The sequence below is a fragment of the Amycolatopsis acidiphila genome (assembly GCF_021391495.1).
GTDB classification, from domain to species: Bacteria; Actinomycetota; Actinomycetes; order Mycobacteriales; family Pseudonocardiaceae; genus Amycolatopsis_E; species Amycolatopsis_E acidiphila.
The window spans coordinates 6,876,040-6,932,193 of the sequence record NZ_CP090063.1; the positions used below are offsets into that span (position 1 = coordinate 6,876,040).

Below are 56,154 nucleotides of genomic sequence, written 5' to 3' on the forward strand. Positions count from 1 at the left end.
GGGCCTCAACCTGTGGGCCCGCTCCAGCGAGTCGTAGGGTCGGTCGAATGACGGCAAGGGTCGAAAATGTGGTCACGTCGGGTGTGTTCGAGCTCGACGGCGGCAGCTGGGACGTCGACAACAACGTGTGGCTGATCGGTGATGACAGCGAGGTCTTCGTGATCGACGCCGCGCACGACGCGGATGCCATCGCCAAGGCGGTCGGCGAGCGGACCGTGCGGGCGATCATCTGCACGCACGCGCACAACGATCATGTCAACGCCGCGCCCGCGTTGTCCGAGCGCACCGGTGCGCCGATCCTGCTGCACCCGGAGGACCGCGTGCTGTGGGACCTGACCCACGCGGACGTCGCGCCGGACGCGGAGCTGGCCGACGGGCAGATCCTGACGATCGCGGGCACGGACCTGTCGGTGCTGCACACGCCAGGCCACGCGCCGGGCGCGGTGTGCCTGTACTCGCAGGAGCTCGGGGTGGTGTTCACCGGGGACACGCTGTTCTCCGGCGGTCCCGGCGCGACCGGCCGCTCGTACTCCGACCACCCGACGATCGTGCGGTCGATCCGCACCAAGCTGTTCGCGCTGCCGGAGGACACGGTGGTCAACACCGGTCACGGCGAGTCGACCACGATCGGCGCCGAGAAGGCGAACGTCTAAGTGTTTCTAAGCGGCGGAGCCGCTTGCTGTGGGGCACGCGGCTTGCACCGCTACCCGCACCGCCACGCAGGCCACTTCAAAACCAGTTTCTAACGGACCAGCCGTGGGGTGCCTTGCGCACCTGCTCGTGACCAGGAGACGAGCCCTGCGACGTCGATGCCGAACGGCGGCTCGGCGACGTAGGGCTCGATCGCCTCGGCACCCCGGCTGAGCAGGGACGCGGCGCCCTTGGCGTTCCCGCGGGCGGCGTGCGTCAGGCCCACCGCCAGCTGGGCGAGCCCCTTCCACAGCCCGCGCTCGGGCCCGTCCGCCGACTTCCACGCGTCCTCGAACACCTCGTGCGCGTGGAACGGCTTGCCCTCGTCCAGCAGCCGCTGGGCCTCGGCGAGCGTCTCGTCCGGGGTGCGGACGACGCCCTCGGCCTGGCGTTCCACCCCCGGTGCACCGTAGGGCAGTGGCCTGCCGAGACCGTCGCGAGGACGGGCGTTGCGGGCACGCCCTTCGGCGTCTCGGTCGCGGTCAGCCATGGCACCGATTGTCCCATGACGTATTCTGGGGCCTCGTGCGCTTCATCGACGGCCATCGGCCTGCCCACGACCTCACCTACGACGACGTGTTCCTCGTCCCGAACCGTTCGGACGTGGAATCCCGCTTCGACGTCGACCTCTCCACCGCGGACGGCACGGGCGCGACCATCCCGGTCGTCGTCGCCAACATGACCGCCGTCGCCGGCCGCCGGATGGCCGAGACCGTCGCCCGCCGCGGCGGGCTCGTGGTCCTCCCGCAGGACGTGGACCCGGCCGCCGTCGCGGAGATCGTCGGCTGGGTGAAGAGCCGCCACACCGTCTGGGACACCCCGCTCGTGCTCACCGGTGGCGACGCCGTCGCCGACGCGCTGAACCTGGTCGGCAAGCGTGCACACGGCGCCGTCGTCGTGGTCGACGACGAGGGCCGCCCGGTCGGCGTCGTGGACGAAAACGCTTGCGCCGGGGTGGACCGGTTCTCCCGGCTGGCCGAGGTCGCCGACCCGCCCGCCGTCACGCTGCCGCTCGACACGCCCGCTCGCGAGGTCTTCGAGCGCCTGCACGCCGCCGGCGCCCGGCTGGCGCTGGGCGTGGACGGCGACGGCAGGCTCGTCGGCGTCCTCACCCCGACCGCCGCACTCCGTGCGGACGTCTACACGCCGGCGGTCGACGCGCACAACCAGCTGCGGGTCGCCGCCGCCATCGGCGTGAACGGCGACGTCGCGGCCAAGGCCGAGGCCGTGCTGAACGCCGGGGTGGACGTGCTCGTCGTGGACACCGCGCACGGGCACCAGGAGAAGATGATCGCCGCGCTGAAGGCCGTCCGCTCGGTCTCGCCCCAGGTCCCGGTGGTCGCGGGCAACGTGGTCACCGCCGAGGGCACCCGCGACCTCATCGCGGCGGGTGCGGACGTGGTCAAGGTCGGTGTCGGGCCTGGCGCGATGTGCACGACGCGGATGATGACCGGGGTCGGCCGCCCGCAGTTCTCGGCCGTCGCCGAATGCGCCGCGGCGGCGCGCGAGCTGGGCAAGCACGTGTGGGCCGACGGCGGCGTGCGCCACCCCCGTGACGTCGCGCTGGCGCTGGCCGCGGGCGCGTCCGCGGCGATGGTCGGCTCCTGGTTCGCCGGCACCCACGAGTCGCCCGGCGACCTGCGTTACGACGAGAACGGCCGCCCGTACAAGGAGTCGTTCGGCATGGCCTCCAAGCGGGCGGTGGCCGGCCGGACCCGCACCGACAACGTCTTCGACCGCGCCCGCAAGGCGCTGTTCGAGGAGGGCATCTCGTCCTCGCGGATGCTGCTGGACCCGGCGCGGCCCGGTGTCGAGGACCTGCTCGACTCGATCTGTGCGGGCGTGCGGTCCTCGTTCACCTATGCCGGTGCGCGCAGCACGGAGGAGTTCCACGAGCGCGCGGTGCTCGGCGTGCAGTCCGCCGCCGGGTTCGCCGAGGGCCGCCCCCTCCCCGCCGGCTGGTGAGAGGGGGCGGCGCCGGCCGTCAGCCGTGGTCCTCCAGCATCTCGGTGACCAGAGCCGCGATCGGCGAGCGCTCCGAGCGGGTCAGCGTGACGTGCGCGAAGAGAGGGTGGCCCTTCAGCTTCTCGATCACCGCGGACACGCCGTCGTGCCGCCCGACCCGCAGGTTGTCCCGCTGCGCGACGTCGTGCGTCAGCACCACGCGTGAGGCCGTGCCCAGGCGGGACAACACGGTGAGCAGCACGTTGCGCTCCAGCGACTGCGCCTCGTCCACGATCACGAACGCGTCGTGCAGCGAGCGGCCGCGGATGTGGGTCAGCGGCAGGACCTCCAGCATCCCGCGGTCGAAGACCTCGTCGAGCACCTCCTGGCTGACCAGCGCGCCGAGGGTGTCGAACACCGCCTGCGCCCACGGCTGCATCTTCTCGCTCTCGGAACCGGGCAGGTAGCCCAGATCCTGGCCACCGACGGCGTAGACCGGGCGGAACACCACGACCTTGCGGTGCTCACGCCGTTCCAGCACCGACTCCAGGCCCGCGCACAGCGCCAGCGCCGACTTGCCGGTACCCGCGCGGCCACCGAGGGAGACGATCCCGACCTCGGGGTCGAGCAGCAGGTCGAGCGCGATGCGCTGCTCGGCGGAGCGGCCGTGCAGGCCGAACGCCTCCCGGTCGCCGCGCACGAGCCGCACCTTCTTCTCGGCGGTGACCCGCCCCAGCGCCGCCGAACCGCCGCCGAGCAGCCGCAACCCGGTGTGGCACGGCAGCTCGCCGACCTCGGGCTGGCCGTACTCGGCGAGGTCGACCGCGCCGTTCGAGAACAGCGCGTCGATCGCCTCGTGCGGCACGTCGACGTCCGCCATCCCGGTCCAGCCCGACGGGGTGACCTCCTGGGCGCGGTACTCGTCGGCGTCCAGGCCGACCGCACCGGCCTTCACCCGCAGTGGGATGTCCTTCGTCACCAGGGTGACGGTCTTGCGCTCCACGGCGAGGTTCAGCGCGCACGCGAGGATCCGGTGGTCGTTCGAGTCGGTCCGGAATCCGGGCGGCAGCACAGTGGGGTCGGAGTGGTTCAGCTCGACGTGCAGGGTGCCGCCGGCGTCCCCGATCGGCACCGGCGCGTCCAGGCGGCCGTAGGTGCGCCGCAGGTCGTCGAGCATGCGCAGGGACTCCCGCGCGAACCAGCCCAGTTCGGGATGATGCCGTTTCGCCTCCAGTTCGCTGATCACGACCAGCGGCAGCACGACGGCGTGCTCGGCGAACCTGGTGAGCGCCCACGGGTCCGAGAGCAGGACCGACGTGTCGAGCACATAGGTGTGCCGCTGGATTTCTGGGGATAGCGGACCAGCCGCTGAGTCTCCGGTGCCTTCCGCACCGGAGGACGAGGCCTTTCGGGGCAAACGCTGCGCAGTCACGACGGCATCTCCCTTAGGCGTGGCACCACGCCCGCACTCGCTGGGCCGGGCACCGCCCTGGCTGGCCGTCCGTCCGCCGTCGCCGTTTCGCGTCAGCGGGCGTGGCCAAGAGGGCCGGGTGCCGGCCCCCTCGTGTGTTGTGCGAACGACGTCACGGCTGGTACCGCCGTCGTTCCCTCAACTACTGCCACGTCCAGGGCCTCCCGCGATGGTCCGCAAGGTCACGCACCATCACTTCGGAAGTTACCTGCGATTCCCGGATCTTGCAGGCAGCCAGGCAGGTGATTCGCCAAGTTGTCATCTCACCGACGGTAGATTTGACGTGGCCTGCTGAACACGTTCGGTGATGTCAAGCACCGAATCGGCGATGCCGCCAGGCGTAGTCGCGCACCGCTCGCAGGAAGTCGACCCTGCGGAAGGCGGGCCAGTAGGCCTCCGTGAACCAGAACTCCGAATGCGCCGACTGCCAGAGCAGGAAGCCGGAAAGCCGCTGTTCACCGGAGGTCCGGATGATCAGGTCGGGGTCCGGCTGGCCCGAGGTGTAGAGGTGCTCGGAGATGTGGTCGACGTCGAGGATCTTGGCCAGCTCGCGGATCGAGGTGCCCTCGTCGGCGTGCTGCAGCAGCAGTTTCTTGACCGCGTCCGCGATCTCCTGGCGGCCGCCGTAGCCGACCGCGATGTTGACCTCCATGCCCTTGCGGCCCTCGGTGCGCGCGGCGGCGGCCTTGAGGCTGCGGGCCATGTCGGCCGGGAGGAGCTCCAGTGCGCCGACCATGCGCAGCCGCCAGGGCGTCTCGGGGGCGGCCAGCTCGTCGACCACGTCGACGATGATCTTCAGCAGGGCCTCGACCTCCTCGTGCGCGCGCAGGAGGTTGTCGGTCGAGAGCAGCCACAGGGTGACCACCTCGACATCCGCCTCGCGGCACCAGGACAGGAAGTCGGCGATCTTCTTCGCCCCGGCGCGGTGCCCGTCCGCGACGTCGGTGAAGCCGGCTTCGCGCGCCCAGCGACGGTTGCCGTCGAGCATGATCGCGATATGGCGAGGGTGCCGTCCGGCGGCCTGCTGGATCAGTCGCTTGCCGTAGACGGTGTAGGCGATGCGGGACCCGATAGCGCGAAGACTCACGTCGGCCAAGCGTACGCAGTCGGTGTGAGAGCGTGGTTCCGGCCACGGAGACTGGCATAAAACCTACGGACCCGTAACCTGAAACGCGTGACCGTCGAGACCGAATCCGACTTCGTGGACACCCGACCGCGCCTTCGTGGTCATCTGCATTTCTGGTCGTTCTTCGGTGCGCTGATCTGCGCCGTGGTGCTCGTCGCCATGGCCGGCGCGACGGTATCGGCGACGGCTGCCGTCGCGACGTCGGTGTACGGGCTGACCGTGATGGGCGTCTTCGGCGTGAGCGCGCTGTACCACCGGCGGATCTGGAGCCCGCGCGGGTACAAGTGGATGAAGCGCGCGGACCACTCGATGATCTTCCTGTTCATCGCCGGGACGTACACGCCGTTCACGGTGCTGTCCATGTCGAAGCCGACCGGCTGGGTGATCCTGGGCGTCGTGTGGGGCGGGGCCCTGGCCGGGGTGGCGTTGAAGATGCTGTGGCCGGGGGCGCCGCGCTGGCTGGGCGTGCCGATCTACATCGCACTCGGCTGGGTGGCCATCTTCGTGCTGCCGGAGCTGGCCCGCCACGCCGGCATCGCGGCCCTGGTGCTGCTCCTCGTGGGCGGCTTGTTCTACACCGTCGGCGCGGTGTTCTACGGGACCCGCTGGCCCAACCACTGGCCGAACACCTTCGGGTACCACGAGTTCTTCCACGCGTGCACCGTGCTGGCGGCGATCTCGCACTACGTGGCGATCTGGCTGGCGGTGTTCGCTTAGGGAGCACCTCGCGCGGAGCGCGAGGGGGGCGGCCGGGCGCGGCCATTCCTGGCTGCCGTTGCCGGGTTCGCCTGGGGTGGGGCTGGGCGCTGTCGGGTTCGGCTTCGGTGGGTGACGGGGCAGTGTCGAGAACGCCGTGGTGGGGCCCCACGTCAACCCTCCAGCATCTCCGCCTTCAGGAACGCCTCCGGGATCGCGAAGGCATCCACCAGCAGGCGCGCGTGGGGGCGCAACTGGCGGCACAGGTCGTTCACCGCGGCGACGATCGCCTTCGCGCGGGCTGAGGTGATGCGGCCGTGCTCGAGGAACCACGCGCGATCCTCCTCGATGTTCGACAGCACGTACAAGTCGCACAACTTGCCCAGCAGTTCGGCCGCTTCGGCGTCACCACAGCGCTCGATCGCCGCGACGAACGCTTCCAGCACCACCCGGTCGACGTGCACCTGCGCCGCCCGCAGGATGTGGTCCTGCGCGTTGTTGAAGGCGTCGAACGGATCGTCGCGCGCCGCCGCGCGCAGCCGACGCGCCGCGCCCTCCAGCACGTGCTTCTCGCGGTCCTCGAACAGCGTCAACTGCCACCCGCGGTCGAGCAGCACACCCTCGTCGTCACGGCCCGGGGCGGCGTCGGCGAGGCGGTCGATGACCTTGCGCGCCGCGGTCCGCTCGATGACCGTCTCCACGACCTGCTCCGCCACGAACCGCGCCGTCGCCAGCGGGCTCAGGTCCGCGAAGTGGTCACGGTAATTCGTCAGCAGGCCCTTCGCGACCAGCTGCAGCAACACCGTGTTGTCACCCTCGAACGTGGTGAACACGTCGGTGTCCGCCTTCAGCCCGGCGAGCACGTTCGCGGCCAGGTATCCCGCGCCACCACACGCTTCCCGCGCGGTCTGGATGGACCGCGTCGCGTTCCAGGTGGCCGTCGCCTTGATGCCGGCCGCCCGCGACTCCAGCTCCCGTTGCGTGTGGTCGTCGACGTCCGTCGCGCCCTGGACGTCGTGCAGCGCGCGGACGAGCTCCTCCTGCGCGAAGTGCAGCGCGTAGGTCCTCGCCAGCGCGGGCAGCAGCTTCCGCTGGTGCGCGAGGTAGTCCAGCAGCACGACCTCCCCCGAGCCGTCGGGCCGCTCGAACTGCCGCCGCCGCTCGGCGTACCGGACGGCGAGCGCGAGCGCCCGTTCCGTCGCGCTGATCGCCGCGCCCGCCACGCTGATCCGGCCCCGGATGAGCGTGCCGAGCATGGTGAAGAACCGCCGGCTGTCGCTTTCGATCGCGCTCGAGTACGTGCCGTCCTCGGCGACGTCGGCGTACCGGTTGAGCAACGCCTCCCGGGGTACGCGCACGGAACGGAACGTCAGGCGCCCGTTGTCCACGCCGTTGAGACCGGCCTTGCGCCCGCAGTCCGCGATCTCGACGCCCGGCATCGGCTCGCCCAGCTCGTTGCGGATCGGCACCAGGAACGCGTGCACGCCACGGCTTTCCCCGCCGGTGACCAGCTGTGCGAACACCACCGCCATGCGCCCGTCGCGGGCCGCGTTGCCGATGTAGTCCTTGCGGGCCTCCCTATCGGGGGTGTCGATGACGAACTGACGCGTCTGCGGGTCGTACGTCGCCGTCGTGCGCAGGTGCTGGACGTCCGAACCGTGGCCCGTCTCCGTCATCGCGAAGCAGCCCGGCAGGTCCAGGTCCATGATCCGGGCGAGGTAGCGCTTGTGGTGCAGCTCGGTGCCGAGCAGCTGCACGGCACCGCCGAACAGCCCCCACTGCACACCGGACTTGACCATCAGCGACAGGTCACCGTGCCCGAGCAGCTCGAACGAGACCACCGAACCGCCGATGTCCCCGCCGCCGCCGTACTCGCGGGCGAAGCCGAGCCGGGGCTGCCCGGTTTTCGCCAGCGCGTGCAGCTGTTCGAGCACCCACGAGCGGTAGTCCTCGGTGCCGATGTCATGCGGCTCGTCATAGGCGTTCTCCGCCATCTGCGCCCGGACGTCACGCCGCAGTGCCGCCCAGTGCCCATCCAGTACGACTGTCAGCGCCTCAGGGTTCATGCCCTTCAGCTTCACCCAACGGACGGAACTTCGCAGCACTCAGCCGAGATCGGGCCCCTTGGCGCGCAGGTCATCCACAGTGGACATGGCCTCCCGCAGCTCGGTGAGCCAGCTCTCGGCGTGCTCGCCGACGAGCCGGACGGCCCAGGCCAGCGCCTCCGAGCGGGACCGCGCGACGCCCGAGTCGACGAGGGTGTCCAGCACCTGGCGTTCCGGCTGCCGCAGCCGCGTCATCACCGGGACGGACAGTGTGGTGAACAACTCCTGGGTGTCCCCGATCCGGGCGCCCCACGCGACCTTGCGCTGGTAGCGGTGCTCGGCCTGGCGCGCGATCTCGATGCGCTGCTCCCGGGTCTCCTCCCGGAACCGGCTGATCCGCCCGGACTCCGCCGCGGCGCGCGCCGCGTCGTCGGCGAACTCGTCGGTCAGCGACGGCAGCTCGCCGACGACCAGGATCTCCTCCCTGTCGACCGTCAGCTCCGGTGCGCCGGTGAACCAGCCGTCGGGCAACCGCCCCGCGAACCAGCCCGCCGCGTCGTCGGCCGAGGGGACCTCGCCCTGCTGCCAGCCGCCGCGGCCTTTCCAGCCTCGTTGTCCTCGCATCACAACCTCCGCGATTACATAATTACAGTGATACTGACGCTACGCCTGCATGCGCCCTTCGACGACGGGTTCCGCGACCGGCGAACACTAGGCTCGGCGAGGTGGACTTCGAGGAGAAGGCGATGGCTGTGTTCCGCCGCGGGGACGACGCCGAGGTGACCCGGCTCGCCGACCAAGAGCTCGGCAGCGCCAGGGCCGACGGTGATCCCCAGGGGGAGGTCGACGCCCTGTGCATGCTGTCGCGCGTCGCCATCCGTCAGGGTGACCTCGACGAAGGCCGGGCGCTGGCCGAGCAGGCGCGGACGATCGCGCGGCAGGCCGGAAACCCCGCGCTCGCGCAGATGCCGTTGCACATCCTCGCCGGCGCCGCTCGCCTGGCGGACGACTTCGAGCGGGCGAGGTCGTTGGCCGCCGAGGCGATCGCTGCGCACCAGGCTCTCGGTGACATCCGCATGCTCGCGATCGAGGAGCACAACCTCGGTCATCTCGAACTGAACGACGGACAGGTCGGCCGGGCACGCGGACTCTTCACGAGCGCGCGCGAGCACGTGGCGAAGGCCCGCGACACGACACTCCTGCCCGAACTCGCGCTCGGGGTCGCCGCCGTAGCCGCGGTGGACCGCGAATTCGCCCGCGCCGCACGGCTTCTGGGCGCGATCGACAGCACGCTCAGCGCCTCGCGACGGGTCTTCGACCCCGACGACTTCCTCGAGGAGCAGACCCTCCGCGCGAAGCTCGAAGCCGCACTGGGCGAGCCTGCCTTCGCCGAGGCCTACCGCAAGGGCGTCGGCGAGGACGTCCAGCAGGCGCTGGCCTGACTCAGCGGGCGAGTACGGCTTCGAGTGCGTCGGAGGAGGTCACCGGCCGGTCGCAGACGTAGCCGCGGCAGACGTACGCGGCGGCGGCGCCTTCGATGAGGGGGCGGTCGGCGAGCAGTGGTGCGCTTTCGGGCTGACCGGCCAGCACCACCCCACCACCGTGCACGAGCTGCGCAGCGGTCGTCCGCAGTTCCGACCACGCCTCCGGATCGAGACCGACGACGGCGACCTGCACGGGCCCGGCGGCCAGCGCCTCGGCGACCGAGAGCCAGTTCCCCGCGAACCGCGGCACCTTCGTGGCCAGCTGAGCGACCCGGCTCAACGCCAGCTCGGCCGCGTCCCGGTAGGCGCCGGCCCGCTCCGGGCCGACCAGCACGGACGCCGTCACCAAGGCACCCGCGAGTGCGGAGGCACCGGACGGGCTCGCGTTGTCGGCCGGGTCGGAAGGCCGCTGCACCAATGCTTCCGCGTCGTCCGCGGTGTCGTGGAACGCGCCCGGAGCGTCACTGATGGCGAAGCGTTCGAGTGCGGTGTCGAGGAGTGTGGTCGCTTCGTCGAGCCAACGGGAATCGCCGGTCGCCTGGTGCAACGCGAGCAGGCCGTCCGCCAAGCAGGCGTAGTCCTCCAGGACCCCGGCCGCGTCGCCGACCTTGCCGTGCCGGGAGCTGCGCCGCAGCCGACCGTCGATCACGTGGATGTCGAGGATCGCGCTCGCCGCCCGGTCCGCGGCCTCGACCCACCGCGGCTCGTTCAGCGCCATTCCGGCCTCGCACAACGCGGTGATCGCCAGCCCGTTCCAGGCGGCGATCACCTTGTCGTCGCGGCCCGGCTGCGGCCGCCGGTCGCGAGCGTCGAGCAGCGCGGCACGCACGCGCTCGAACCGCGCCGGGTCGTCTGGGTCGCGCCGTAGCTGCAACACCGACTTGCCGTGCTCGAACGTGCCGGACTCGGTGACCCCGAACAGCTCGGCCGCCCAGCCGGCGTCCTCGCCGAGGACCTCGCTCAGCTCGCCGGGAGTCCAGACGTAGGTCAGCCCCTCCTCGCCGAGGGTGTCGGCGTCGAGCGAGGCGGCGAACCCGCCCTCGTCCGTGCCGAGCAGGCCGAGCAGGAACTCACCCGTCGCACGAGCGACCGTCAGTGCCCGCGCCGAACCCGTCAGCCGTGCGAGGTGCGCGTAGACGCGGAGCAGCAAAGCGTTGTCGTACAACATCTTCTCGAAGTGCGGGACGACCCAGTCCGCGTCCACCGAGTACCGTGCGAAGCCACCGGCGAGCTGGTCGTACATGCCACCACGGGACATCGCCTCGGCGCATTCGTCCACTAAGGACAGAGCTTCGGCGGAACCCGTGCGTTCGTGGTGACGCAGCAGGAACTCCAGTGTCATCGACGGCGGGAACTTCGGCGCCCCGCCGAACCCGCCGCGCTCGCGGTCGGCCTCCGCGCCGAGCGTCGTCACCGCTCCGGCGAGGACGTTCTCGTCGACCGCGGCAGCCGGCAACGGCCCGGTCTGACGCGCGAGTTCCGCGACGATCTGCCCGGCACCCGCGCGCAGCTCCTCGCGGCGCTCCTGCCACGCCTGCGCGACGGCGACGAGCAGGCGTTGGAACGAGGGCATCCCGGGATGCGGCTGGGGCGGGTAGTACGTCCCGCAGTGGAAGGGTTCGCCGTCGGGGGTCAGGAAGCAGGTCATCGGCCAGCCGCCCTGCCCGGTCATCGCCTGGGTGGCGGTCATGTAGACGGCGTCGATGTCGGGGCGTTCCTCGCGGTCCACCTTGATGTTGACGAAGTTCTCGTTCATCAGCCGCGCGGTGTCGGCGTCCTCGAACGATTCGTGGGCCATGACGTGGCACCAGTGACAGGCCGCGTAGCCGACGGACAACAGGATCGGCACGTCGCGGCGGCGCGCCTCGGCGAGCGCTTCGGGCCCCCACTGCCACCAGTCCACCGGGTTCTCGGCGTGCTGCAGCAGGTACGGGCTCGTGGCGGCGGCGAGTCGGTTGACCATGCCTTCAGGGTGGCACGGACTCACCGGGCTCGCGGGGTCAGGATCTCTCGGTCTTCTCCGGCTGCTTGGCCTGTTCCCCGGCGGCCGGCTCGTCCTCGACGGCAGGCTCCTCCGCGGCCGGTTCGTCGGCATCGAAGCTCGCCGGGACGCGCTTGAGGTGCTTGGTCATCGACCGCACCAGGAACGCCACGGCGACCAGGAACACCAGCAGCAACAGGAAGCCGACCGGCGAGGACTTGCCGAAGTCCTCGCCCTGGCCACCGTTGTCGCCGCTGTCGGGCTGTTGCACCAGGACGACCGCGGTCGTGGCGACCGGGCCCGCTCCCGGCAGGACGAATGTCATGCCGTCACCTTCTCCCGTACCCCCGCGAACAGATCGTCCTCCGGCAGGGTGCTGTCGACAAGCGAGCGGACGAGCTCGTACTCCTCCGTCGGCCACACCCGCCGCTGGAGCTCCAGCGGCACCACGAACCAGCGGCTGTTCGGGTCGATCTGCGTCGCGTGCGCCTTGAGCGCCTCGTCGCGGATCTTGAAGTAGTCGGCGCACTCGACCCGGGTGGTGACCCGCTCCATCACGTCGGTGCGGTTCGGGTCCCACTTGTCCAGCCACTCGGCGTACGGCGACTCGAGGCCGGCCTCGGTCAGCGCGTCGTGGAACAGCTGCATCCGCTGGCGCGAGAACCCGTGCATGTAGTACAGCTTCAGCGGCTGCCACGGCTCGCCCGCCTCGGGGAACCGGTCCGGCTCGGCGACGGCGTCGAACGCCGCGACCGACACCTCGTGACAGCGGATGTGGTCGGGGTGCGGGTAGCCGCCGTTCTCGTCGTAGGTCAGCACGACGTGCGGGCGGAACTCGCGCATCACCTTGACCAGCTCGCGCACCGGCTCCTCGAGCGGCACCATCGCGAAGCAGCCCTCCGCCAGCGGCGGGAGCGGGTCGCCCTCGGGCAGCCCGGAGTCGACGAAGCCCAGCCAGTGGTGGCGGATGCCGAGGATCTCGGCGGCCTTCGCCATCTCGTCACGGCGGATCTGCGCCATGTTCTCGCGTACTTCCGGCCGGTCCATCGCCGGGTTGAGCACGCTGCCGGCCTCGCCGCCGGTGCAGCTGACCACCATCACCTCGGCGCCCTCGGCCACGTACTTCGCCATCGTCGCCGCGCCCTTGCTCGACTCGTCGTCCGGATGGGCGTGCACCGCCATCAGACGAAGACGCGAACCCGGCTCGGAACCCCGCTCGTCAGCTTCCACCATGCGTCCAACGACCCCTTCTGCACCGCTATTCCGAGCCTGACGGATACTCGGTCCGTGCTCCATTGTCCTCAGGGGTACGACAGGACGGATCAGGAGGCCCGGGTTTGACCACGCGCGCGCTGCCCGAGGGCCGCTACGGCTCGCCGAGCGGCCGTACCCCGGCACGCTGGCGGCGCTGGGCGTTCACCGCCGTGGCGCTGCTGGTCAGCGCGGCCGTCGCGTGGATCGCCTACGTCAACCTCGGGCCCGCCCCCATCGACGCCGACCGGGTCTCCTTCTCCCAGCAGCCGGGCAACGCGATGTCGGTCACCATCAACGTGACCCGCGACGACCCGTCGAAGCCCGGGGTCTGCATCGTCCGCCTGCGTGACATCTCGGGCGCGGAGAGTGGTCGCAAGGAGGTCTACGTCCCGGCGGGGGACAATCACAGCCGCCAGACCACCGTGGTCCGCAGCATCGACCCGCCGGTCGACGCGGACGTTTTCGGCTGCTCGTACGACGTACCAACGTATTTGTCAAGCAGCTAGCGGCCAACGGGGTGAAACACGCGCCCAGCGTCCGCGACGAGCGAAAACGGACGGCCTGGGGCACTCTCTGCGTGCTATCCTGGTCTACCGGCACGGCCCAGACGGGCCGTGTTTTTCCTTTATCTCAGCCTCGCCGGATCCGCTCCGGTGAGGCCGCCGGCTTGTATACCCATGCCCGGCAGGCACGACGAGGAGATGGTGGCCGTGAGCGACACCCAGGTGACCTGGCTGACGCAGGAAGCCTTCGACAGGCTCAAGCACGAGCTCGACGAACTGATCGAGAATCGTCCGGTCATCGCCGCGAGGATCAACGACAGCAGGGAAGAGGGCGACCTCAAGGAGAACGGGGGCTACCACGCCGCCCGTGAGGAGCAGGGGCAGGCCGAGGCTCGCATCCGCCACCTGCAGGAGCTGCTGCGCTCGGCCAAGGTCGGCGAGGCGCCGGCCAACGACGGCACCGCGGAACCGGGCAAGGTCCTCACCGTGCGCTACGACGGTGACGACGACGAAGAGAAGTTCCTGCTGGCGACTCGTGAAGAGGGCGCCGAGGGCGCACTGGACGTGTACTCCCCCGAGTCGCCGCTGGGCAAGGCCCTGCTCGGCGCCAAGGAGGGCGAGTCGCGTGAGTACGACCTGCCCAACGGCAGCAAGCAGAAGGTCACCCTGATCAAGGCCGTGCCGTACACCGGCTGACCCGCCCGGCGGGCCTTTCCCCCACCGGGAAAAGGCCCGCCGTCCACGGCCGGGCGGCGCTAGCGTGACTTCATGAGCTCGCTGCCCCTGTGCCAGACCTGCGGTATGCAGTACACGGCCCCGCGGTCCGACTGCCCGATCTGCGAGGACGAGCGCCAGTACGTGCCGCCGTCCGGCCAGCAGTGGACCGACCTCGACAGCCTGCGTGCCGAGCACACCGGCGTGGTGCGGGACCAGGGGCCCGGCGTGATCGGCATCGGCTGCGAGCCGAAGTTCGCCATCGGCCAGCGGGCGCTGCTGGTCAAGGCCGCCTCCGGCAACTTCCTGTGGGACTGCGTCGCCTACCTGGACGACGAGCTGGTCGCCGGGATCACCGCGCTCGGCGGCATCACCGGTATCGCGATCAGCCACCCGCACTACTACACGACGGTCGTCGAATGGGCCCACGCCTTCGACGTGCCGGTCTACCTGCACGAGAAGGACCGCGAGTGGCTCGGCAGGCCCGACCCGGCCATCGAGTGGTGGAGCGGCGAGACCAAGCAGGTCGCCGACGACCTCACCCTGGTCAACCTCGGCGTGCACTTCGCCGGCGGCACCGTGTTGCACTGGCCGGAGGGCGAGCATGGCCGTGGCGCGCTGCTGTCGGGCGACATCGTGCAGGTGATCCCGGACCGCGAGTTCGTCGGCTTCATGTACAGCTACCCGAACCTCATCCCGGAACGGCCACCGGTGGTCCGCCGTGCCGCGGAGATCCTCGCCGGCTACCGGTTCGAGGCGATCTACGGCGCCTGGTGGGACGCGATCGTCCACGAGCACGGCCACGACGTCGTGCAGCGCTCGGCCAAGCGCTACCTGGACTTCGTCTCGTCGTAGGCGATCCGCTCCAGCAGCGGCCGCACCCGCGGCGGGATCGGCGTGGTCAGCGCGAGCGAGGTGTTGGTCCGCCGCACCCCCGGCAGGCCGACGACCTGGTCGATCACCCGCTGCAGGTCCTCGTGGTCGCGGGCGACCATCCGCACGAACAGGTCGCCCTGCCCGGTCGTCGCGTGCGCCTCGCAGACCTGGTCGATCGCGGCGAGGGCCGCGGCCACCTCGACGCGGCTGCCCTGCGCGATCTCGATGACGGCGAACGCGGTGAGCCCGTAGCCGATCGCGGCCATGTCGACCTCCGGCGGGAACCCGCCGAGCACGCCCTGCTCGGTGAGCCGGTCCAGCCGCGCCTGCACGGTCCCGCGCGCCACGCCCAGCCGCCGCGCGCACTCCAGGACACCGAGCCGCGGCGCGTCGGTCAGCAGGAGCAGCAGCTTCGCGTCGAGTGCGTCCACGGCGTTCTTCCTAGTAGGTCTGCTCGCGCACGAGGGTGTAGCCCGCGCGTCGGAGTTCGGTGGTGACGTCGGCGCAGTGCTCCGGACCGCGGGTCTCCAGGTTCAGCGCGACCTCGACCTCGCCCAACGCGAGCGCGCCGGAGATCCGCGAGTGCTCGACGTCCAGCACGTTGGCACCCAGCTCGCTGATCCGCGACAGGACCGAGGCCAGCACCCCCGGCCGGTCGGGCACCCGCAGCCGCAACGCGAGATAGCGCCCGCCCGCGGTCATCCCGTGCTGGATGATCTGCAGCAACAGCAGCGGGTCGACGTTGCCGCCGGACAGAATGCCGACGATCGGGCCGGCGAACTCGCCCGGGTACTGCATCAACGCGGCCACCGCCGCAACGCCCGCGGGTTCGACGACGAGCTTCCGCCGCTCCAGGCACAACAGCACCGCGCCGGACAACGACTCCTCCGTCACCGTCAGCACGTCGTCCACCAGGGCTGTGACGTGCTCGAACGTGAGCGCGCCGGGCTCGCCGACCGCGATCCCGTCCGCCATGGTGGACGAGCCGGGCAGCCGCACCGGCTTCCCGGCGGCCAGCGACGGCGGGAAAGCGGCCGCCCCCTCGGCCTGCACGGCGACGATCCGGGTGTCCGGCCGCAGGGCCTTGACCGCGATCGCCACGCCCGACACCAGGCCACCGCCACCGGCGGGCACCAGGATCGTGCTCGCCTCCGGCACCTGCTCGAGCACTTCGAGCCCGACCGTGCCCTGTCCGGCGATCACGTCCTCGTGGTCGAAGGGGTGGATGAACACCGCGCCGGTGTGCTCGGCGAAGGCGATCGCCTCCGCGAGCGTCTCGTCGAACACCGCCCCGTGCAGGTGGACGTCCGCCCCGTAACCCCGCGTCGCGGCCAGTTTCGGCAGCGGCGCGCGCATCGGCATGAACACTGTCGACTTGATGCCGAGCAGGGACGCCGCCAGCGCAACGCCTTGCGCGTGGTTCCCGGCGCTCGCGGCGACCACCCCGCGCCCGCGGTCGTCCTGGCCGAGCCCGTGGATGCGGGTGTAGGCGCCCCGGATCTTGAACGAGCCGGTGCGCTGCAGGTTCTCGCACTTCAAATACACCGGACTGTGGTGAACCCGTTCCAGGTCCCGTGCGTGTTCCATCGGGGTGACACGGATGATCCCCTCGAGGAGCCGACGCGCCTCGTTGATCCGCTCCAGGGCCACCAATCGCATAACCGGGATCATGCCACCGGAGGTTCGTGCGGTTTAGGTACCCTGGAACCGGCCGGGACGGGAATCAGGGAGTGACGATGCGAAGGCGGAGCGAAACGGACGGCGGTTCACGCCGGGCCAGTCGTTCGGCCGGGGCGCTGCCTCTGGTCGCGGCGATCACCTCGGCACTGGCGCTCACGGGTGCCGCGTTCTACACGGTCGATCGCGCCACCTGCGGCGATCCCGCGCAGTACATCAGGCACGACAACCACATCGAGCTGGTGGGTGGCTGCGTGGACGGCTCCCAGCTGGAGCAGCTGCACACCACGCAGTCCCACAGCGACGGTCAGACCGCCGAGTACAACAACTACCGGCCCTGACTCAGAGCGCCTGCAGCAGGTCCTCGACCAGGTCCCGCGAGTCCTCGATGCCGACCGACAACCGCAGCAGGTCGGCAGGCACCTGCAGCATCGAACCCGCGACGCTCGCGTGCGTCATCCGGCCAGGATGCTCGATCAGCGACTCGATCCCGCCGAGCGACTCCGCCAGGATGAACAGCTTCGTGCGCGAGGGCGCGTCCAGCGCGGCCTGCTCCCCGTCGGCGTGCCGGAACGACACCATCCCGCCGAAGCGTCGCATCTGCTTCGCGGCGGCTTCGTGCCCCGGGTGCTCGGCGAGGCCCGGGTAGTAGACCTGCGCGACCTTCGGATGCGCGGTCAGTGCCTCGGCGACACGCTCGGCGTTGTCGCAGTGCCGCTCCATGCGGACAGCCAGCGTCTTGATCCCCCGCAGCGTGAGCCACGCGTCGAACGCGCCGGGCACCGCGCCGGCGCCGTTGCGCAGGAAGAACAGCTGCTCGCGCAGCTCGTCCTCGTTGGTCAGCACCGCGCCGCCGACCACGTCGGAGTGACCGCCGAGGTACTTCGTGGTCGAGTGCACGACGATGTCCGCGCCGAGCGAGAGCGGGGTCTGCAGGTACGGCGTCGCGAAGGTGTTGTCCACGACGAGCTTGGCGTCGGCGGCGTGCGCGACCCCGGCCAGCGCCGGGATGTCGGCGATGCCGAGCAGCGGGTTGCTCGGGGTCTCGCACCAGACGAGCTTCGTCTCGGGGCGGATCGCGGCGCGCACGGCGTCGATGTCGGCGAGGTTCGCGACGGTGTACGTCACGCCCCAGTGCGTCAGGACCTTGTCGATGAGCCGGAAGGTGCCGCCGTAGGCGTCGTTGCCGAGCACCAGGTGGTCACCGGGACGCAGCGTGGTGCGCAGCACGGCGTCCGAGGCCGCCATCCCGGAGGCGAAGGCGAGCCCGTGACGGGCCCCTTCGAGCGAGGCGAGCTGCTGCTCCAGCGCGGTGCGCGTCGGGTTCGCGGTACGCGAGTACTCGTAGTCACCCTCGCGGGTGCCGCCGACGCCGTCCTGCGCGTAGGTCGAGGTCTGGTAGATCGGCACGATGACCGCGCCGGTCCGCGGATCGGGTTCCTGACCAGCGTGAATGGCACGTGTCTCGAAACCGAACCGGGAGGATTCGTCCGTCATGCCATCGAATGTAGCCGTGCGCGAAGCGCTCTGTTGAGGCGGTGGTGGGGAAGCGGCCGGCCCTACGACCAGCCGCTGGTGACCCACCGCGCGGTGGGCCGCACGCTCGCCAGGACGGCCGTCGCGACGGCGGGCACGCACAGCAGCGCGACGTAGCCGACCGGCAGCGTGCGGTCGAACTGGCCGAGGAAGTAGACCCCGAACGAGGCCAGGACCAGCACCGACACGTACAGCAGCAGCGCCAGCACCGCACCCGCGATGGTGAACGACCGGCCGAACGGCTTGGCGAGAATCAGCCCCACCCCGCCGATGATCAGCGTGCCGGCCACGATCAGGTGCAGCAGGAACGTGAGCAGCGCGCGGCCGAGGTCGGTGTCCCCGGCCAGCAGCACCGCACCACCGGCGACGCCGACGAGGTGGAAGATCCCGCCGAGCAGGGCGAGCACCGCCGCCGGGATGCCGGTGCCGCCGCCCCGGGATTGCTGAGGGTCCATGTCCAATCAACTACCAGCCCTGCGAAGGATGACTGCGTTCCGGGTGCTTCTGGGACACGACGGGGTATTCGCCAGGCCGGTACCGCAGGTAGCGGAACGTCCACGGAAGCGAGGAAAGGACCAGCACGACCGGTCCGCCGACCGTCGCCGCCACGCGCACGAACGCGTCGTCCGGCACGAACTGGAACATCGCCTTGAAAAACTGCCCGAAGTAGTCGGGGTAGAGCAGCAGCGGCTCGGTGACGACGGCCGCGATCGTGGCGAGTCCGCCGATCAGCAGCAGCACCGCCCCCGCGACCGCGCGGAAGAACGTGATCAGCGCGCCGATCAGCAGGATCACCGCGGCGCCGAGATACAGGCCGAGCACGATCTTGGTGTCCCGCGGCAGGTCGTCGATGCCGTAGTCGATGAACACGTTCGCCGGGAAGTAGCCGAGGATGCCGGCGAGCGCGAGCGCGGCGAAGCCGTCGAGGATGGCCGCGACCCCACTGGGGCGCCGCTCGGCTGGGGAGGGCTGCGCAGGGTGGCCGTACGGGTCCGTCACGATGCCCCCAGTATGGCGAGCGCGGGCTGGTCGGCTCACTTTAGCGGCGACTCGCCCGTTCCGGACCCGATTCACCCTCCTGGAACAGCGATGCCCCCGGCCTTCGTGGCCGGGGGCATCGAGTCGATTTCAGCCTGTCACCAGGGCTGCTGCGGCGGCTGGCCGGGCTGCTGGGGCGGCGGGCCGTAGGGGCCGGGCTGCCCGTACGGACCCGGCTGCTGCCCGTAAGGGTTGGGCGGCTGCGGGAACCCGCCGCTCGTCGGCGTCGGACCGCCGGGCTGCTGGCCGTACGGACCGGGCTGGCCGAAGCCACCGCTGGGCGGACCGTAGGGGTTCGGCTGGCCGAAGCCGCCGGGCTGCCCCGGGTACCCGCCACCGGGCGGGCCACCGAAGCCACCGGGCCCGCCGGGACCGGTGCCAGGGCCGCCGAGACCCACGTACTGCGCGGTCGCCGGGAGCAGCGCGAGCGCGCCGATCGCGGTGATCACGATGCCGAAGATCAGCTCGAACACCACGCGGGTCGGGCTGGCCAGCGCGATCATGAAGATGATCGACACGATGAGCAGTACCGCGCCGGCACCCAGGATCAGGAACTTCGAGAGCTGGTTCTTCAGGTAGAGCAGCACCGCGCCGCCGACCGCCGCGAGGCTGGCGAGGGCGAACAGGATGACGTAGATCCAGCCCTGGGTAAGGGTGCTGTCGCCGCCGGCGGCGTCCGCCGCCTGCTGGCAGATGCTCGTGTCGCCGCCCATCTGGCGGATCTGGTCCTCGCACTGCGCCACGGCTTCGCTGCTCGAGCCGGCACTGCCCAGGTCGCCCATGAGCGTGAAGGCGAGGATCGCGCCGATCAGGCCGAGGAGTCCGACGACGGCGGCCGCGATCCAGCCGAACATCTGGTTGTTGCCGCCGCCACCGGCGGGCGCGCCGTACGGCGAGCCGAACCCGGGCGGACCACCGAAGCCCCCGGGCTGCCCCGGCTGCCCGAAGCCCTGCGGCGGCTGGCCGTAGGGGCCGGGCTGCTGCGGCTGGCCGAAGCCACCCGGCTGGCCGAAGCCCTGCGGCGGCTGCTGCTGCCCGGGGAACCCGCCGGGCTGGCCGAAGCCACCCGGCTGCTGGCCCATCGCGGCGGGGTTGTCCGCGGCGCTGGGCGGCGGGGCGTACGGGATCGACGGCGGCGGCTGGGCACCCGGCGGGACCAGCTGCGTCGACTCCCCGCCCTGGTCACCGGCGTTCGCGGGCGTCGCGCCACCCTCGCCGGGCTGCCCCGGCTGCACGACCTGGGTCGGCTCGGCGGTCTCACCGAACTGGCCGCCCTGCGGCTGGCCGGGCTGCACCACCTGGGTCGGCTCCGACGAACCGAAAGGACTGTCTTGCTGCGGCTGGGGACCACTCGGCGGACCCTGCGGCGGCTGTTGCCCGCCACCCCAGGGCTGGTTCGGTGGCTGCGGAGCGCTCATGTGGGCCTGGAACCCCCTTGAAAAGGCTGTGTGTGCTCTGGCCGCACACGCTATCGGATGCCTGGACGCGATGCTCGTAACGCCCCGGACGAAAAGGACGATAAGTCTACCCGCGCCGGCCCGCCAGGAAACCCAGCAAATCGTGCCTGGTCACCACGCCTGCGGGCTTGCCGTCGAGGAGCACCAGCGCGCCGTCGGCGCCAGAGAGCGCTTTCATCGCGGCGCCGACCTGTTCGCTCGCGCCGATCGTCGGCAGCGGCGCCGACATGTGCTGGTCCAGCCGGTCGGCGAGGTTGGCCTTGCCGGTGAACAGCGCCTCGAGCAGGTCCCGCTCGATCACCGCGCCGACCACCTCCGCCGCCATCACCGGCGGCTCGGCGCTGACCACCGGCATCTGGCTGACGTTGAACTCGGACAGGATCGAGACCGCCTCGGCCACGGTCTCGTTCGGATGCGTGTGCACCAGGTCGGGCAGCGCACCCGTCTTCGCCTTCAGCACGTCGCCCACCGTGGCGCCGGAGGTGTCGGGCGAGAGGAAGCCGAACGACGACATCCACCGGTCGTTGAACACCTTGCCCAGGTAGCCGCGGCCGCCGTCGGGCAGCAGGACGACGACGACGTCGTCGGGACCCAGGCGCTTCGCCAGCCGCAGCGCGGCGGCGACGGCCATCCCGCACGAGCCGCCGACGAGCAGTCCCTCCTCGAGCGCGAGCCGCCGGGTGATCTCGAACGACTCGGCGTCGGAGACCGCGATGATCTCGTCGGCGATGCCGCGGTCGTAGGTGTCGGGCCAGAAGTCCTCGCCCACGCCCTCGACCAGGTACGGCCGCCCGGTGCCGCCGGAGTACACGGAGCCCTCGGGGTCCGCGCCGACCACGGCGACCTTCCCGTCCGAGACCTCCTTGAGGTACCGGCCGGTGCCGGAGATCGTGCCGCCGGTGCCGACGCCCGCGACGAAGTGTGTGATCCGGCCGTCGGTCTGCTGCCAGAGCTCCGGGCCCGTGGAGTGGTAGTGGCTCGCCGGGTTCTCCGGGTTGGCGTACTGGTTCGGCTTCCAGGCGCCCTCGATCTCCTCGACGAGCCGGTCGGACACCGAGTAGTAGGAGTCGGGGTGCTCGGGCGGCACCGCCGTCGGGCAGACGACCACGCGCGCGCCGTACGCCTTGAGGACGTTGCGCTTGTCCTCGCTGACCTTGTCCGGGCAGACGAAGACGCAGTGGTAGCCCTTGCGCTGGGCGACCATCGCCAGCCCGACGCCGGTGTTGCCGGAGGTCGGCTCGACGATCGTGCCGCCGGGCTTGAGTTGCCCCGAGGCCTCGGCGGCCTCCACCATGCGCAGCGCGATGCGGTCCTTCACGCTGCCACCGGGGTTGAGGTACTCCACCTTGGCCAGCACCAGCGGCTGCAGGCCCTCGGTCAGGGCGTTGAGCTTGACCAGCGGGGTGTTGCCGACGAGGTCGACGACGTGCTCGTAGTACTCCACTGGCCCACCATATCCGTGGCACCCGTCGCTCAGAGGTTTGCCCGGACGCCCGAAGAGGGCAGGATGTAGGTAAGCACCCGCTTAGCTCGACCCGAAGGAGTGTCCCGCCATGCCCGAAGCCGTGATCGTCTCCACCGCCCGCTCGCCCATCGGGCGCGCGGGCAAGGGGTCGCTCGTGAACATGCGCCCGGACGACCTCGCCGTCCAGATGGTCCGGGCCGCGCTCGACAAGGTCCCGCAGCTGGACCCGAAGGACATCGACGACCTGATGCTCGGCTGTGGCCTGCCCGGCGGTGAGTCCGGCTTCAACATGGGCCGCGCGGTCGCCGTCGAACTGGGCTACGACCACCTGCCCGGCTGCACCGTCACCAGGTACTGCTCGTCCAGCCTGCAGACCACCCGCATGGCCCTGCACGCGATCAAGGCCGGCGAAGGCGACGTCTTCATCTCCGCGGGTGTCGAGGCCGTGTCCCGCTTCGCCAAGGGCAGCTCGGACTCCTGGCCCGACACGCACAACCCGCTGTTCGCCGACGCCGAGGCGCGCACCGTGAAGACCGCGTCCGAGGGCTCGGACACCTGGGTCGACCCGCGCGAGAACGGTCAGGTCCCGGACATCTACATCGCGATGGGGCAGACCGCGGAGAACCTGGCGCGGCTGAAGAACGTCTCCCGCGAGGAGATGGACGAGTTCGGTGTGCGCTCGCAGAACCTCGCGGAGAAGGCGATCGCCGACGGCTTCTGGGCCAAGGACATCACGCCGGTCACGCTGCCCGACGGCACGGTCGTCAGCAAGGACGACGGCCCGCGCGCCGGCGTCACGCTGGAGGGCGTGGCCGGGCTCAAGCCGGTGTTCCGTCCCGACGGCCGGGTCACCGCGGGCAACTGCTGCCCGCTCAACGACGGGGCCGCCGCGCTGGTCGTCATGTCCGACACCAAGGCGAAGGAGCTGGGCCTGACCCCGCTCGCGCGCGTGGTGTCGACCGGCGTTTCGGGCCTGTCACCCGAGATCATGGGCTACGGGCCGGTGGAGGCGTCCAAGAAGGCACTGGCGAAGGCGGGCCTGGGGATCGGCGACATCGACCTGGTCGAGATCAACGAGGCGTTCGCCGCGCAGGTCATCCCGTCCTACCGGGACCTGGGCATCGACATCGAGAAGCTGAACGTCAACGGCGGCGCGATCGCCGTGGGCCACCCGTTCGGCATGACCGGCGCCCGCATCACCTCGACGCTCATCAACTCCCTGCAACACCACGACAAGCAGTGGGGCCTGGAGACGATGTGCGTCGGTGGCGGCCAGGGCATGGCCATGGTGCTCGAGCGCCTGAGCTGACCAGTGGTGGGGCGCCTTTTCGCGGGGCGCCCCACCGGCCGGTCAGGTGTTGTTCTTGCTGTCGGTCGCGCAGAGGGTCGTCGCGGGCCGAGTCGCTCGCCGTGCCGTTGACCACCTTGAGGATCTTTGTAGGAACCACTGCCGCTCACGGAGTACTCGTCGTAGTCGCCGTCGGGGCAGCTGGCGCGTATGGACCGGCCGCTCGATCGGGCGAAAAAACAACAGAGGACGCTCGGATGGTTACCGAGCGTCCTCTGCCTCTCCGGAAAAAACGCTAGTCGTTCTGCAGGTACGACAACAGCCGCAGGATCTCCAGGTAAAGCCAGACCATCGTGGTCATCAGACCGAAGGCGGCGAACCACGCCCACTTCGACGGCATGCCCTGGCGGATCATCCGGTCGGCCATGTCGAAGTCGAGCAGGAAGTTGAACGCCGCGATGCCGATCACCACGAGGCTGAAGATGATCGCCAGCGCACCGCCGTCCCGCAGACCCATGTTGACGCCGAACAGCGACAGCAACAGGTTGGCGAGCATCAGGATGACCACACCCGCGGTCGCACCGATGATCCACTTGGTCAGCTTCGGCGTGACCTTGACCGCGCCGGTCTTGTAGACCACGAGCATCGCGATGAACACACCCGCCGTGCCGAGGATGGCCTGCAGCGCGATACCCGGGTAGATCATCTCGAACAGCCCGGTGATGGCACCGAGGAAGACACCTTCGGCCGCCGAGTACAGCAGCGTCATCGGGCCACTGGGCCGCTGGCGGAAGATCATCACCAGCGACAGCCCGAGGCCGATCAGCATGGCGACGACCATGACGCCGAGCACCGGGCCCAGCGCCCGCACGTCGGCCTGCCCCTGCGCCCAGATGGCCGCGAGCACGCCCGTGACCAGGGCGGTCCCGAGCGAGAGCCCGGTCTTGATGACGACGTCGTCGACCGTCATCGGACGGTCGCCGGCACCGGCCGGCGCCTGCGGCAGACCGTAGCCGGGCACGCCGCCCTGCGGCTGGTTGAAGCCTACGTTCGGCCCGTACTGGCCGTAGCCCGCGTTGCCCGTCGGTAGATGGCGGAACGCGGGGTTGCTTGTGGAACGCACCTTGATCCTCCTGGATCTCCTGGCACCTGCATCGGGTCTAACGGCGGAGGCCGCCGACCGGTTCCCGTCGAGTAAAGAAAATTTTACCGAATCTCCTCGCCAGGGCGTCGCCGGTGCCCGCAAGCAGCGTCGATCACGACTTCGGCGGATTGTCCACGAACGAGACTCGTCGGCGGCAAGCAGGTCTTCTGCGTGCAGTTCGAGGCGCCCTGTGGACAACCCGGTGCCGATCGGCGATCCGTCTACTCGGCGGTGAGCAGCGTCTGCAGACATCGTCCTGGCGCTCTGCACCCCCTCCATCCACCCCGCCCCAGCCCTCACCCTCCGCAGGCCGAGCCCACCCCGGCCGACCCCGCCCCCGACACGGCTGATCAGGTAACGGCGGTGGTCCTCACACCATCGGGCGAGCACAATGCCCACAGGTTCTGCACGCACGCAACGAAGGGCGGCACGATGCCCGGCTATCTCGTGACCGGCGCGACCGGCCTGATCGGCCGTCAGTTCACCCAGCTCCTGCTGGCTCAGGAGGACACCGAGCACGTCCACCTGCTGGTCCGCGCATCGTCCCGCGACCGGCTCGCGGCGCTGGTGACCACCTGGCCGCATCCGGAGAAGGTCACGCTCCTCACCGGCGACCTCTCCGCCGACCGGCTCGGCGTCGACGACCAGGCCCGCGAGGAGCTGCAGGGCCGGATCGATCATCTGGTGCACCTCGCCGCGCTGTACGACATCACCGCCGACGACGAGACCAGCATCCGGGCCAATGTGGACGGCACCCGCAAGGTCGTCGAGCTCGCCGCCGACGTACGTGCCGGTTGCCTGCACCACGTCTCCTCCGTCGCCGTCGCCGGTGATCACGAAGGGGTCTTCACCGAGGACATGTTCGACGTGGGCCAGCGCCTGCCGACCGCCTACCACCGGACCAAGTTCGAGGCCGAGCGCCTGGTGCGCGAGCAGCAGGAAGTGCCGTGGCGGGTCTACCGCCCCGCCGTCGTGGTCGGGCACTCCCAGACCGGCGAGATGGACAAGGTGGACGGTCCGTACTACCTGTTCACCGCGATCGACAAGCTCAACCGCGTGCCGAACCTGCCGCTCGTCGGCCCGGACCTCGGGGACACGAACATCGTCCCGGTCGACTACGTCGCCAATGCCCTGGTCGCCCTGGTGCGCAAGCCCAACCTCGACGGCTGCGCCTTCCACCTGGTCAGCCCGAAACCCCAGCCCGTCGTGTCGGTCTACAACGCCTTCGCCAGGACCGCCGGTGCGCCGACGATCAACGTGCAGCTCGACGAGCGCCTGTCCAAGGGCATCCTGCGCCTGGTGAAGCTCACCGAGCACGTGCCCGGCGTGTCCCTGGTACGGGACGGGTTCCTGGCGCGCCTGGGTATTCCGCCGGTCCTGCTCGAAACGATGTCGTTCCCGTCGGTCTTCGCCTCCGCGGCCACGCGCAAGCAGCTCGCCTCGAGCGGCGTCGAGGTCCCCCGGCTGGAGACCTACGCGGACGTGCTCTGGCGCTACTGGCGCGAGCACCTCGACCCCTTCCGCGCTCGCGCACACGGCAGCCGCGGTGAGCTCGACGGCCGTCGCGTGATCATCACCGGCGCGTCCTCGGGTATCGGGCGCGCCACCGCCCTCAAGGTCGCCGCCCAGGGCGGCGTCCCGCTGTTGGTCGCCCGGCGGCAGCACGAGCTGGAGGAGGTCCGGGACGAGATCGTCGCGGCGGGCGGCAGCGCCTCGGTCTACCCCGCTGACCTGACCGACGAGGAGTCGATCAACAAGCTCGTCAAGCAGATCCTCGACGAGCACGGCAGGATCGACATGCTCGTCAACAACGCGGGCCGGTCGATCCGCCGGTCGATCAAGCTCTCCTTCGACCGGTTCCACGACTACGAGCGCGCGATGGCGATCAACTACTTCGGCGCCGTGCGGCTCATCCTCGCCGTGCTGCCGCACATGTCCGAGCGCAAGTTCGGGCACATCGTCAACGTCTCCTCGATCGGGGTACAGGGCATCGCCCCCCGGTTCTCCGCCTACGTGGCGTCGAAGGCGGCACTGGACTACTTCAGCAAGATCGCGGCGACCGAGACACACGGCGACGGGATCACCTTCACCACCATCCACATGCCTCTCGTACGGACCCCGATGATCCGGCCAACGAAGATCTACGACGCGTTTCCCACAAAATCCCCCGATCAGGCGGCGGAGATGGTTCTGCGGGCGCTGAAGGACCGGCCGAAGCACATCGGAACCCCGGAGGGATACCTCATCCAGGCGGCGTACACGTTCCTGCCAGGACTCGTGGATGCCGTGGCGTACGAGGGTTTCCGCATCTTCCCGGACTCCGCCGCGGCGGGCGGCACCGGTGAGATCAAGTTCGGGAAGGGGGAGCGCCATCTGTCCAAGGCCGCGACGCGGCTGATCAGACTGACGCGGGGGTTCCACTGGTGAGTCCACACTGGAGACACGGACACGCGGTGACCTGACAGCGTTAACACCCTGTGCGCGGGTACCTTCTTCGGCATGGTTCCCGAGCGAGACAACGCCCTGCTCCCGCTGAAGCGTGACTACAACCAGGTGTGGCACGGTTTCGACCGTGGCCAGGTGCTGCAGTACCTGGATCACGTCGAGGCGAACCTCCGGCGGGTGATGGCCGATCGTGACTCGGCCATGGCGCAGGCGAGCACGATGTCCCGGGAACTGGAGAACGCCCGCGGGGAGATCCAGCGGCTCCGTACGCGCGTCGAGGAGCTGAAGCGGCCGCCGGAGCGGATCGAGGACCTCGACGAGCGGATGCAGCGCACGGTCGAGCTCGCGAACGCCCGTGCCGAGGAGATCGTCACCAGGGCACAGGTGGCGGCCGAGGAGCACTGGGCGTCGAGCACCGACGTGTCCAGCCGGCTGCGCGAGCGGTACCAGAAGCTGATCACGGCGCTGGAATCACACGCCGAGGCGCTCGAGGCCGAGCACAAGAACGCGCTCGACGCCACCAAGAGCGAGGTCCAGAAGCTCACCACGGAAGCGGCCCGGCGGCGGACAGCGCTGGACATCGAGGCCGAGCGCAAGCGCCGGACCATCGAGCACGACTTCGAGAGCTCCGTCGCGTCACAACGGGCCGCGCTCGAGAAGCACATCGCCGACCAGCAGACGGCGAGCAAGAACCAGGCCGAACGCCGTATCGCCGAAGCGACGGCCGAGGCCAAGCGCCTGGTCGACGAGGCCACCGCGCGGGCCAAGCAGCTGGTCGCGGAAGCCGCGGCGGAAGCCGAGCGCCGTGAAGACGAGGCGAACCGCAAGGTCCAGCGGCTTGACTCGTTGAGCGAGCAGGCCGTGACGAGGCTGCGCAGGGCGAACGAGGTGCTCGCGCGCAGCCACTCGTCGCTGGCGCCGCTGCGGGAGGAGTCGGTGGTCGACATGACGCGCCCCGCTCCGGTCGACGCCCCGATCAACCTCGCGCCCGGGGCCCAGCCCATCGCCACCTTCGCGCCCCCGACGAAGGTCGTCCACCCGATCACCCCCAAGCCGGGACCGGCTTCCGTCGGTCAGGCGCCGAAGCCGCCGAGCCAGCGAGGCGCCGGCACGCCCAGCTCCGGCACACCGCAGCCGTCCCAGTCCAATGCCCCGGCCGGCGGCCAGCCGACCAGTTCGGCGGGACGCCAAGCCACGGTGCCCGCTCAGCCCGGCACTCCGGCTCAGTCGCCTCAGGCCGCCCAGACGGGTCAGCCTGCCCAGACGGCTCAGGCCGGTGCGTCTGGCCAAGCCGCCCAGTCGGAGCAGGGCGCCTCGGACAACGGCGCCTCTGCTCAGGCCACAATTCCAGCCCGGAATGCGGTCGAGGGCCAGGCCGCAGCTTCAGCTCCGGCGAGCGCTGAGGGTGCCGGCACCGCGAAAGCCACCGAGGCGAAGCAGGCAGACCCGACCAAGCCTGCCCTTCCGCCGACGAAGCCCGCGCAGCAGCCAGTCAAGCCGCAACCGGCCTCCTCGAAGCGGAAGTAACCGCTCCTCAGGAGGGTCGAATCCCGCCGGGCCGCGGACGACCGTCCAGGCACTGCCGCCGGGAGTCTGCCGAGGCCGAAGGCACCGGTCGCCACGGCCCACCCCAGTCGCTACCGCCGGGCCTGGCGCCACGGCGCCTGCCCCCGCACCTGCCGTCGCGAGCGCACCCCACGGCCCCGGCTCCAGGCACCAGCCCCCTCCCGGCACCGACCGCCGACCCCGGGACCTACCTCGCTCCCGCCTGCGGCAGCCGCGGCCACGGGTTGAGCGCCTCCAACTGGGCGGCCAGCGCCAGCAAACGTGCCTCGCCTTGGGGGGTGGTCACCAGCTGGACCCCCAGGGGCAACCCGTTCGGGTGGCGGGACGCCGGGACGGACATCGCTGGGTAGCCGGCCAGGTTCCACAGGCCCGCGAAGCCCGCCAGCCGCACGGCCGGCACCGCGTTCGCCAGGGACGACCGCTCGTGCCAGCGCTCCGCCTTCGGCGGGAGGGTGGCCAGCGTCGGGGTCAGCAGAACGTCGTAGCTCTCGAAGAACTCCTTCGCCCGGCTGAGCCACCGGGCCTTCGTGCCCGGCCGGATCAGGCGCGCGGCCCGCAACGCACGGCCGAGCTTCACGTGCGACTGCGTACGCGGCTGCAACAGCGCCTTGTCGAGATCGTCCGCCTGCTCCGACGGCCCCGCGAACCAGCGCCCGAGGATGCCCAGCGCCGCCTCCGTCCCGTACCTCGGCGTCGCGCGCTCGACGGCGTGACCCGCCGCCGCGAGCACATCCGCCACCCGGTCGACGGCGTCGCGCAGTGGCTTCGGCACCGGGGCATGCGTCAGCGGCAGATCGGTCGAAACCGCGACTCGCAACCGCCCCGGCTCGCCCACCTGCGCCAGGTCCGGCCGGTCCGCGAGCACCCCCAGCAGGAGCGCGGCATCGGCGACCGTCGTGGCGAGGCTGCCGTGCGCCGACATCCCGTACCAGCCGCCCTCCGCCAGCACATCCGCACCCGGCTTGATGCCCACCAGCCCGCACATCGCGGCCGGAAACCGGACCGAGCCGAGACCGTCGGTGCCGTGTGCGACCGGCACCAGCCCGGCCGCCACCGCCGCGGCGCTGCCGCCGGACGAACCTCCGGCCGTGTACTCGGGCTGCCAGGGACTGCGCGCGATCCCGCTCGGCGAGTCGCTCATCGGCCAGATGCACAGTTCCGGCACCCGCGTGATCCCGACGATCACCGCGCCGGCCGCCCGCAGCCGCCGCACCACCACCGAGTCCTCAGTGGACGGTGCGGTCGACGTGGCGGCGGAACCCCAGCCCGCGTACTCGCCGGCGATCTCGGTGACGTCCTTGACCGCGACCGGCACCCCGGCGAGCGGCAGCTCGGCCAGATCGGGCCGTTGCGCCAGCGACCGCGCCTCGGCGACCGCCTCCTCCGCCCGCACCTTGCGGAACGCGCCGACCACGCGGTCGGCCGTCTCGATCCCGTCGAGCACCCGTTCGGTCAGCCGCACCGGGTCGAGCTCACCGGCCCGGACGCTCTTCGCCAGCTCCATCGCCGTCGCTTCCATGGCCCGACCCTAAGCCGTGACGCGGCCGGCGCACAGCAGGCACAGCTTCAGCCGGCGTCCCCGGATTTCACGGCCTAGCCATCCGTCGCCGCGGGGGCCGAGATGGTCCGGTCGCCGCCGAAGTGGATGCCCTTCGCCTCCTTGCCGACCAACGTGAGCACGGTGACCACGACGAGCACCGGGATGATCGTCACCGCGAGGGCGAACGGGTAGCCGTGGTGCTCGGCCAGTGTCTCCTGGATCGGCAGGTTGAACGCGGCCAGGCAGTTGCCGAGCTGGTAGGTCACGCCGGGGTAGAAGCCGCGGATCGCGTCCGGCGACATCTCGGTCAGGTGCGCCGGGATCACTCCCCACGCGCCCTGCACCATGACCTGCATGAGGAACGAGCCGAGACACAGCAGCGCCGCGGTCTTGGACAACGCGAACAGCGGCACGATCGGCAACCCGAGCACCGCGCAGAACGCGATCGTGTAGCGGCGTCCGAACCGCTCGGACAGCGAACCGAAGATGAGGCCGCCTGCGATCGCGCCGATGTTGTAGATCACCGCGATCCAGGTCGCGGTCGTGGTCGACAGGCCCGCGCCGCCGGAGGTGTGCGCCGAGAGGAAGGTCGGGTACACGTCCTGGGTGCCGTGGCTCATCCAGTTGAACGCTGTCATCAGCAGCACGAGGTAGACGAACCGGCGGATGATCTTCGGGTCGAGCAGGATGTCCCGCATGGAGGTCCGGGTGACGCGCATCTTCTGCCGCGCGGTCTCCCACACCTCGGACTCCTTCACGCGAGCCCTGATGATCAGGCTGATCAGCGCCGGGATGATGCTCAGCGCGAACAGCCACCGCCAGGACAGCCCGGCCCAGTCGAGCACGACGAGCGACGCGAGCGACGCCAGCAGGTAACCGAAGGAATAGCCTTCCTGCAGCATCCCCGAGAAGAACCCGCGTCGTTTCACCGGAATCTTCTCCATCGCGAGCGCGGCGCCCAGCCCCCATTCGCCGCCCATCCCGATCCCGTACAGCAGCCGCAGGATCAGCAGCACCGTGAAGTTCGGCGCGAACGCGCACAGGAACCCGACGATCGAGTAGAACACCACGTCCACCATCAGCGGGACGCGGCGGCCGACGCGGTCGGCCCACAGCCCGAACAGCAACGCCCCCACCGGCCGCATGATGAGCGTCGCGGTCGTGATGAACACGACGTCGGCCTTCTGCATCCCGAAGCTCTTCGCGATGTCGGCGTAGACGAACACGACGATGAAGTAGTCGAACGCGTCCATGGTCCAGCCGAGTACCGCGGCGATGAACGAGTTCCGCTGATCCGACGTGAGGCGCTGGCGCCCACCGGTTCCTGCTGACGACTCTGCCATGCGACAGACCCTATTTCGACAGTGACCGACGAACCACCCGAATCGGTGACCAGTTCCGAACATTTCCGGCAAAAGGAACAAAAACAACGAGGATTCGTCACTCGTCCTTGATCTCGAACTCCGCGCGCACGCCCAGCAGCCGTACCGGACGGCTGTCCTCGAACCGGCCCAGCACGGCCAGTGCCGCCCGCTCCAGCTCGGCCGCGTCGCTGGTCGGTGCCTCCAGCGTCATGCTGCGCGTCTGGGTCACGAACGGCGCGAACCGGATCTTGACGGCCACCCGGGCCGCCGGGCGTCCCTCAGCGATCACGTCGTCGGCGACGCGGCGAGCCAGCGTGGCGACCTCGCCGGAGATCTCCGCGGGGTCGGTCAGGTTCTGCTGGAAGGTCGTCTCGCGGCTGCGCGAGCGGGGCAGATACGGCGTCGCGGTCACCTCGCGGTCGCCGACGCCGAGCGCGAGGATCCGGTACCAGGGGCCCATCGTCGGCCCGAACCGCGCGGCCAGCTCCTTCGGGTCGCTCGCGGCCAACTGCCCGACCGTCACCGCACCCAGCTCGGCCAGCTTCTTCGCGGTCTTGCGCCCGATCCCCCACAACGCCTCGGTGGGACGCCCGTCCATCACCTCGGACCAGTTGTCCCGAGTCAGCCGGTAGACGCCCGCGGGCTTGGCGAACCCGGTCGCGATCTTGGCGCGGAGCTTGTTGTCGCCGATGCCCACCGAGCAGGACATGCCGGACTCGGCCATGACGGCGCGCCGGATCTCGGCGGCGAGCGCCTCGGGGTCGTCCGTGCTCGCGCCGACGAACGCCTCGTCCCAGCCGACCACCTCGACGACCACCGGGAACGTCCGCAGCGTCGCCATCACCCGCTCGGACACCTCTTCGTACGCGGGCTTGTCGACCGGCAGGAACACCGCGTCCGGGCAGCGCTTCGCGGCCGTGCGCAACGGCATACCGGACTGGATGCCGAACTCCCGCGCCTCGTAGGAGGCCGTCGCCACGACCGCGCGCTGGGTCGGGTCGCCGGTGCCGCCCACGACCACCGGCCGTCCCCGCAGCTCCGGATGCCGCGCCACCTCGACGGCCGCGATGAACTGGTCGAGGTCGGCGTGCAGGATCCAGTCCGCGGGCACGGGCCCAGTATGCGGCGCCGTCACCTGAAAGGCTTGCCCGTAGCGGCACTGAACACGGTAGGGTGACCTCCGCGAAGATCGAGCCGCTAGGCTGCTATCACCCAGACGAAGGACGAGGAAGGGCACGCTCCGTGACGACCGCGACCCACAGTCTCGACACCACGTCAGGGGCGACCACGGTCGCCGAGCTACTGGCCCGTAACGGGGCTCGTGCCGGCCGCGCGCCGCACCGCCGTTCCCGGGCCGTCGTGCCTGGTGCGGGCGAGTTCGGCGGCACACTCCCGGCCTTCCCGCCGGTCGACGACACCGCCGCCCAGTACCGCTACGACAAGACCACGGTGGCCGCCCTGCTCGAGGAGGAGCCCGCCGCGCAGGCGCCACGCGCCGAGACGGGCAAGCCCGGCCGGGCAGGCCTCAAGATCGCCGGAATCGCCTTCGCGGGTGCGGTGCTGGTCGGCGGCTGGGCCCTGGCGAACGCGCAGACCCCGGACTCGCAGGGCGGCACGGCCTCGGGCCCGGTGCCGAGCAACAACAACAGCCCCGAGTCCAACCCGCTGCTGGCCTCGGCTCCGGTGGGCACCCAGGTCGTGACGCTGGCCTCGTCGTCGCCGACGAGCACCGCCGAGATCCCGGCCAACACCGCGGCGCAGCAGCCCGACCAGGGCAAGTTCAGCGGCAAGCTGCCCACCACGTCGAGCAAGCCGAGGGCCACCGCGCCGGCCAAGAAGACCCCGGCACCGCCGAAGGTCACGGCGCCGCAACTGCCGAAGACCAACACGTGGCCGGCCAACCCGTACGACTACAAGAACTGGCCCGGCGGGGGCCACGACCACGACCGGCACCACGGCCCGCGCCGCTGACCTCTAGCGCTGCAGCCGGCTGAGCCCGCGGAGCAGTGCCCACACACCCACCGCGACGGCCGCTTTCCTGCGCACCCAGGTCCGGCAGCGTGAGACCGAAATTCAGCAGGTCGCCCAGATCCGACGCGACACGCACGCCGGTCGTGACGCCCAGTGCTGTTTTCCTGGGCGCGCAAGCCATCGCAAGCCCGGAGGCGACGTCACGCCGCGCCATAGCTTGCCGTCGCCACGCCGAGCAGGCGAGTGTGACATGCCGCCTGAAGTGCCCGGCTGCAGTGGAGGGCAAACCCGAATGGCGCACTGCACAAGGGGATTCGCGATCTTTCTCGTCGGGTAGCCGTTGTGGGTGATGGTGCGCAGCGACCGGTTTGTGATCGTCGGCGGAGGGCCGACGGGCCATGCCGCCGCCGATGCCTACCGCAAGGCCGGCGGCGAAGCCGAGGTCTTCCTGCTGTCGACGGACACCGAGCCACCGTACGAGCGTCCGCCCCTGTCGAAGGAGTTCCTGCGCGGCGAGGTCGGCGAAGACGCCCTGCCGCTCGAGCAACCGGGCTTCTACCGCGAGCACGGCATCGAGCTGGCGCTCGACGACCCGGTCATCGCACTCGACACCGAAAAGCACACGGTCTCCACGGCGTCCGGCCGCACGGTGTCCTACGGGCATTGCCTGCTCGCGACGGGAGCAGAGCCGGTACGCCCGAAACTGCCCGGCGCCCACCACCCCGCCGTGCTCACCCTCCGGTCCGCGGCGAGCGGCCGCGAGCTGCGGTCCGCGGCGAAGAACGCGCGCAGCGCCGTCATCGCCGGGGCCGGTTTCATCGGCTGTGAAGCGGCGATCTCACTGTCCCGGCTCGGCCTGCAGGTGACGCTGCTCTGCCCGGACGAGCTGCCGCAGTACCGGCGGCTGGGCGCCGCCGGCGGGCGGAAGCTGCTGCACTGGCTCAAATCCGAGGGCGTGAGCGTGCTGACCGGGACGAGGCTGCTCGGCGTCGACGAGGGCTACCGGGTGCGGACGGAACTGGTGCCGATGCTCGACACCGGGCTGGTGCTGCTCGCGACCGGCATCCAGCCCCGGTTCGAGCTGGCCGAACGCGCGGGTATCGCGGTGTCGAACGGACGCGTGTGCGCCGACGAGCACATGCGCACCAGCGCTGCCGGAGTGCTGGCCGCAGGGGATGTCGCGTTCGCGTACAACGCGGCGGCGGCCCGTCCGCTGGCGGTCGAACACTGGGACGACGCGTTGCGGATGGGCGAGATCGCGGGCCGGACTGCCGCCGGTGTCCGGGACGAGTGGCGCACACCGCCCGGGTTCCGGTCCCTCCTCGGCGACCGTGGGCTCAAGTTCGCCGCGTGGGGCGACGGGTTCGACGACGCGGAACTCGTCCAGCACGACGACGAAGCCTTCACGATCTGGTACCGCCGCGAAGGTGCCGTCGTCGGTGTGCTCACCCATGACGCCGACGAGGACTACGAGCGCGGGTCCGCCAAGCTGTCCGCCTGACGACATCGACGACGAAGAGCGGCTCCGACGCGAACGTCATGGCGTTCGCATCGAAGCCGCCCCACAGTCGGGATGGCTCATCCGGCGGGTCAGAGGCCCAGGATGTCGAGCAGACCGCCGTTGTCGTTGTCGTTGTCGTCGCAGTCGTTCGACGTGTAGTGGTGGTGGGAGCTGTAGGTGCCGTCCCAGTCGTTGTCCCAGTCATGCGTGCCCGAGTGGGTGCTGGAGGTGCTGGCACCATCCGCGCCGGCCGAGCTGGCCTCGTGGCTGTAACCGGTGTCGGCATCCCAGCCACCGTTGGCGTAGGACGACGTGCTCGCGCTGCTGGCGCCCTCCGGGCCCGCCGAGGAGCTGCCGCTCGTGTAGTAGGCACCACCGTCGTTGTCGCCGGGGGTGTCCGCCGAAGCGATGCCGGCGGCCCCGATCATCAGGGGAAGAGCCAGAGCACTGGCGGCCAGAGTGCGGCGAATGATGCGCATGAGATAATCCCTTCTCTGTCGGCAGACAGGGACAGGGCTCGCTCTCTCCGTTGTTCGCCCTTCGCGTGAGAGCGGGTCCTGCTTTTGTCCGGTCGGACGCTTTCGTCCGACACCAACAGCGTTACCCGTGCGCCCGCCGGCAATGCACCACGATAGTGTGACGAATTTGATCGCCCTGGTCAGCGCCGATTTTCCAGCTATAAAACGAAAATCGTTCAGACGTAGAGCGGAATCTGCCGCCCTTCGGGAACGCCGTACGACTCGACGATCTTGTTGAGCTCGATCTGGTAGTACAGCACGCCGACGCCGAAGACCAGCATGAGCAGCATCCCGCCGGCAGGTGAGCAGGTCTCCGGAAGGCCGGCGGCCCGCTGGGCCTTTCGGATGCGGGTCCCGCAGTTGTAGTAGCTCACCATCGGGGCGACGAACGTCCAGCTGAGGAAGAGCAGGACCAACATGGGCCCGGCCACAGGAACGGCACGGCGTCGGTCGAACTCGGCCATCTCTTTGTGGATCTTGTAGTACCAGACCAGGCTGTAGATGCCGAGCGTGAGGAACGGCCACAGGAGCCAGACGGTGACCGGGTGCCGCTGCTTCATGGCCAGGCCCATGGCGACCGGCCGCCGGCCCGGCACCACCGGCATCTGGGGTCCCGCCGTCCATACCGGAGCCTGCTGCGACTGGGGAACAAGGGGCGGCTCGTAGGAGCTTGGCTGCGTCATTCTGGTGCGTTTCCTTCCTGATCTGTCCTCAATGGTCTCGCCCCGCCAGACCTGAATGCTTCTAGTTCGACGAAACACGGAGATTCGTTACTTCCGTCAGATCAGGTATAAAAATCACACGAAGACGCGGTTTGTTGTCGGCTAGCTCCAGCGCCCCCGGTGAACCACCTCGGCCGTCGGCCTGCGGCGGTCGCGCAGGTCGCGCGGGGGCTCGTCGCTGTAGCCGATGGAGACGATGCCGATCGGCAGGAACTCGCCGGGCACGCCGAAAGCTTCCCGGTACGCGCCGATCCGGCTCTTGGGCATCCCGAAGAAACAGGCGCCGAGCCCGGCGTCCACCGCCGTCAGCAACATCAACAGGGCCGCGAAACCCGCATCGATGTCCCAGTACGGCGCGGGCCACCACTCGTCCGAGCGATCCGTGAAACCCTTGTCCGGCTGGGCATAGCGGTCGAGGTAGGCGTCCTTGTCGGAATGCGCGACGATCAGCAGCGGCGCTTGGACGTTCGCGGCGAACCAGTTCTCGGGCCGTTCCGGCGGCCGCACCGCGTCCCGGAACCGGGCGATGTCGTCGGCCTGGTCGAGCACCAGGAACCCCCAGCCCTGCGAAAATCCGGCCGACGGCGCGCGCAACCCGTTCTGCACGATCCGGTCGACCAGCTCCGCCGGCACGGGCCGATCGGGATCGTAGGTCCGGACCATTCGCCTGCGGCGCAGCACATCCTGGAATTCCATGGGGCCAACGTACTGAAAAACCCGTCGGCGACGGGGCCGTCCGCCTGTTATCGTCGCCGTCATGAAGCGCGCTGCTGTCACGACGACGCGGGAGAGGGTCCCGGCGCGCTGAACCATGTCCGGGGCGAGTGCCCCGGACATTGCCGTGTGGTCCTCGTCCCCATTACGGGAGGAGAGCCCCATGCACGACCACCGCAGGCTCGGCCGCGAACTCGGCCTGTTCGGCACCGACCCGCTGATCGGCGCGGGCCTGCCGTACTGGCTGCCCGAGGGCGCGGCCGTGCGGCACACCCTGGAGGAGTACGTCCGCGGTCTCGAACAGCGCGCGGGCTACCAGCACGTGTACTCGCCGGTGCTGGGCAAACGTGAGCTGTACGAGCTGTCCGGACACTGGTCGCACTACAGCGAGGACATGTTCCCGCCCATGGAGGTCGGCGGCGAGCAGGTGGTTCTGCGGCCGAGCCTGTGCCCGCACCACGCGTTGATCTACCGCTCCCGCGCCCACAGCTACCGCGAGCTGCCCCTGCGGATCGCGGAGCTGGGCGGGATGTACCGGTCCGAGCTGTCCGGGGTGCTGGGCGGCCTGAGCCGGGTGCGCGCGATCCACCTCAACGACGCGCACATCTTCTGCGCCCCGGAACAGGCGGTGGACGAGGCGCGCGCGGCGCTCGAACTGATCCGCGCGGCGTACGCGGATCTGGGCATCCGCTCGGCCCGGTACCGGCTGTCCCTGCCCGGCGCGGACGGCAAGTATGTGGCGGATCCGCGGATGTGGGCTCGCGCGGGCGACATGCTGTCGGACGTCCTCGCGGGTGTGCCTTACGAGTCGGCGGAAGGCGAAGCGGCGTTCTACGGCCCGAAGATCGACGTACAGATCACCGACAGTGCGGGTCGCGAGTCGACCCTGTCGACCGTGCAGATCGACTTCTACCAGCCGGAGAGGTTCGACCTGCACTACATCGGCCCGGACGGCGGCAAGCACCGCCCGGTCATGGTGCACCGCAGCATCATCGGCAGCATCGAGCGGGCGGTCGCGCATCTGATCGAGGAACACGGCGGTGCGTTTCCGGCGTGGCTCGCACCGGTCCAGGTCGTGATCATGCCGGTGTCCGAAGCCGAAGTGCCCGAGGCGCAGCGGTTCCTGCGGCGGTGCGCCGGCCTGCGTGCGGAACTGGCGGGCCCTGAGCGAGGCAGCCTGGCCGCTCGCGTGCGGGCGTCGCGGCTCGTACCGTTCCAGGCGGTGATCGGCTCGCGGGAGGCCGCGGAAGACTCGGTCGCGCTGCGCCTGCGCGACGGCGAACGGCTGGATCCGTTGCCCTCAGCGGAAGTTCTCGCGCGGCTGCTGGAGGCGGGGAAGCCCCGGTGAAAGTGAGGTCGGTAGCAGGAACGGCGTGCCGAGCAACAGCACCCCAGCCAGCGCGAGAGCCGCGCGCGGGCCGGTGAGTTGCGCCAGGAGACCCCACAACATGGTGAGCACAGCGATGCCGGCGCTGCTGGTGGTCGACCACGCGGCGAGCACCCGCGCGTGGCGGTCGGTTGGGGTGTTGTTCAACCGATAAGTGGCGAAGACGGGGTTGAAGAGGCTGATGCAGATGATCAGCCCGAGCTCGGTGGCCATCACGATCACCAGCCCGGCCAGGCCTGGCCGGATGAACGCGAGCCCGACGGGCCAGCAGGCACGCAGCGTGCCGAAGACCCGCAGCACCGTCTGTTCGCCGCAACGGGAAACGACACGGCGGGCGAGTCGTGACCCGATCAGTCCACCGATACACGGAACGGCGAACGCCAGCCCGTACTCCCAGACCGGGAACCCGAGGCGGGAGAGCATCAGCACCGACAAGAGCGGCTCGGTAGCCATGATCAGCCCGTTGACCAGGATGGTGTTGCAGAAGAACCGGCGCAGCGTGTGGTGGGCGAGGATGTAACGCCATCCCTCGACGACGTCGCTCCACCGACGCGTTCGGGTCTTCCTCGGATCCGGGGGCTGCTCGGGTGCTCTGATCGCGATGATGCCGAGCGCCGAGAGGAGATAGCTCGCCGCGTCGAGCACGATGGTGGTCACCGGCCCCAGCAGCCCGATGGCAGCGCCACCCAACGGCGGTCCGATGACCGTGGCCGACCAGGTGGTGGACTCGAAACGACTGCTGGCCACCAGAAGCCCGCCGGCGGGGACGACGGTCTTGAGGTAGGCGCCGCTGGCGGCCGTGAAGGCGATCTTCGCCGCCGCAGTGACGACGGAGACCACCAAGAGCTGCGAGAAGGACAGCACACCCAGCCAGTAGGCCAGCGGTATGGACGCCAAGGCCCCGAAACGGACCACGTCCATGGCGATCATGACCGGCCGCTTCGCGCGGAACTCCATCCACGGCCCGAGCGGGACCGCCAGCAGCGCCCCGAGCGCGAGCCCGGCCGACGACAAGGCCGCCACTTGTGCCGAGCCGGCGTCGAGGACCTTGATGGCAACGACCGAGAACGCTCCGAACCCGAGCCCGGTCCCGTAGGCGCTGACCGCGTAGGCGGCCCACAACCATCGGAACGACCGGCCCAGGCTCGCCCTCCGCCAGATGTTCGGCACTCGCTTTCCCTTCACAGGCTCGTCCTGAGGGAGATGGAAGCCGGTTGACGGCCGCTGCCACAAACAACGGATCGAACGGCGTGTCACAACCGATCGTTGTGGGAGTAGGTTCTGCCTCGTGGATCTCGATGCGGTTCGCACTTTCGTCGCCGTTGCCGAGACCGGCCAGTTCCAAGCCGCTGCCGACGAGCTGCGCATCACCCAGCAGGCGGCCTCGAAACGAGTAGCCACCCTGGAGCGGGAGTTCGGCGTACAACTGTTCGCGCGGGCGGCCAGGGGCGCCCGGCTCACCGTCGACGGGCAGGCACTGCTACCTCATGCGCGTGAACTTCTCCGCGCCGCCGAGCGCGCGACGGCGGCCGTGACGCCAGGGCGCAGGGCCCTCCGGGTCGACGTCGTCGGTCGCAGGATCGCACCCTCCAACATCCTTCATGCCTTCTACCAGCAACACCCTGACATCGAGCTGGATGTCGTCACCCTGACCGGCGTCGAGGCCGTGTCCGCGCTGGGCGAGGTCAGTGCCGGCGCCCTGGACGCCACCTTCAGATCCCTACGGGACTCCGCACTCAAAGTCCCGAGTGGACTCCGGTCGGCGCGCGTCATCGATGACCGGCATGAACTCCTGGTCGGCCCACGGCATCCGTTGGCCAAGGCCAAGACCGTGACGCCGGCCGAACTCACCGACCACCGGATCTGGATGCCTGGCATGTCCGACGCCGAGCCGGTCGGCTACTACGACGATCTGGCGAAGGCGTTCGGGCTCACCATCGACACGATCGGGCCGAGCTTCGGCGTCGACGCACTCCTCGCCGAGATCGCCGACTCGACCCGGCTCGCGACCTTCGTCGGCGAGGGCTCGCGGTATCTCTGGCCGGAAAGCTACGACCTCCGCCGGATCCCGGTCGTCAGCCCGACCCCGGTCTACCCGATGTCCGTGATCTGGCGAGCGGACAACGCGCACCCGGTCCTCGCGAACTTCCTGGAGTACCTCCAGACCAGGTACCGGACGACAGCCGGCGATGACGTGTGGGTCCCGGACTGGGCCCGCTGAGGACGCTTGTCACCTCAACCGTGGGCAGGAAGGTCGTTCCGGGTGTCCGAGGCTCGAGTCGCAACGGCCGCGGCGCCGGCGAGCACGATCGCGAACACGAGATAAGAAGCGAACAGGCCGCCGGACCCCGGTGCCGAGCTGAGCGCGCCGCCGACTGCGCGGCCGAGCACGCCGCCGATCGCCTCAGCCGTGATGACCCCGGTCGCCAGTTCCGCGGCGCTGAGTCCGCCGGCGCCTGCCGTGCTGGCCATGATGTAGAGGGCGGGGTAGGCGAGACCGACACCGATTCCGGCCGCTGCCTAGGCCGCGAGCGCGGCAGGAAAAGACGGTGCCACAAGCAACATCGCGGAAAGGACCGCTACCCCCGCGGCTGCCAGGGTCAGGCCCAAGACCGGAAAGACGGTCTTGCCGTGCCGTCGCACCAGGCGGGCGGCGAGCAGGCTGGTCAGCCCCCAGGCCAGTGGCGCGGCGCTGAGCACCACCGCGGCCCGCGCCAGACTCGTTCGGTATCCCAGGGTCAGCAGCACGGTGACCAGGCTGTCGGCCCCGAAATAGCCGAACGCGAACAACACCATCGCTCCCACCGCGGCCGGGGTCCCGCGGCGTGCCCGGGCGGTTCCGGGCGGCAGGAGCGCACTGATCCCGGCGAGTGCGATGGCAGCTCCCGCCAGGGCGACCGGCCATCCCCCGACGTTGCTCGCGACGGCAGCAGCACCGATGGGCACGAGCAGGGCGCGGGCAACCGGCCTCGCCGGCGTCTCCTGCCGGGCCGTGCTCAGGGCGGCCCGAGCGATGAACAGACGTCCGGCCAACACGATCGGCACCGGGGCCAGCACGGTCCACCGCCAACCCACGAGATGTGCCAACGCCAGCGTCGCGGCAGGACCGACCAAGGCCGGCACGATCCACATCGCCGAGGACGCGGCTACCACCCGCACCCGCAGCTTCTCGTCGAGCTGCTCGATGGCGGAGCTCACCCCGAACACGCCCAGCACACCGCCGGCGAGGCCGGCCACGAACTGCCCCAGGGCGAACGTCCACGCCACCAAGGCCGACGCCGCCACGCCCAGTCCTGCTATGTACCCGATCAGGCCCAAGGTGAGAGTGACCCGGGCACCGAGCCGGCGCACGACACGGCTCGCCAGCGGCAGTGCGACGAACAACCCGAGTGTCGTCCCCGCGGTCAGCAACCCCAGCCGGTTCCACGCGTCCAGAGCCGTAGCGACGAGGGGAAGGAGAGTGGACGCGACGAAGCTGGTGACCGCGGCGCCGAACTCCAGCGCGACGATCCCCGCCGCCAACGCGACAGCGCCCGATCCCCGAGCCATCGGCTGGCTGCTCATGCGCACTGCTCCCGGTCACGCTGGGTTTCAGTCGGCCTCAACGGCCTGGCGAACCAGATACGCTTGCTTCGGCCATCTGCAGCATCCCGCGCAGTTTACGAACTGGCCGAGCCGTTTACGGCAGAACCAGACAAAATCTGGACCTACTTCGACGCCGTCCGCCGGCTTCCCTAGCTCGTGGGCCGCTGTCATGCCGACGAGCGGATGGAGCTGTCGGTGGACCGTCGCCGATCCCGTCGAGGATCGGATAGGCCTCACTGGTCGCCTTGAACTCGTATTGACCGGATCTACGTTCCCGAACCTGTGTCGGGCACTCCGTTCGAAGGGTTCACACTGCGTATGTTCGAGCCCGCGTCGGAGACGTGGGGCATGTGGTGGAGTTCCGCGCCGAGGTCTGATTGTGCCGCAATCGGCCGCCGCTGTGTCCGTGGGCGCTACCGCAGTTGGTCGCGGCGGCGGGCCAGGGAGGCGGTCTCGGCGGTGTTGCCCGCCAGCTCGATGGCTTTGTCGTACGCCGCGCGTGACTGCTGACTTTGGCCCAGTCTGCGTAGCAGGTCGGCCCGGGTGGCGTGGTAGGCGTGATAGCCGGCCAACGTGTCCGCGAGGCGGTCGACGGCGGCCAGTGCCACTTCCGGGCCGTCGAGCTCGGCGACCGCGATGGCCCGGTTGAGGGCGATGATCGGTGAGGGGTCGAGGCGGACGAGCTGGTCGTAGAGGGCGACGACCTGCGCCCAGTCGGTGTCGCGTATGTCGCGGACGGAGGTGTGCACGGCGTTGATCGCGGCGAGGATCTGGTAGCGGCCCGGAGCGATCCCGGCGGCGGCAGCGGCGAGGCGCTCGCGCACCAGCCGGTGGCCCTCGGCGATCAGCGCCGCGTCCCAGGCGCCACGGTCCTGCTCGTCGAGGGTGACCAGTTCGCCGCCGGCCGAGACCCGGGCGGTGCGGCGGGCCTCGGTGAGCAGCATCAGCGCCAGTAGCCCGGCCACCTCACCGTCCTGGGGCAGGAGGGCACGGATCAGGCGGGTGAGCCGGATCGCCTCGGCGGTCAGGTCGTGCCGTACGGGATCGGTGCCGGGGCCGCTCGCCAGGTAACCCTCGTTGAAGACGAGGTACAGCACGGCGAGTACCCCGGTGACGCGTGCCGGGAGATCCTCGGCGGCCGGCATCCGATAGGGGATGCGAGCCGCTTTGATCTTGGCCTTCGCGCGGGTGATCCGCTGCTCCAAGGTGGTCTCGGTCACCAGGAAGGCGCGGGCGATCTCGGGCACGGTCAGCCCGCCGAGCATGCGCAGCGTCAGCGCCACGCGGGCGTGCATCGCCAGCGCCGGGTGACAGCAGGTGAAGATCAGCCGGAGCCGGTCGTCGTCGATGGCGCCCAGAGGCTCGGGCGGGTCGTCGTCGTACACCATCCGAGCCTCCTTCTGCTTGTCGTCGCGCTTGTTCTCCCGGCGGATCCGGTCGATGGCCTTGCGGTTGGCGGTGGTGGTCAGCCAGGCGCCTGGGTTGGGGGGTACGCCGTCAGCCGGCCACCGCTCGACGGCGGTCGCGAACGCCTCGGCGGCCGCCTCCTCGGCGATGTCGAGGTCACCGAAGCGCCTGGTCAGGGCAGCGACCACCCGGGCCCACTCGTCGTGGTGGGCCCGGGTGACCGCCTCCTCGACGTCGACCATGGTCACTCGGCCAGGAACGGCCGCACCTCGATCTTCCGATCGCAGATCTTCGACGCCTCGGTGGCGAGCTTGAGCGCCACATCCAGATCGGGGGCCTCCCACACCCAGACGCCGGCGAGGTACTCCTTCGACTCCACGAAAGGCCCGTCGCTGAACACCGCCTGCTCGCCCCGGTTGTCGATGACCGTGGCCGCGCCGGTGTCCGCGAGCCCGCCCGCGAAAACCCAGTAGCCCTCGGCGATCAGTCGTTCGTTGAACGCGCTGATGGCAGGCTCTCTGTCCGTGCTGCCGGGATTGGTCCTGTCATCGATCACGGAAACCAGGTACTGCATCTGAAGATCATCTCCTGTGGTGTCGGGAAAGCGTGGTTCGGTGGTCGGGGACTTCAGGCCGTTGCATACCGCGGGCGCCCGGCCGGCCGGAAGACCTGGATCGTCACGCCCTTCGAGTCGACCCGCGATTCGATCAGGTCGAGCGCGAGATCCGGACCGGTCTCCGGGAACAGTCTCGCGCCCTGGCCGAGGATCACCGGGATCACGATCAGAATCATCTCGTCGACCAGATCGTTCGCCAGCAGCCACTGGGTCAGGCTGCCACTGCCGTGCACCTGCAGCTCACCCCCGGGCTTGGCCTTCAGCTCACTGATGGCCGCCGCGAGGTCGCCGCGGAGAACGGTCGTGTCCTCCCAGTGCGGCGCGGTGAGCGTGGTCGAGGCAACGTACTTGGAGGCCTCGTTCAAGGCCACGCCGACGGGATGTGCGCGCAACTGGTCGATCGATCCCCAGGAGCCCGCGAACAACTCGTAGGTGCGCCGGCCGAACAGGAACGCGTCGGCGCGCTGGTAGGTCTCCGTGATGAACGTCCTGGTCTCCTCGTCACCCGCCCCCAGGGCCCATCCGCCGCGCTCGAATCCGTTCCTGCGGTCCTCATCCGACGCGCCGCCGTTTCCCTGCGTCACGCCATCGATGGTGACCTGAGTCATGGTCGTCAGCTTCATGATCGCGATTCCTTTACCTGGGCGCCGCCCCTGGCGGGCGGCCTCACCCCTGCTACGAACACCGCCACCCCGATCCGACACCCGCTCCCGGATTTCTTTGAAGAACTTTCCGGGACGCCGGTCGCCGGCCATCCGTCCCACCACGGTGCGAACCGCCGACCGCCCCAACATTTGTCTCATATATCGAGTTACGATAGATTTCGATCGTAACTCGATCGGAGGACGAGCCGTGGGAAAGCTGACAGTACGTGCGCTGCACGCCGTGCTCGTGGTGGTGCTCGCCGGCACCGTGTTCGTGCAGGCAATGATGGTGTTGGCGCTGGCCACCAAACCGGCGGACGGGTCGCTGCCGCTGACCCCGCTGCGCGTGATCGTGATCCTCGGCATGGTGTCGGTCCAGGTCGCCCTGGTCTGCGTATGGCAGCTGGTGACGATGGTGCGACGCGGGACCGTGTTCTCCCACGCCGCCTTCCGGTACGTGGACGTCGTGATCGGCGCGATCGTGGCGGCTGCCCTCGTGTGGTTCGCGGTCACGGCCATCAATGCGCCGGGCCAGCGGGACGACCCGGGCGTCACCCTCATCATGGGCGGGATCGGCGTGGCCATCCTGGGGGTCGCGCTCATCGTGCTCGTGCTGCGGATGCTGCTCGCCCAGGCCGTCGCGCGCGACGGCGAAGCGGCGCGGATGCAGGCCGAGCTGGACGAGGTGATCTGATGCCGATCGCCGTCGACATCGACGTGATGCTGGCCCGGCGGAAGATGTCCGTGGGCGAGCTCGCGGACCGCGTAGGGATCACGCCCGCCAACCTGGCGGTGCTCAAGAACGGCCGCGCCAAGGCGGTGCGCTTCGCGACGCTCGCCGCGCTCTGCGAGGTGCTCGAATGCCAGCCGGGCGACCTGTTGCGCTGGGAGGCCGGCGCGGGCGGGTGAGGTGCCCCAGTGCGCCCTATCGTGCGCAGCGATCACTACCGGGACGGCATTGCGCGACGACGGGACGGTTGCCGTTGGAGCTGGAGCGTGTGACAGCACTCCGGCCTGCGTGCGGGTTCCGTCCACACGACCGACGAGTTCCGCCTCGCCGCGTGGTCTGCATGTTGGGAACGTCCCCTTCCGCGCCAGCGGGAGGCCCGAACCGAGATGACAAGGAGCGTGCACACCGTGGCCGAGGAGAACGTGAGCGCGACCCTGACTGTCGCCGTGCCCGCCGGGAGGGTGTTCGCGGTGCTGGCGGATCCGGCGACCCATGCGGCGATCGATGGCACCGGCTGGGTCCAGGAATCTGTCGACCGGGCGCCGCTGACCGAGATGGGGCAGATTTTCCGGATGGACATGTATCACGCCGATCATCCAAACGGTGACTACCGGGTGGTCAACAAGGTCCAGGTGCTCGACCCGCCGCATGCCATCGGCTGGCTGACGGGCTACGAGAAGGGCGACGGCCAACTGGAGTTCGGCGGCTGGATTTGGCGTTACGACCTGGCGCCGCTCGGTCCGTCCGAGACCGAGGTCACGCTCACCTACGACTGGTCGGCGGTGCCGCAGTTCGTCCGCGAGCGAGGCATCCAGTTCCCGCCGTTCGGCCCTGAGCATCTCACCAACTCGCTGCACCACCTGGCCGAGCTTGCCGGACCGACGTCCCGGGCCTGAGCGCCCGGCGAGATCCAACCCAAGTCGATCCAGGCGACGACGGGCACCACGAACCCTTCGACGAGGACTCCCCCACCACACCCACGTTGCTTCTGGTCACCGCCGAGGAACCAGACACCACCATCAAGACCTGCGTGGTCGGCGAGGATCACGGCCACGGATGTCGAGAACGTGTCGTTGGCTCCGTCCCAGGGACACGAGCGGCCATGAGGGCCGCGCGAAGCGGGAGGGAATTATGACGATCCAGCGGATGGACAACGTCGGCATCGTGGTCGACGACCTCGAGGCTGCTACCGCGTTCTTCCTCGAGCTCGGCCTGGAGCTCGAGGGGGAAGCGCAGGTCGGGGGACCAGGGGTGGACCGCCTTGTCGGACTCGACGGCGTCCGGTGCGACTTGGCCGTGGTGCGGACCCCGGACGGCCACGGACGACTCGAACTGATGAAGTTCCAGTCGCCGGCGGCCACTACCGCTGAGCCGAACGCGCCGACCAACGCCCTCGGTATTCGCCGCATCATGTTCGCCGTCGAGGACATCGAGGACGTCCTCACGCGGCTGCGCGCTCATGGTGCCGAACTCATGGGCGAGCTGGAGCGGTACGAGGACAGCCATCGGCTCTGCTACATCCGCGGCCCGGAGGGCATCATCATCGCGCTGGCCGAGAAGATCAACTGAGCGACACGACTCTCCGACGTCCGCCAGTAGATCACCAACCAATACCAGAAAGGGCCGCCGCTATGGCTGTCGCCGAGGACCTCGACCGCGCCACCGACTCGAAGTGGGACTGGGTCGCCGAGCACACCCGTACGTATCTGGCCTCGGGCGGGACCGAGGGACACGAGTCGAACGGGGTGTACACACTCGTGCTCGCCACGACCGGACGCAGGACCGGCGAGCCACGTCGCACCTGCCTGATCTACGGCACCTCAGGGGACGACTTCGTCGTCGTCGCCTCCAAGGGCGGCGCCGACGAGGATCCCGCGTGGTTCAACAACCTCCAGGCGGAGCCGACCGTCGGGGTACAGGTTGGCACCCGCCGGTTCACGGCCCGCGCGCGCGTCGCGTCCTCGGCCGAGCGCGAGCCCCTCTGGGCCCAGATGGCGCGCATCTTCCCGCTGTACGACGAGTACGCACAAAAGACTGACCGTGTGATCCCGATCGTCCTGCTCACTCCGCAAGTGGGGTAGCTGATCTCTGCCCCATCCGCTGACCTCACCGTCGAAGGGCAGTTCGAAGTGCCAGGGCCGGGTGAACGATGCCGAGCTAACACAGGATGCGGTTGACGGTGCAGATCGTCACCTGATGGGCTTGGCGACCACCCGGTTGACGATCCACGCGTGCTTGCCGACCTGCCGGTTGCGGGTGAAGCCGAACTGCTCGAAGAGTTCGACGGTCGCGCTGAACAGGAACCGACCTGGCGCCTGGCGACCGGTGGTCACCTCGGAGATGGCCTCGACGAGACCACCGCCGGCCTGGGCGATCTGGCCGAGCGCGCCGTCGAGCGCAGCCCGTGCGATGCCCAGGCCGCGATGCTTTGGATCGACGTAGAAGCAGGTGATCCGCCAGTCCGGACGCGGCGGCGCCTCCTTGTCGTACTCGCGCTTGTGTTTGATGGCAGGAAGCTCCTTGGGGCTGCCGTACTGGCACCATCCCTGTGCGAGGCCGTTCTCGTCGAGCACGAGCGCGGCATGCGCTCGATCGGTCCGGACCCGGTCCTCCTTGACCGCACGATGGCTGATCCCTTTCTGGCCGCGCTCCGGGTGGTAGCCGATGCACCAGCAGCCACCGAAGATCCCGTTGTTGCGCTCGACAAGCTCCGCGAACGCGGCCCACGCCGAGGCATCCAGGGGCCGGGTCGTGTACAACACGCGTGACTCCTTCCGTCAGCTCGCGATCGGCCGCCACACCGTGTCAGGCTGCGTCGGCCGCCGCGGCGAGAAGCCGGGCGAGTTCGGCCGGCTTGGTGTGCATCGGCCAGTGGCCGGAGTCGATGTCGACGAAATCGAGGTGCTTGACCTTCGCGAGTTCGTCACCCTCGTTGATCCACTCCTTGGCCTGGGCCGGGGTGAACTCGGGACATACGACCACGACCGGCACATCGAAGCGTCGCTCGTCGGTCAACCGCACCACGCCCGTGGCCACGCCCGCGGGAACGGGGATCGCGGCGGCCGCCATGGCGTGCCTGGCCTGCTCGTCAAGGTCGGCCGAGTCCGGTCCCTCGAACGGCGCCCAACCGGGGAAGGGCATGACGCCGTCCCGCAGCTCGAAGAAGTCGGCGTAGGGCTTCCCGCCGGTGGCCGGAAACCCGCCGACGAGCACGACCGTGGAGATCTTGTCCGGTCGCGCGTCGGCGGCCAGCCAGGCCAGGGTGCAGGCAGCCGAGTGCCCGACCACCGTGGGCCGGCCGGAGGCTGAGTCCACGGCGGCGAGCACGGCCGCGACCTGGTCGTCGAGCGTGGCGGAGATCGATCCATCGCCCTGACCGGGCAGGGTCAGCGGCACGGGGCGATGGCCGAGCGAGCGGAGTGCGGACGCGACGTCATCCCAGGCGGATCCGTCGAGCCACAGGCCGGCGATGAGCAGGATGTCCATGGGCAGGTCGCTCCTTTCGGGCGCGGTCACCGGACCGCGGCGCGTCGACGCATCAACGCTAAAGCCAATTCCGGACAATCTACTTCCGGTTCATTGGGCGAGAGCCTCGGCTGCCAGGCCATCGCCGGCCGCCTCAACCCGGCGCCTGCCCGCCGCCAGTCTCCATCAACGCTAGCCGAGCGGTCGGGAGGTGGACCTATTCCAGCGTCCGCGACGTCATCAGGCACATGGTGCGGAACCGGCGTGCACTACATGTGCAAACCCAAGAAGGCGTACATCCCCGAGGGGCACCCGACCAACGGTCTCTGGGTGCGTGAAGACCACGATGCTGGTGAGCCGGCCTTTTGCAGGTCATCAGTTGTCGTCGTTTTTGGTGCTCTGCCCCGGTCATGCTGCATGAATCTGGTACGCGCGATCATGACGGTGCTGGGCGATCTTGTGCCAGGTGTCCGTTGGCTCGGGCTTCGTGGACAAGGGCGGGACGGTTAGTCTCGATCGCATGCCTGATCCTCTGGCTCATCTACGGTCGCGGATATCGGCCATGCCGCGGGTACGTTTTCCCGGCCACTGCTTCGGCCAAGCCAACCGGGTCCGACTGGTCTTCGGCGGGCCGCATGCCCAACCGGCGGTGCTCGCGGCGGCGCCATCCGGGACATCCCGGCGCGACGCGGGGGTGTAACCGCGGTGCCAGAGCCGTCCGAGGAGGCCCTGCGCTGGGCGGTCGATGCGGTCGGAGGCGACGCCCGGGTGGCCGCCGTCACCGGCTTGCGAGAAGGTGCCAACCCGTGGCTGTTGAAGTTCGAACCGGCCGGTCGGATCGAGGCGGCCGTGCTGCGGCTCGGCGACCCGGCCGACCCCGACCATGGCCAGCGGTTCGGCACCGAGGTGGCGGCGCTGCGGGTAGCCGGTGACCACCGGTTGCCTGCGGCACGGCTGATCGCCACGGATCTCGACGGTGCCGCAGCAGGCGCTTTAGCGGTGCTGACCACGGTCCTCCCTGGGGACAGCCGGATCCCACCGGTCGCCTCCATTGGGCGGCTGCGCTGCCTGGGCGCTGCGGCGGCCGCACTGCAGACGGTTCCATTGGCGCCTCGGGCCGCTCTGCCGTTGCGAACCCGGTCGATCGCGGATGTGGACTTCGCGGCCCGCCGTCGCGAGAAGGGCACCACTGCGCTGCTGGCGGCCGCCGAGGAACGCCTCGACCGGCTTCCCGTGCCCGGAGGCCCGACGGTCCTCGTGCACGGCGACCTGTGGCACGGGAACACCCTGTGGTCCGGCGACCGCTGCACAGGCCTCATCGATTGGGACTGCGCCGGCGCCGGATCACCGGGAATCGACCTCAGCGGGGCGCGCTTCGACGCGGCCCTGATGTTCGGACTCCCCGCTGCCGAGCAGGTCCTGGAGGGCTGGCAGCGGGCTGCCGGACGACGGGCGGACCACGTCGCCTACTGGGACGTCGTGGCTGCGTCGTGCACCCTGGCCGACATGGCGTTCTGCGTCCCGGTCATGCATGACCAGGGCCGACCAGATCTCGACGCCGGTGTTCTTGGGGAACGCCGAGACGCGTTCCTCAGCGCCGCGCTGACCCGGCTCGACGCCGACGAGCGATAGCCGCGATCGAACGGACCAAGTCGAGTACCGATCCCCCTTCGAGGCACCGCAGCGCCTCGAACCTGCCGCATCGCCTCGTCGCTGTCCACCCCGCCCGGCTCCCTGCGGTCGAATGCCGCGAACAGAAGCCCAGTGTTCGCACAGGGGGCGATCACGACGGACGGATAACCGCGGTCGCTTCACGCAGACAAGACCATGCGCGCCCGCCCCCTGCCCAACCTGCAGCTTGGTGGTCATCCCGGAGCCTGCCCGCCCGGCGAGGCGTGCTCTCTTCTTCTCTGCGGCGGCCGCGGGGTCGCCCGGCCTGTGTCGAACCGCCACACGGGACCGGCGCCAGGCCGCATCCCCGCGTCTGGCGGTTCGACATGATGAGGGCCAGATCAGCGGCCCGCAGCGCGGAGGAGCGAGCGTCGCACGAGGGGTTGGATGGTCCTGCCCTGCGGGATGCGCTGTTCGCGGAGAAGGTTGTGCACCCGATCCGGTCGGTGGACGACTGGGCCCGTGAAGGGATCTTCGACTCGGACGACGAGCTGCACGGTTCCAAGCGTGGGTAGCTGCTGAGCGAAAGGCCCATCTGGCGTAGTGGCTTCCGAGGTTGTGCTCGATATCGACGTGGCATCGGGCATGTTCAAGCGGGATCTCCCGGCATGGCTTGCCGGCCAACTCGTCGGCCACCGTCCGGCGATCACGTTCGTGACGTTTGGCGAGCTGAGCAAGTGGATGCAACCGCGGGCATGGTGCTGTGAGGGTTTAGGCGAAAGTGGGGCTGATGATCATGAGTGCCCTCTACATCGACCCCACCACCAGCGCAAACGTGCGCCTGGTTGAGGCCCTTGCAAACCCCTCCCGACCGGCGCGGCGTCTCCTGGAGATGGCCACGGCGTGGCCCGACAGCCTGCCCGAAGTCGCCCCGCCTGCGACGGTGTACCGGATCCAGCGTCAACTTCGGCCTGACGAGGTGGCACAGATGGTGGCCCAATACAGGGCCGGAGCAACCATGCAGGACCTGGCAGATCGCTTCGACGTGCACCGAACGACGATCCTCAAGCGGCTTCAGACCCTCGGCATCACGACGAGATTCTCGAAGCTGGAGCCTGACGAGGTGCGCGAAGCTGCCGAGCTTTACCGCAGCGGTTGGACACTGGACAACCTCGCCAAGAAGTACCGGGTCGCCAGCAGCACCGTCAGGGCCTACTTCCTGGCGGACGGTGTTGCATTGCGACCGCGAGGACGGGCCGGTTTCCAGCAGACTGGCAAGCGCGAGACCACCGACCGCTGAAAGCGGCTGACCGTAGATTGTCACGTCGTCAAGCTCTTGCGACGAGCACGCATCGAATATTCAGCAGCGCGAGGATCGTCACCTCGGCTTCCGCCCCAACCACCACCGGTTGCAATATCCCAGCCGCGCTGCTTGCGCATATGGTCGGCGAACGACCGGATGTCACGAATTGCACACCCGCAATCCAGCCAGACTTTGATAAGGATGTACGACGCACCTGGGTTGCGTTCATACGGGCTGATCTCCCACCGCACCTCGTGCTCGTGCTCGACAAGACCAGTTCGTTCCACATCATGAATCAGGCCCAGAGCACGCGCATACTCATCCAAGTCATCAATAATGAACAAGTCACTACGCCACTCCCCGGGCCAAACAGCGTAGAGTTGGCATTCACCGGCAAGAGCGCGGTCGTACGATTCACGACCACCCCCTTGCGTAACTTTTCCGTCTTTGCCTACTTCGATGTAACATACCGTTTTAGCCTTATACGGAAAATCGTTCCCTGTCGATGCGGCACTACGTGGCTCGTTCATTACACCTCCCTACGATAAACACAGCGAACCGCTAATTATGATAACAAATCGTGCAAGATACCACGCTGGATACTTTACGATAAACTCCAGCGACAAGGTTCCGAACGCCGGAGGCCACATAATCAGCATATTACCCGTGCGCAGTTTCGCATATCAACGACCTCTAGCCCTGCCGAACCGTACGATTTGTCAGAAACCGTACCTCTCCTTTCGGAGACGGAACGCTTTCTCTCCCCCTTCCATGACTTTGGTGATTTCACTCCGAAGACCGGGGATGTCTATGGCACCTTGCAAGCTGATTTTGCCCCCAGATTGATCCCCCGCCTTCCGATAATCGCATGCTACGACAAGTTCGGCGTCGCCGTTTACCACAAGGTTAGCATTATGGCTTGCGAAGATAATCTGCCGTCCCTCTTTGGCCTTCCAGATCTGCGATACGACGTCTTGTATGACCTGACTATCAAGGTCCTCCTCCGGCTGGTCAATGATCAGTGGCACACCCGTTTGCGACAGAAGCACCCGCAACAGCGCGGTGGCCTGCTGACCCGCCGAAGCAGCGCTGAAGGCAATGAACTCCTTCTCTTTCGTCTGGTACTCAAACACGGGTTCATCGTTGATCGGCGTGAGCGCGAGATCGAGCCACGCGTCCGGCGTAATCCGGTTCCTGATGCGTTGTTGATCGGCAAGTGGAAAGCCGAGTCGGGTCAGGTTCGGCGTCGCCTCAGATGTATGCTCGGCATCTTCTTCCAGCAATAGAATCGACTCGATTTCATTCAGCACCTCTTCCCAGGTCGCTACGGGGTCCGACTCGTCGCGAAGCCCGGAGAAAAGTTGCTCGACCCGTCCTCCACGAACTCCCGATCCTTGAATAGCTGCCCTGAACTTTTGCTCAATGGCATCGATCCCTCGTCCACGGCTGATTGATGCGCGTAAGAGTCCACGGGATAGTTCCGTCAACCGACCGCATTCCTCCGAGAGCAGTCCTGACCGTTCCCGGAATAGAGCCACAAACTCCGATCGTAGATCAGTATGGAGGGTTCGAGGATCACCTAATGCCCTTCGATCAAGCTCGTGTCGCTGAAGGAGATCGGCCGCACTCGTCCGCTGCTCTTCGACCTGGGCGAGTTCCTTCAGCCGAGCCTGATGAGAAGTAGAACGCTGCTTCACCTCTTCGTATAGGACATCGAAGTCCGAGAGAGCTTTGTCCACGGCCACGGTTGCCAGTTGCTCCGCAGAGTCCGCTACGCGCGCTTGCTCGAACGCAGCTACGACCACCGCCACGGCTTGACGCAAGTCGTCCACAGCAGCCTGACGTCGGGTGAGCACGGCGGTCACAAGGTCACGAAGGCGCTCCGGTACATCCGCCATACCGTCGAGATCACGCGAAACCCGCCCCAACTCATCGAGTAGAGCCACAGCCGAACTTGCGACCTGACGCAGATCGCGTTCCTGGTTTCGCAGAGACTGTCTAACTCGGTCGTAGCCAGGTTTGGCATTGAGCACCTCGCGGTCACTTTCTGAAAGATCAGTGAGCGAGTTACGCAAGTTGGTCGCTTGCTCGGCGAGCGACCTTTCGGCGAGTTGCTGTTGCCTTATCGCCACATCGAGATGCTGTGCGCGCTGCACCTTCGCGTAGTTCTCGCGAAGTCGGCCCGTAAATTCTACTATCTTTTGATCGACAGTATCAAGATCCCGTTTGATCGGCGATGTGACAAACCGTGTAAGTTCATCAACCCGGAGAGCAACGCTACTTAGCTGCTTCTGACTGTAAGCGTGGATGGGCAGAAGTGAACGTACATGACTCTCTCTGACTTTTGAAAACTCGTCATCGCCAACCTTCAGCAGGATCTCTCCGGACCGAGAATCTCGCCGCACAACGTGCGGGATATCGTTGATCGTAAAGTAGACCTCAACCTGACCACCCACGAGCTTCAACGTGTTTTCGATCAGTTTTTCACGACGAACCGTTGGATCCGCGAGTTCATCGTCGCCGGCTTGAGCTACTTGATCGCAAAGACCCCAACGGAGGTAATCCAGAATCGTGGACTTCCCGGTTCCCCGGCCTCCGATTACCGAGTTGTACTGCGAGTTGAAGGCGACATCGAGCGGACCAAGAAACTTACTGTTTGAGATGTTGAGCCGGGAAATGAAAACACCTGGCAACGCAGGGGCCTGCTGCGAGATCCTCGACTGATGCCCTAGACAAGCCTGACGCAAGGCTTCCGCCGTCGGTTCAGCCCACTTGACCCAAGTCGAGTACTTCCCCAGATCCTCGAACGTCTCGCTTCGACTATCGGACGTCTGGAACAGCGCAATCGGCTTGCTGCCCCAAGCTGGGTCCTCACCGGCGAACTTCCGAGCGTTGCCCTTGCCGATATCAGCAACCGAGCCATCGAGGTAGCCACCAACGCAGGGCATCTCCTTATATTTCGGCTGCATGCCAGTGCGCATAAGTGTCTGATGACCCCCGTCCGTCACATTTGGCAATACAATGTAGCGGCCTTTGAGCCAAGTTCGCTGGTCGAGCAGCTCGTAGAGCGCTTTGAGACTTGAGATGTGTTCAAGTGGCTTCACATCTGGGAGCTTCTCAGCTTGTTCATCGGACTGTTCGCAGGCCAAGGCCTCGAGCACCTGAGGAAGGCGATCATCCGGCAAGTCAGCGTCAAGGATCAGTAGAGCTTGACACGGAACTCCCAGGGTAAGTTCAACCCCAGGGAAGACAACAAGCTGTCGGTCGGGTGGGAGCAGACGACCGTCGGACCCGACCTCGTTTCGCGCAGCAGCCCTGATTACCGGCGCGAAAGTCAGGTCGTGGTGATCGGTAATCGCAACCGCGTGCAACTCAAGTTCACGACACTTCGCCACAAACTTGTTCGCGTACGATTTCCGATCTTCAGGCGTCTGCGGTCGACGCCCTTTCCACTGGGCATCGCGTGGCGTGTGCACCTGAAAGTCGCACCGGTAAAAGTGTGCACCACTGTCATCACGCATACTTCTTGACCCCATTCGACTGAGCTACCGACGTGGTTTCTATTTTGGGTTCCTCCTTTTGTGTCAATTATGGACACGATTGCATTTCATCTCAATGGTAGAGCCTAGATACCATGCCAGAAACGCCAGACAAAGTAACCGGCTGCAGCAACTCCGAGCATGCCCTTAACACGCCGCCCCTCCCTTTCAGCCACCGCCACGTCATTCTCAGCTGAGTCACCACTCGTATTTTCTGCCAACAGGCTCTCTTCGGTCTCAAATTCTCGGCGATTCGCTTCCAGAAGCATGCCCCCAAAGAGGCCTAGAAGAATGAGGACGTACGATGCACCCGTAATCTGTATCACAAGGGTCGCTGCGTTCGCCGCGTCCGAATCAGGATCGGCGTCGCCCTGTGCAACCAACGACGTCCAGGAAAACCGCAACGAGTAAACGAGTCGATCGAACCAATCCGCATTGGCTGGATACTTCTTGAAGCCACCAAATTGGCCGGCAATGAAATAGTAGTATCCGGTCGCGACAGTCCATGTGGTCAACGCGGAACCGATAATGATCTTGACGTCAGCTAGCAACGCCTTTCTGAACCGGTGATGCGGTCCGGCCCAAGTCTTGAATACAGCCGTCGAGTAAGCCCCTTCGGCAGCGACAGCTATCATGCACGCCGACAGAACAGTTCCCAGCGAGAATCCAAGCCATTGTTGCATCGGTCCCATATAAAAGAACGACGAACTCGCTATGAGCCCTAGAAATAACGCTATTATTGGCGCATATACGTACAGTATCCAAAACCGCCGGGCGACAATCAGGACAACTGCGAACACTGTTCTTTTCTTACTAGCGGCCCTCTTTGACGCACGATACAGCCGATATGACTTCACTCCGAATGGAAAGAAATCGGCCCCGGTCCGATCGTAGATCGGAATATAATTGTCAAGGCCCCGTTGGTCAGGCGGCAAATCTCCTAGGCCACGGGCGAAGTCGGCGCCCCTTGATGAAATCCAAAAGATAGCGCGAACCAATGAATAGAGCCGGAAAAGGGTTAGCCCAAGCAAGACAGCCAAGACACTGGTCGTGAACCACGTGGACACAGCCACCCCCATCAACCGGAACTTGGATCTTAATCGTTAGACGGGAACCAGTCGTTACACAGGAGAATCG

At 68.6% G+C, this 56,154-nt stretch carries 57 protein-coding genes (1 of these 57 only partly in view); 24 read left to right on the forward strand and 33 right to left on the reverse strand.

Going from position 1 to position 56,154, the window contains the following annotated elements; genetic code table 11:
* Both mgrA and LWP59_RS33580 read left to right on the forward strand, forming a co-directional pair.
* Positions 1-37, forward strand: the final stretch of a protein-coding gene (gene mgrA / locus LWP59_RS33575) for an L-glyceraldehyde 3-phosphate reductase (protein ID WP_144642424.1). It extends 992 nt beyond the left edge of the window; the window shows 37 of its 1,029 coding nt (coding positions 993-1,029); its start codon lies off the left edge, out of view; its stop codon occupies positions 35-37.
* A 10-nt stretch (positions 38-47) separates the two neighbouring features.
* On the forward strand, positions 48-653 hold the full coding sequence (locus LWP59_RS33580) for an MBL fold metallo-hydrolase (protein ID WP_144642425.1): 606 nt from the start codon (positions 48-50) through the stop codon (positions 651-653).
* An 89-nt stretch (positions 654-742) separates the two neighbouring features.
* Here the strand turns inward: LWP59_RS33580 and LWP59_RS33585 are convergent, their stop codons facing one another.
* Positions 743-1,180, reverse strand: a complete 438-nt coding sequence (locus LWP59_RS33585; protein ID WP_144642426.1) for a DUF309 domain-containing protein — start codon at positions 1,178-1,180, stop codon at positions 743-745.
* A 35-nt stretch (positions 1,181-1,215) separates the two neighbouring features.
* Between LWP59_RS33585 and guaB1 the strand changes: the two genes are divergently transcribed.
* Positions 1,216-2,655 carry a GMP reductase gene (gene guaB1 / locus LWP59_RS33590; protein ID WP_144642427.1) on the forward strand — a complete coding sequence of 480 codons (1,440 nt, stop codon included), beginning with the start codon at positions 1,216-1,218 and terminating at the stop codon, positions 2,653-2,655.
* A gap of 19 nt (positions 2,656-2,674) precedes the next feature.
* On the opposite strand, the gene LWP59_RS33595 is transcribed toward guaB1, so the two are convergent.
* Together LWP59_RS33595 and LWP59_RS33600 are read right to left on the reverse strand one after the other, a co-directional pair.
* Positions 2,675-3,961 (reverse strand): PhoH family protein, encoded by a 1,287-nt coding sequence (locus tag LWP59_RS33595; protein ID WP_144642428.1) that lies wholly within the window; start codon positions 3,959-3,961, stop codon positions 2,675-2,677.
* 454 nt (positions 3,962-4,415) lie between these two features.
* Positions 4,416-5,192 (reverse strand): isoprenyl transferase, encoded by a 777-nt coding sequence (locus LWP59_RS33600; RefSeq protein WP_144642429.1) that lies wholly within the window; start codon positions 5,190-5,192, stop codon positions 4,416-4,418.
* Positions 5,193-5,306: 114 nt separating this feature from the next.
* On the opposite strand from LWP59_RS33600, the gene trhA reads away from it, so the two are divergent.
* Positions 5,307-5,948: a PAQR family membrane homeostasis protein TrhA gene (gene trhA, locus LWP59_RS33605; RefSeq protein ID WP_191334828.1), complete on the forward strand. Its 642-nt coding sequence runs from the start codon at positions 5,307-5,309 to the stop codon at positions 5,946-5,948.
* Between the two features lie 152 nt (positions 5,949-6,100).
* On the opposite strand, the gene LWP59_RS33610 is transcribed toward trhA, so the two are convergent.
* Together LWP59_RS33610 and LWP59_RS33615 are read right to left on the reverse strand one after the other, a co-directional pair.
* Positions 6,101-7,993 (reverse strand): acyl-CoA dehydrogenase family protein, encoded by a 1,893-nt coding sequence (locus LWP59_RS33610; protein ID WP_144645065.1) that lies wholly within the window; start codon positions 7,991-7,993, stop codon positions 6,101-6,103.
* Between the two features lie 39 nt (positions 7,994-8,032).
* Positions 8,033-8,596 carry a hypothetical protein gene (locus LWP59_RS33615; RefSeq protein WP_144645067.1) on the reverse strand — a complete coding sequence of 188 codons (564 nt, stop codon included), beginning with the start codon at positions 8,594-8,596 and terminating at the stop codon, positions 8,033-8,035.
* 101 nt (positions 8,597-8,697) lie between these two features.
* Between LWP59_RS33615 and LWP59_RS33620 the strand changes: the two genes are divergently transcribed.
* A complete protein-coding gene (locus LWP59_RS33620) occupies positions 8,698-9,414 on the forward strand; it encodes a tetratricopeptide repeat protein (protein ID WP_144645069.1) in 717 nt (238 codons plus the stop codon).
* Between the two features lies 1 nt (position 9,415).
* On the opposite strand, the gene LWP59_RS33625 is transcribed toward LWP59_RS33620, so the two are convergent.
* Genes LWP59_RS33625 through mca form a run of 3 tightly spaced genes read right to left on the reverse strand, consistent with a single transcriptional unit; the run spans position 9,416 to position 12,670 of the window.
* Positions 9,416-11,419, reverse strand: coding sequence for a thioredoxin domain-containing protein (locus tag LWP59_RS33625; RefSeq protein WP_144645071.1), 2,004 nt, complete (start codon positions 11,417-11,419; stop codon positions 9,416-9,418).
* A 37-nt stretch (positions 11,420-11,456) separates the two neighbouring features.
* Positions 11,457-11,762 carry a hypothetical protein gene (locus LWP59_RS33630; protein WP_144645073.1) on the reverse strand — a complete coding sequence of 102 codons (306 nt, stop codon included), beginning with the start codon at positions 11,760-11,762 and terminating at the stop codon, positions 11,457-11,459.
* Positions 11,759-12,670: a mycothiol conjugate amidase Mca gene (gene mca, locus LWP59_RS33635; protein WP_144645075.1), complete on the reverse strand. Its 912-nt coding sequence runs from the start codon at positions 12,668-12,670 to the stop codon at positions 11,759-11,761. Before mca ends, LWP59_RS33630 begins: the two co-directional genes overlap by 4 nt.
* Before the next feature lie 104 nt (positions 12,671-12,774).
* On the opposite strand from mca, the gene LWP59_RS33640 reads away from it, so the two are divergent.
* The 3 genes from LWP59_RS33640 (at position 12,775) to LWP59_RS33650 (ending at position 14,763) form a co-directional block, all read left to right on the forward strand.
* Complete coding sequence (locus tag LWP59_RS33640) at positions 12,775-13,197, forward strand: DUF4307 domain-containing protein (RefSeq protein WP_229857674.1); 423 nt, start codon at positions 12,775-12,777, stop codon at positions 13,195-13,197.
* Positions 13,198-13,392: 195 nt separating this feature from the next.
* On the forward strand, positions 13,393-13,890 hold the full coding sequence (greA, locus tag LWP59_RS33645; RefSeq protein WP_144645102.1) for a transcription elongation factor GreA: 498 nt from the start codon (positions 13,393-13,395) through the stop codon (positions 13,888-13,890).
* Between the two features lie 72 nt (positions 13,891-13,962).
* Positions 13,963-14,763: an MBL fold metallo-hydrolase gene (locus LWP59_RS33650; RefSeq protein ID WP_144645079.1), complete on the forward strand. Its 801-nt coding sequence runs from the start codon at positions 13,963-13,965 to the stop codon at positions 14,761-14,763.
* Here LWP59_RS33650 and LWP59_RS33655 read toward each other — a convergent pair.
* Both LWP59_RS33655 and ilvA read right to left on the reverse strand, forming a co-directional pair.
* Positions 14,739-15,215 (reverse strand): Lrp/AsnC family transcriptional regulator, encoded by a 477-nt coding sequence (locus tag LWP59_RS33655; protein ID WP_144645081.1) that lies wholly within the window; start codon positions 15,213-15,215, stop codon positions 14,739-14,741. The genes LWP59_RS33650 and LWP59_RS33655 overlap by 25 nt on opposite strands.
* A 10-nt stretch (positions 15,216-15,225) precedes the next feature.
* Positions 15,226-16,443 (reverse strand): threonine ammonia-lyase, encoded by a 1,218-nt coding sequence (gene ilvA / locus LWP59_RS33660; RefSeq protein ID WP_144645083.1) that lies wholly within the window; start codon positions 16,441-16,443, stop codon positions 15,226-15,228.
* A 77-nt stretch (positions 16,444-16,520) separates the two neighbouring features.
* Here ilvA and LWP59_RS33665 point away from each other — a divergent pair, with 77 nt between their 5' ends.
* A complete protein-coding gene (locus LWP59_RS33665; protein ID WP_144645085.1) occupies positions 16,521-16,802 on the forward strand; it encodes a hypothetical protein in 282 nt (93 codons plus the stop codon).
* Position 16,803: 1 nt separating this feature from the next.
* Here the strand turns inward: LWP59_RS33665 and LWP59_RS33670 are convergent, their stop codons facing one another.
* The 5 genes from LWP59_RS33670 to LWP59_RS33690 form a co-directional block, all read right to left on the reverse strand.
* Positions 16,804-17,958: a cystathionine gamma-synthase gene (locus LWP59_RS33670; RefSeq protein WP_144645087.1), complete on the reverse strand. Its 1,155-nt coding sequence runs from the start codon at positions 17,956-17,958 to the stop codon at positions 16,804-16,806.
* 62 nt (positions 17,959-18,020) lie between these two features.
* Positions 18,021-18,452, reverse strand: coding sequence for a hypothetical protein (locus LWP59_RS33675; RefSeq protein WP_144645090.1), 432 nt, complete (start codon positions 18,450-18,452; stop codon positions 18,021-18,023).
* 10 nt (positions 18,453-18,462) lie between these two features.
* A complete protein-coding gene (locus tag LWP59_RS33680; RefSeq protein ID WP_144645092.1) occupies positions 18,463-18,996 on the reverse strand; it encodes a hypothetical protein in 534 nt (177 codons plus the stop codon).
* 137 nt (positions 18,997-19,133) lie between these two features.
* The gene (locus LWP59_RS33685) at positions 19,134-20,330 is read right to left on the reverse strand and encodes a hypothetical protein (protein WP_444541909.1); all 1,197 of its coding nucleotides are present in this window, start codon (positions 20,328-20,330) and stop codon (positions 19,134-19,136) included.
* 229 nt (positions 20,331-20,559) lie between these two features.
* A complete protein-coding gene (locus LWP59_RS33690; protein ID WP_144645096.1) occupies positions 20,560-21,936 on the reverse strand; it encodes a cystathionine beta-synthase in 1,377 nt (458 codons plus the stop codon).
* A 109-nt stretch (positions 21,937-22,045) separates the two neighbouring features.
* On the opposite strand from LWP59_RS33690, the gene LWP59_RS33695 reads away from it, so the two are divergent.
* Entirely contained in the window at positions 22,046-23,266 is a 1,221-nt protein-coding gene (locus tag LWP59_RS33695; protein ID WP_144645098.1) for an acetyl-CoA C-acetyltransferase, read from the forward strand.
* A gap of 274 nt (positions 23,267-23,540) precedes the next feature.
* Here the strand turns inward: LWP59_RS33695 and LWP59_RS33700 are convergent, their stop codons facing one another.
* Positions 23,541-24,368, reverse strand: coding sequence for a Bax inhibitor-1/YccA family protein (locus tag LWP59_RS33700; protein WP_144645100.1), 828 nt, complete (start codon positions 24,366-24,368; stop codon positions 23,541-23,543).
* A 453-nt stretch (positions 24,369-24,821) separates the two neighbouring features.
* On the opposite strand from LWP59_RS33700, the gene LWP59_RS33705 reads away from it, so the two are divergent.
* The gene (locus LWP59_RS33705; protein ID WP_144640674.1) at positions 24,822-26,816 is read left to right on the forward strand and encodes an SDR family oxidoreductase; all 1,995 of its coding nucleotides are present in this window, start codon (positions 24,822-24,824) and stop codon (positions 26,814-26,816) included.
* Between the two features lie 72 nt (positions 26,817-26,888).
* Entirely contained in the window at positions 26,889-28,361 is a 1,473-nt protein-coding gene (locus LWP59_RS33710) for a cell division protein DivIVA (RefSeq protein WP_144640677.1), read from the forward strand.
* 226 nt (positions 28,362-28,587) lie between these two features.
* Here the strand turns inward: LWP59_RS33710 and LWP59_RS33715 are convergent, their stop codons facing one another.
* From LWP59_RS33715 to LWP59_RS33725, 3 genes are all read right to left on the reverse strand, one after another.
* Positions 28,588-29,919 carry an amidase family protein gene (locus LWP59_RS33715; RefSeq protein WP_144640679.1) on the reverse strand — a complete coding sequence of 444 codons (1,332 nt, stop codon included), beginning with the start codon at positions 29,917-29,919 and terminating at the stop codon, positions 28,588-28,590.
* A gap of 74 nt (positions 29,920-29,993) precedes the next feature.
* Entirely contained in the window at positions 29,994-31,283 is a 1,290-nt protein-coding gene (locus LWP59_RS33720) for an MFS transporter (protein ID WP_144640682.1), read from the reverse strand.
* A 97-nt stretch (positions 31,284-31,380) separates the two neighbouring features.
* Positions 31,381-32,415, reverse strand: coding sequence for a DNA polymerase IV (locus tag LWP59_RS33725; protein WP_144640685.1), 1,035 nt, complete (start codon positions 32,413-32,415; stop codon positions 31,381-31,383).
* Between the two features lie 131 nt (positions 32,416-32,546).
* On the opposite strand from LWP59_RS33725, the gene LWP59_RS33730 reads away from it, so the two are divergent.
* Both LWP59_RS33730 and LWP59_RS33735 read left to right on the forward strand, forming a co-directional pair.
* Complete coding sequence (locus LWP59_RS33730) at positions 32,547-33,275, forward strand: hypothetical protein (RefSeq protein WP_144640687.1); 729 nt, start codon at positions 32,547-32,549, stop codon at positions 33,273-33,275.
* Between the two features lie 349 nt (positions 33,276-33,624).
* A complete protein-coding gene (locus tag LWP59_RS33735) occupies positions 33,625-34,776 on the forward strand; it encodes an NAD(P)/FAD-dependent oxidoreductase (RefSeq protein WP_229857700.1) in 1,152 nt (383 codons plus the stop codon).
* A gap of 89 nt (positions 34,777-34,865) precedes the next feature.
* Here the strand turns inward: LWP59_RS33735 and LWP59_RS33740 are convergent, their stop codons facing one another.
* The 3 genes from LWP59_RS33740 to LWP59_RS33750 form a co-directional block, all read right to left on the reverse strand.
* Positions 34,866-35,255, reverse strand: coding sequence for a hypothetical protein (locus LWP59_RS33740; protein WP_186383318.1), 390 nt, complete (start codon positions 35,253-35,255; stop codon positions 34,866-34,868).
* A gap of 215 nt (positions 35,256-35,470) precedes the next feature.
* On the reverse strand, positions 35,471-35,977 hold the full coding sequence (locus LWP59_RS33745) for a DUF4234 domain-containing protein (RefSeq protein WP_144640693.1): 507 nt from the start codon (positions 35,975-35,977) through the stop codon (positions 35,471-35,473).
* 141 nt (positions 35,978-36,118) lie between these two features.
* Positions 36,119-36,712, reverse strand: a complete 594-nt coding sequence (locus tag LWP59_RS33750; protein ID WP_144640696.1) for a nitroreductase family protein — start codon at positions 36,710-36,712, stop codon at positions 36,119-36,121.
* Positions 36,713-36,893: 181 nt separating this feature from the next.
* Between LWP59_RS33750 and thrS the strand changes: the two genes are divergently transcribed.
* The gene (thrS, locus tag LWP59_RS33755) at positions 36,894-38,078 is read left to right on the forward strand and encodes a threonine--tRNA ligase (protein WP_144640699.1); all 1,185 of its coding nucleotides are present in this window, start codon (positions 36,894-36,896) and stop codon (positions 38,076-38,078) included.
* On the opposite strand, the gene LWP59_RS33760 is transcribed toward thrS, so the two are convergent.
* Positions 38,031-39,287 carry an MFS transporter gene (locus LWP59_RS33760; protein ID WP_373299562.1) on the reverse strand — a complete coding sequence of 419 codons (1,257 nt, stop codon included), beginning with the start codon at positions 39,285-39,287 and terminating at the stop codon, positions 38,031-38,033. The two genes, thrS and LWP59_RS33760, sit on opposite strands and share 48 nt — an antisense overlap.
* 118 nt (positions 39,288-39,405) lie before the next feature.
* On the opposite strand from LWP59_RS33760, the gene LWP59_RS33765 reads away from it, so the two are divergent.
* Complete coding sequence (locus LWP59_RS33765; protein WP_144640703.1) at positions 39,406-40,338, forward strand: LysR family transcriptional regulator; 933 nt, start codon at positions 39,406-39,408, stop codon at positions 40,336-40,338.
* Between the two features lie 14 nt (positions 40,339-40,352).
* Here LWP59_RS33765 and LWP59_RS33770 read toward each other — a convergent pair whose 3' ends face one another.
* From LWP59_RS33770 to LWP59_RS33790, 5 genes are all read right to left on the reverse strand, one after another.
* Positions 40,353-40,589, reverse strand: a complete 237-nt coding sequence (locus LWP59_RS33770; protein WP_229857675.1) for a hypothetical protein — start codon at positions 40,587-40,589, stop codon at positions 40,353-40,355.
* A gap of 48 nt (positions 40,590-40,637) precedes the next feature.
* Positions 40,638-41,666: an MFS transporter gene (locus LWP59_RS33775; RefSeq protein WP_229857676.1), complete on the reverse strand. Its 1,029-nt coding sequence runs from the start codon at positions 41,664-41,666 to the stop codon at positions 40,638-40,640.
* Between the two features lie 449 nt (positions 41,667-42,115).
* Positions 42,116-43,351, reverse strand: coding sequence for an RNA polymerase sigma factor (locus LWP59_RS33780; protein WP_144640859.1), 1,236 nt, complete (start codon positions 43,349-43,351; stop codon positions 42,116-42,118).
* Between the two features lie 2 nt (positions 43,352-43,353).
* Entirely contained in the window at positions 43,354-43,683 is a 330-nt protein-coding gene (locus LWP59_RS33785; RefSeq protein WP_144640706.1) for a YciI family protein, read from the reverse strand.
* Between the two features lie 53 nt (positions 43,684-43,736).
* Positions 43,737-44,348, reverse strand: coding sequence for a dihydrofolate reductase family protein (locus tag LWP59_RS33790; RefSeq protein ID WP_144640862.1), 612 nt, complete (start codon positions 44,346-44,348; stop codon positions 43,737-43,739).
* 229 nt (positions 44,349-44,577) lie between these two features.
* On the opposite strand from LWP59_RS33790, the gene LWP59_RS33795 reads away from it, so the two are divergent.
* The 5 genes from LWP59_RS33795 to LWP59_RS33815 all read left to right on the forward strand — a co-directional run bounded on the left by LWP59_RS33795 (position 44,578) and on the right by LWP59_RS33815 (position 47,180).
* Positions 44,578-45,063: a DUF2975 domain-containing protein gene (locus LWP59_RS33795; RefSeq protein ID WP_144640708.1), complete on the forward strand. Its 486-nt coding sequence runs from the start codon at positions 44,578-44,580 to the stop codon at positions 45,061-45,063.
* A complete protein-coding gene (locus LWP59_RS33800; protein ID WP_144640711.1) occupies positions 45,063-45,278 on the forward strand; it encodes a helix-turn-helix domain-containing protein in 216 nt (71 codons plus the stop codon). The genes LWP59_RS33795 and LWP59_RS33800 overlap by 1 nt, the downstream gene beginning before the upstream one ends.
* Before the next feature lie 228 nt (positions 45,279-45,506).
* A complete protein-coding gene (locus LWP59_RS33805) occupies positions 45,507-45,995 on the forward strand; it encodes an SRPBCC family protein (RefSeq protein WP_229857678.1) in 489 nt (162 codons plus the stop codon).
* Positions 45,996-46,230: 235 nt separating this feature from the next.
* Complete coding sequence (locus LWP59_RS33810) at positions 46,231-46,668, forward strand: VOC family protein (protein WP_144640717.1); 438 nt, start codon at positions 46,231-46,233, stop codon at positions 46,666-46,668.
* A gap of 62 nt (positions 46,669-46,730) precedes the next feature.
* Positions 46,731-47,180: a nitroreductase family deazaflavin-dependent oxidoreductase gene (locus tag LWP59_RS33815; protein ID WP_144640720.1), complete on the forward strand. Its 450-nt coding sequence runs from the start codon at positions 46,731-46,733 to the stop codon at positions 47,178-47,180.
* A 108-nt stretch (positions 47,181-47,288) separates the two neighbouring features.
* On the opposite strand, the gene LWP59_RS33820 is transcribed toward LWP59_RS33815, so the two are convergent.
* Both LWP59_RS33820 and LWP59_RS33825 read right to left on the reverse strand, forming a co-directional pair.
* Positions 47,289-47,858, reverse strand: coding sequence for a GNAT family N-acetyltransferase (locus tag LWP59_RS33820; RefSeq protein ID WP_373299565.1), 570 nt, complete (start codon positions 47,856-47,858; stop codon positions 47,289-47,291).
* Positions 47,859-47,904: 46 nt separating this feature from the next.
* Positions 47,905-48,585: an alpha/beta fold hydrolase gene (locus tag LWP59_RS33825; RefSeq protein WP_144640726.1), complete on the reverse strand. Its 681-nt coding sequence runs from the start codon at positions 48,583-48,585 to the stop codon at positions 47,905-47,907.
* Positions 48,586-49,269: 684 nt separating this feature from the next.
* Between LWP59_RS33825 and LWP59_RS33830 the strand changes: the two genes are divergently transcribed.
* The 3 genes from LWP59_RS33830 to LWP59_RS33840 all read left to right on the forward strand — a co-directional run bounded on the left by LWP59_RS33830 (position 49,270) and on the right by LWP59_RS33840 (position 51,475).
* Complete coding sequence (locus LWP59_RS33830; protein WP_144640729.1) at positions 49,270-50,196, forward strand: aminoglycoside phosphotransferase family protein; 927 nt, start codon at positions 49,270-49,272, stop codon at positions 50,194-50,196.
* A gap of 368 nt (positions 50,197-50,564) precedes the next feature.
* The gene (locus LWP59_RS33835; RefSeq protein WP_144640732.1) at positions 50,565-50,750 is read left to right on the forward strand and encodes a hypothetical protein; all 186 of its coding nucleotides are present in this window, start codon (positions 50,565-50,567) and stop codon (positions 50,748-50,750) included.
* 215 nt (positions 50,751-50,965) lie between these two features.
* Positions 50,966-51,475, forward strand: a complete 510-nt coding sequence (locus tag LWP59_RS33840; protein WP_144640734.1) for a helix-turn-helix domain-containing protein — start codon at positions 50,966-50,968, stop codon at positions 51,473-51,475.
* Positions 51,476-51,495: 20 nt separating this feature from the next.
* Here the strand turns inward: LWP59_RS33840 and LWP59_RS33845 are convergent, their stop codons facing one another.
* The 3 genes from LWP59_RS33845 to LWP59_RS33860 all read right to left on the reverse strand — a co-directional run bounded on the left by LWP59_RS33845 (position 51,496) and on the right by LWP59_RS33860 (position 55,817).
* Complete coding sequence (locus LWP59_RS33845; RefSeq protein ID WP_144640737.1) at positions 51,496-52,008, reverse strand: hypothetical protein; 513 nt, start codon at positions 52,006-52,008, stop codon at positions 51,496-51,498.
* A gap of 189 nt (positions 52,009-52,197) precedes the next feature.
* Positions 52,198-54,999 (reverse strand): TrlF family AAA-like ATPase, encoded by a 2,802-nt coding sequence (locus LWP59_RS33850; RefSeq protein ID WP_373299569.1) that lies wholly within the window; start codon positions 54,997-54,999, stop codon positions 52,198-52,200.
* Positions 55,000-55,103: 104 nt separating this feature from the next.
* Positions 55,104-55,817, reverse strand: a complete 714-nt coding sequence (locus LWP59_RS33860; protein WP_144640742.1) for a hypothetical protein — start codon at positions 55,815-55,817, stop codon at positions 55,104-55,106.
* Positions 55,818-56,154: the final 337 nt, after the last annotated feature.

Excerpts from the sequence above, each read along its gene's own strand:
- LWP59_RS33615 (WP_144645067.1), bottom strand. The coding sequence starts at position 8,596 with ATGCGAGGACAACGAGGCTGGAAAGGCCGCGGCGGCTGGCAGCAGGGC.
- LWP59_RS33650 (WP_144645079.1), top strand. The coding sequence starts at position 13,963 with ATGAGCTCGCTGCCCCTGTGCCAGACCTGCGGTATGCAGTACACGGCC.
- LWP59_RS33815 (WP_144640720.1), top strand. The coding sequence starts at position 46,731 with ATGGCTGTCGCCGAGGACCTCGACCGCGCCACCGACTCGAAGTGGGAC.
- LWP59_RS33770 (WP_229857675.1), bottom strand. The coding sequence starts at position 40,589 with ATGGCCAGCACGGCAGGCGCCGGCGGACTCAGCGCCGCGGAACTGGCG.
- LWP59_RS33695 (WP_144645098.1), top strand. The coding sequence starts at position 22,046 with ATGCCCGAAGCCGTGATCGTCTCCACCGCCCGCTCGCCCATCGGGCGC.
- LWP59_RS33670 (WP_144645087.1), bottom strand. The coding sequence starts at position 17,958 with ATGACGGACGAATCCTCCCGGTTCGGTTTCGAGACACGTGCCATTCAC.
- LWP59_RS33780 (WP_144640859.1), bottom strand. The coding sequence starts at position 43,351 with ATGGTCGACGTCGAGGAGGCGGTCACCCGGGCCCACCACGACGAGTGG.
- thrS (WP_144640699.1), top strand. The coding sequence starts at position 36,894 with ATGCACGACCACCGCAGGCTCGGCCGCGAACTCGGCCTGTTCGGCACC.
- LWP59_RS33665 (WP_144645085.1), top strand. The coding sequence starts at position 16,521 with ATGCGAAGGCGGAGCGAAACGGACGGCGGTTCACGCCGGGCCAGTCGT.
- LWP59_RS33840 (WP_144640734.1), top strand. The coding sequence starts at position 50,966 with ATGATCATGAGTGCCCTCTACATCGACCCCACCACCAGCGCAAACGTG.
- LWP59_RS33715 (WP_144640679.1), bottom strand. The coding sequence starts at position 29,919 with ATGGAAGCGACGGCGATGGAGCTGGCGAAGAGCGTCCGGGCCGGTGAG.
- LWP59_RS33675 (WP_144645090.1), bottom strand. The coding sequence starts at position 18,452 with ATGGACCCTCAGCAATCCCGGGGCGGCGGCACCGGCATCCCGGCGGCG.
- LWP59_RS33710 (WP_144640677.1), top strand. The coding sequence starts at position 26,889 with ATGGTTCCCGAGCGAGACAACGCCCTGCTCCCGCTGAAGCGTGACTAC.
- LWP59_RS33720 (WP_144640682.1), bottom strand. The coding sequence starts at position 31,283 with ATGGCAGAGTCGTCAGCAGGAACCGGTGGGCGCCAGCGCCTCACGTCG.
- LWP59_RS33825 (WP_144640726.1), bottom strand. The coding sequence starts at position 48,585 with ATGGACATCCTGCTCATCGCCGGCCTGTGGCTCGACGGATCCGCCTGG.
- LWP59_RS33705 (WP_144640674.1), top strand. The coding sequence starts at position 24,822 with ATGCCCGGCTATCTCGTGACCGGCGCGACCGGCCTGATCGGCCGTCAG.
- LWP59_RS33630 (WP_144645073.1), bottom strand. The coding sequence starts at position 11,762 with ATGACATTCGTCCTGCCGGGAGCGGGCCCGGTCGCCACGACCGCGGTC.
- LWP59_RS33610 (WP_144645065.1), bottom strand. The coding sequence starts at position 7,993 with ATGAACCCTGAGGCGCTGACAGTCGTACTGGATGGGCACTGGGCGGCA.
- LWP59_RS33745 (WP_144640693.1), bottom strand. The coding sequence starts at position 35,977 with ATGACGCAGCCAAGCTCCTACGAGCCGCCCCTTGTTCCCCAGTCGCAG.
- LWP59_RS33775 (WP_229857676.1), bottom strand. The coding sequence starts at position 41,666 with ATGGCTCGGGGATCGGGCGCTGTCGCGTTGGCGGCGGGGATCGTCGCG.
- LWP59_RS33580 (WP_144642425.1), top strand. The coding sequence starts at position 48 with ATGACGGCAAGGGTCGAAAATGTGGTCACGTCGGGTGTGTTCGAGCTC.
- LWP59_RS33625 (WP_144645071.1), bottom strand. The coding sequence starts at position 11,419 with ATGGTCAACCGACTCGCCGCCGCCACGAGCCCGTACCTGCTGCAGCAC.
- LWP59_RS33800 (WP_144640711.1), top strand. The coding sequence starts at position 45,063 with ATGCCGATCGCCGTCGACATCGACGTGATGCTGGCCCGGCGGAAGATG.
- LWP59_RS33850 (WP_373299569.1), bottom strand. The coding sequence starts at position 54,999 with ATGCGTGATGACAGTGGTGCACACTTTTACCGGTGCGACTTTCAGGTG.
- LWP59_RS33835 (WP_144640732.1), top strand. The coding sequence starts at position 50,565 with ATGAGGGCCAGATCAGCGGCCCGCAGCGCGGAGGAGCGAGCGTCGCAC.
- LWP59_RS33810 (WP_144640717.1), top strand. The coding sequence starts at position 46,231 with ATGACGATCCAGCGGATGGACAACGTCGGCATCGTGGTCGACGACCTC.
- LWP59_RS33785 (WP_144640706.1), bottom strand. The coding sequence starts at position 43,683 with ATGCAGTACCTGGTTTCCGTGATCGATGACAGGACCAATCCCGGCAGC.
- LWP59_RS33845 (WP_144640737.1), bottom strand. The coding sequence starts at position 52,008 with ATGAACGAGCCACGTAGTGCCGCATCGACAGGGAACGATTTTCCGTAT.
- LWP59_RS33585 (WP_144642426.1), bottom strand. The coding sequence starts at position 1,180 with ATGGCTGACCGCGACCGAGACGCCGAAGGGCGTGCCCGCAACGCCCGT.
- LWP59_RS33750 (WP_144640696.1), bottom strand. The coding sequence starts at position 36,712 with ATGGAATTCCAGGATGTGCTGCGCCGCAGGCGAATGGTCCGGACCTAC.
- LWP59_RS33790 (WP_144640862.1), bottom strand. The coding sequence starts at position 44,348 with ATGAAGCTGACGACCATGACTCAGGTCACCATCGATGGCGTGACGCAG.
- LWP59_RS33735 (WP_229857700.1), top strand. The coding sequence starts at position 33,625 with ATGGTGCGCAGCGACCGGTTTGTGATCGTCGGCGGAGGGCCGACGGGC.
- LWP59_RS33740 (WP_186383318.1), bottom strand. The coding sequence starts at position 35,255 with ATGCGCATCATTCGCCGCACTCTGGCCGCCAGTGCTCTGGCTCTTCCC.
- greA (WP_144645102.1), top strand. The coding sequence starts at position 13,393 with ATGGTGGCCGTGAGCGACACCCAGGTGACCTGGCTGACGCAGGAAGCC.
- ilvA (WP_144645083.1), bottom strand. The coding sequence starts at position 16,443 with ATGCGATTGGTGGCCCTGGAGCGGATCAACGAGGCGCGTCGGCTCCTC.
- mca (WP_144645075.1), bottom strand. The coding sequence starts at position 12,670 with ATGGTGGAAGCTGACGAGCGGGGTTCCGAGCCGGGTTCGCGTCTTCGT.